This window comes from Streptomyces sp. NPDC058663, assembly GCF_042716745.1.
Taxonomy (GTDB): domain Bacteria; phylum Actinomycetota; class Actinomycetes; order Streptomycetales; family Streptomycetaceae; genus Streptomyces.
Genome location: NZ_JBHXRV010000015.1, coordinates 1 through 54706, shown reverse-complemented (window position 1 = coordinate 54706; position 54706 = coordinate 1). Strand labels below are relative to the sequence as shown.

Annotated in this window: 56 protein-coding genes (1 of these 56 cut by a window edge); 29 read left to right on the top strand and 27 right to left on the bottom strand. The window is 72.3% G+C overall.

Going from position 1 to position 54706, the window contains the following annotated elements:
• The 3 genes from ACFWVV_RS13605 to ilvA form a co-directional block, all read right to left on the bottom strand.
• Window positions 1-352, bottom strand: the 5' portion of a protein-coding gene (locus tag ACFWVV_RS13605) for an ABC transporter permease (protein ID WP_384351478.1). Its footprint begins 512 nt before the window's first position; the window shows 352 of its 864 coding nt (coding positions 1-352); the start codon lies at window positions 350-352; its stop codon lies beyond the left edge, outside the window.
• Window positions 349-1347 (bottom strand): ATP-binding cassette domain-containing protein, encoded by a 999-nt coding sequence (locus ACFWVV_RS13600; protein WP_384351481.1) that lies wholly within the window; start codon window positions 1345-1347, stop codon window positions 349-351. The genes ACFWVV_RS13605 and ACFWVV_RS13600 overlap by 4 nt, the downstream gene beginning before the upstream one ends.
• Window positions 1348-1479: 132 nt before the next feature.
• The gene (gene ilvA / locus ACFWVV_RS13595) at window positions 1480-2703 is read right to left on the bottom strand and encodes a threonine ammonia-lyase (RefSeq protein WP_384351484.1); all 1224 of its coding nucleotides are present in this window, start codon (window positions 2701-2703) and stop codon (window positions 1480-1482) included.
• Window positions 2704-3039: 336 nt separating this feature from the next.
• Here ilvA and ACFWVV_RS13590 point away from each other — a divergent pair, with 336 nt between their 5' ends.
• The 3 genes from ACFWVV_RS13590 (at window position 3040) to ACFWVV_RS13580 (ending at window position 4483) form a co-directional block, all read left to right on the top strand.
• Entirely contained in the window at window positions 3040-3543 is a 504-nt protein-coding gene (locus tag ACFWVV_RS13590) for a MarR family winged helix-turn-helix transcriptional regulator (protein ID WP_384351487.1), read from the top strand.
• Between the two features lie 134 nt (window positions 3544-3677).
• The gene (locus tag ACFWVV_RS13585) at window positions 3678-4232 is read left to right on the top strand and encodes a sigma factor-like helix-turn-helix DNA-binding protein (protein WP_384351490.1); all 555 of its coding nucleotides are present in this window, start codon (window positions 3678-3680) and stop codon (window positions 4230-4232) included.
• Window positions 4229-4483, top strand: a complete 255-nt coding sequence (locus tag ACFWVV_RS13580) for a hypothetical protein (RefSeq protein WP_384351492.1) — start codon at window positions 4229-4231, stop codon at window positions 4481-4483. The genes ACFWVV_RS13585 and ACFWVV_RS13580 overlap by 4 nt, the downstream gene beginning before the upstream one ends.
• Before the next feature lie 146 nt (window positions 4484-4629).
• On the opposite strand, the gene ACFWVV_RS13575 is transcribed toward ACFWVV_RS13580, so the two are convergent.
• On the bottom strand, window positions 4630-5787 hold the full coding sequence (locus ACFWVV_RS13575) for a cystathionine gamma-synthase (protein WP_384351495.1): 1158 nt from the start codon (window positions 5785-5787) through the stop codon (window positions 4630-4632).
• 84 nt (window positions 5788-5871) lie between these two features.
• Here ACFWVV_RS13575 and ACFWVV_RS13570 point away from each other — a divergent pair, with 84 nt between their 5' ends.
• The 5 genes from ACFWVV_RS13570 to ACFWVV_RS13550 all read left to right on the top strand — a co-directional run bounded on the left by ACFWVV_RS13570 (window position 5872) and on the right by ACFWVV_RS13550 (window position 10080).
• On the top strand, window positions 5872-6975 hold the full coding sequence (locus ACFWVV_RS13570) for a hypothetical protein (protein ID WP_384351498.1): 1104 nt from the start codon (window positions 5872-5874) through the stop codon (window positions 6973-6975).
• A 195-nt stretch (window positions 6976-7170) separates the two neighbouring features.
• Entirely contained in the window at window positions 7171-8181 is a 1011-nt protein-coding gene (locus tag ACFWVV_RS13565) for a hypothetical protein (protein WP_384351501.1), read from the top strand.
• Window positions 8182-8392: 211 nt separating this feature from the next.
• Entirely contained in the window at window positions 8393-9091 is a 699-nt protein-coding gene (msrA, locus tag ACFWVV_RS13560) for a peptide-methionine (S)-S-oxide reductase MsrA (protein WP_384351504.1), read from the top strand.
• Window positions 9092-9140: 49 nt separating this feature from the next.
• Complete coding sequence (locus tag ACFWVV_RS13555; protein ID WP_384351507.1) at window positions 9141-9500, top strand: hypothetical protein; 360 nt, start codon at window positions 9141-9143, stop codon at window positions 9498-9500.
• A 166-nt stretch (window positions 9501-9666) separates the two neighbouring features.
• Complete coding sequence (locus ACFWVV_RS13550) at window positions 9667-10080, top strand: RidA family protein (RefSeq protein ID WP_384351509.1); 414 nt, start codon at window positions 9667-9669, stop codon at window positions 10078-10080.
• A gap of 70 nt (window positions 10081-10150) precedes the next feature.
• Here ACFWVV_RS13550 and ACFWVV_RS13545 read toward each other — a convergent pair whose 3' ends face one another.
• Together ACFWVV_RS13545 and ACFWVV_RS13540 are read right to left on the bottom strand one after the other, a co-directional pair.
• A complete protein-coding gene (locus tag ACFWVV_RS13545) occupies window positions 10151-10960 on the bottom strand; it encodes a GNAT family N-acetyltransferase (RefSeq protein ID WP_384351581.1) in 810 nt (269 codons plus the stop codon).
• Between the two features lie 423 nt (window positions 10961-11383).
• Window positions 11384-11731, bottom strand: a complete 348-nt coding sequence (locus ACFWVV_RS13540; protein WP_384351512.1) for a DUF1330 domain-containing protein — start codon at window positions 11729-11731, stop codon at window positions 11384-11386.
• A 111-nt stretch (window positions 11732-11842) separates the two neighbouring features.
• On the opposite strand from ACFWVV_RS13540, the gene ACFWVV_RS13535 reads away from it, so the two are divergent.
• Window positions 11843-12319, top strand: coding sequence for a GNAT family N-acetyltransferase (locus tag ACFWVV_RS13535; protein WP_384351515.1), 477 nt, complete (start codon window positions 11843-11845; stop codon window positions 12317-12319).
• A 192-nt stretch (window positions 12320-12511) separates the two neighbouring features.
• Here the strand turns inward: ACFWVV_RS13535 and ACFWVV_RS13530 are convergent, their stop codons facing one another.
• On the bottom strand, window positions 12512-13777 hold the full coding sequence (locus ACFWVV_RS13530) for an Ig-like domain-containing protein (protein WP_384351518.1): 1266 nt from the start codon (window positions 13775-13777) through the stop codon (window positions 12512-12514).
• A gap of 417 nt (window positions 13778-14194) precedes the next feature.
• On the opposite strand from ACFWVV_RS13530, the gene ACFWVV_RS13525 reads away from it, so the two are divergent.
• Window positions 14195-14581: a hypothetical protein gene (locus ACFWVV_RS13525; protein ID WP_384351584.1), complete on the top strand. Its 387-nt coding sequence runs from the start codon at window positions 14195-14197 to the stop codon at window positions 14579-14581.
• Between the two features lie 87 nt (window positions 14582-14668).
• On the opposite strand, the gene ACFWVV_RS13520 is transcribed toward ACFWVV_RS13525, so the two are convergent.
• The 9 genes from ACFWVV_RS13520 to ACFWVV_RS13480 form a co-directional block, all read right to left on the bottom strand.
• Window positions 14669-15229 (bottom strand): MarR family winged helix-turn-helix transcriptional regulator, encoded by a 561-nt coding sequence (locus ACFWVV_RS13520; RefSeq protein WP_384351521.1) that lies wholly within the window; start codon window positions 15227-15229, stop codon window positions 14669-14671.
• Between the two features lie 59 nt (window positions 15230-15288).
• Entirely contained in the window at window positions 15289-16968 is a 1680-nt protein-coding gene (locus ACFWVV_RS13515; RefSeq protein ID WP_384351524.1) for a DHA2 family efflux MFS transporter permease subunit, read from the bottom strand.
• Between the two features lie 258 nt (window positions 16969-17226).
• Window positions 17227-18792 (bottom strand): histidine ammonia-lyase, encoded by a 1566-nt coding sequence (gene hutH, locus ACFWVV_RS13510; protein ID WP_384351587.1) that lies wholly within the window; start codon window positions 18790-18792, stop codon window positions 17227-17229.
• A 159-nt stretch (window positions 18793-18951) separates the two neighbouring features.
• Complete coding sequence (locus ACFWVV_RS13505) at window positions 18952-19494, bottom strand: DUF1990 family protein (protein ID WP_384351527.1); 543 nt, start codon at window positions 19492-19494, stop codon at window positions 18952-18954.
• The gene (locus tag ACFWVV_RS13500; RefSeq protein ID WP_384351529.1) at window positions 19487-20317 is read right to left on the bottom strand and encodes a class I SAM-dependent methyltransferase; all 831 of its coding nucleotides are present in this window, start codon (window positions 20315-20317) and stop codon (window positions 19487-19489) included. The genes ACFWVV_RS13505 and ACFWVV_RS13500 overlap by 8 nt, the downstream gene beginning before the upstream one ends.
• A 388-nt stretch (window positions 20318-20705) precedes the next feature.
• The gene (locus ACFWVV_RS13495; protein WP_384351532.1) at window positions 20706-22037 is read right to left on the bottom strand and encodes a diguanylate cyclase domain-containing protein; all 1332 of its coding nucleotides are present in this window, start codon (window positions 22035-22037) and stop codon (window positions 20706-20708) included.
• 82 nt (window positions 22038-22119) lie between these two features.
• On the bottom strand, window positions 22120-22923 hold the full coding sequence (locus ACFWVV_RS13490; RefSeq protein ID WP_384351590.1) for an enoyl-CoA hydratase/isomerase family protein: 804 nt from the start codon (window positions 22921-22923) through the stop codon (window positions 22120-22122).
• Between the two features lie 69 nt (window positions 22924-22992).
• Entirely contained in the window at window positions 22993-24183 is a 1191-nt protein-coding gene (locus ACFWVV_RS13485) for an adenylate/guanylate cyclase domain-containing protein (RefSeq protein WP_384351535.1), read from the bottom strand.
• A gap of 336 nt (window positions 24184-24519) precedes the next feature.
• Entirely contained in the window at window positions 24520-25476 is a 957-nt protein-coding gene (locus ACFWVV_RS13480; RefSeq protein WP_384351538.1) for a biotin--[acetyl-CoA-carboxylase] ligase, read from the bottom strand.
• On the opposite strand from ACFWVV_RS13480, the gene ACFWVV_RS13475 reads away from it, so the two are divergent.
• The 4 genes from ACFWVV_RS13475 (at window position 25475) to ACFWVV_RS13460 (ending at window position 28463) form a co-directional block, all read left to right on the top strand.
• Entirely contained in the window at window positions 25475-27241 is a 1767-nt protein-coding gene (locus tag ACFWVV_RS13475; protein WP_384351541.1) for an acyl-CoA carboxylase subunit beta, read from the top strand. The genes ACFWVV_RS13480 and ACFWVV_RS13475 overlap by 2 nt on opposite strands.
• A gap of 50 nt (window positions 27242-27291) precedes the next feature.
• Complete coding sequence (locus ACFWVV_RS13470) at window positions 27292-27498, top strand: acyl-CoA carboxylase epsilon subunit (protein WP_384351593.1); 207 nt, start codon at window positions 27292-27294, stop codon at window positions 27496-27498.
• 99 nt (window positions 27499-27597) lie between these two features.
• Window positions 27598-27726: a morphogenic membrane protein MmpB gene (gene mmpB / locus ACFWVV_RS13465; protein WP_384351545.1), complete on the top strand. Its 129-nt coding sequence runs from the start codon at window positions 27598-27600 to the stop codon at window positions 27724-27726.
• 134 nt (window positions 27727-27860) lie between these two features.
• Entirely contained in the window at window positions 27861-28463 is a 603-nt protein-coding gene (locus ACFWVV_RS13460; RefSeq protein ID WP_384351548.1) for a Maf family protein, read from the top strand.
• Here ACFWVV_RS13460 and ACFWVV_RS13455 read toward each other — a convergent pair.
• Complete coding sequence (locus ACFWVV_RS13455) at window positions 28444-28875, bottom strand: hypothetical protein (RefSeq protein ID WP_384351550.1); 432 nt, start codon at window positions 28873-28875, stop codon at window positions 28444-28446. The two genes, ACFWVV_RS13460 and ACFWVV_RS13455, sit on opposite strands and share 20 nt — an antisense overlap.
• A gap of 465 nt (window positions 28876-29340) precedes the next feature.
• On the opposite strand from ACFWVV_RS13455, the gene ACFWVV_RS13450 reads away from it, so the two are divergent.
• Window positions 29341-31095, top strand: a complete 1755-nt coding sequence (locus ACFWVV_RS13450; protein ID WP_384351596.1) for an acetyl/propionyl/methylcrotonyl-CoA carboxylase subunit alpha — start codon at window positions 29341-29343, stop codon at window positions 31093-31095.
• A 211-nt stretch (window positions 31096-31306) separates the two neighbouring features.
• Complete coding sequence (locus ACFWVV_RS13445; protein WP_384351599.1) at window positions 31307-31870, top strand: TetR/AcrR family transcriptional regulator; 564 nt, start codon at window positions 31307-31309, stop codon at window positions 31868-31870.
• Window positions 31871-31937: 67 nt separating this feature from the next.
• Here the strand turns inward: ACFWVV_RS13445 and ACFWVV_RS13440 are convergent, their stop codons facing one another.
• Window positions 31938-32918, bottom strand: coding sequence for a DeoR/GlpR family DNA-binding transcription regulator (locus ACFWVV_RS13440; RefSeq protein ID WP_384351553.1), 981 nt, complete (start codon window positions 32916-32918; stop codon window positions 31938-31940).
• A gap of 148 nt (window positions 32919-33066) precedes the next feature.
• The gene (locus tag ACFWVV_RS13435; protein ID WP_384351556.1) at window positions 33067-34506 is read right to left on the bottom strand and encodes an NAD(P)H-quinone dehydrogenase; all 1440 of its coding nucleotides are present in this window, start codon (window positions 34504-34506) and stop codon (window positions 33067-33069) included.
• A gap of 357 nt (window positions 34507-34863) precedes the next feature.
• On the opposite strand from ACFWVV_RS13435, the gene ACFWVV_RS13430 reads away from it, so the two are divergent.
• The 3 genes from ACFWVV_RS13430 (at window position 34864) to ACFWVV_RS13420 (ending at window position 38764) form a co-directional block, all read left to right on the top strand.
• Complete coding sequence (locus ACFWVV_RS13430; protein ID WP_384351559.1) at window positions 34864-35301, top strand: gamma-glutamylcyclotransferase; 438 nt, start codon at window positions 34864-34866, stop codon at window positions 35299-35301.
• 365 nt (window positions 35302-35666) lie between these two features.
• Complete coding sequence (locus ACFWVV_RS13425; RefSeq protein ID WP_384351562.1) at window positions 35667-36476, top strand: purine-nucleoside phosphorylase; 810 nt, start codon at window positions 35667-35669, stop codon at window positions 36474-36476.
• A 596-nt stretch (window positions 36477-37072) separates the two neighbouring features.
• A complete protein-coding gene (locus ACFWVV_RS13420) occupies window positions 37073-38764 on the top strand; it encodes a phospho-sugar mutase (protein WP_384358689.1) in 1692 nt (563 codons plus the stop codon).
• A gap of 150 nt (window positions 38765-38914) precedes the next feature.
• Here ACFWVV_RS13420 and ACFWVV_RS13415 read toward each other — a convergent pair whose 3' ends face one another.
• Window positions 38915-39511 (bottom strand): cysteine hydrolase family protein, encoded by a 597-nt coding sequence (locus tag ACFWVV_RS13415; protein WP_384358691.1) that lies wholly within the window; start codon window positions 39509-39511, stop codon window positions 38915-38917.
• Window positions 39512-39748: 237 nt separating this feature from the next.
• Here ACFWVV_RS13415 and ACFWVV_RS13410 point away from each other — a divergent pair, with 237 nt between their 5' ends.
• Window positions 39749-40738, top strand: coding sequence for a GlxA family transcriptional regulator (locus tag ACFWVV_RS13410; protein ID WP_384358694.1), 990 nt, complete (start codon window positions 39749-39751; stop codon window positions 40736-40738).
• A 41-nt stretch (window positions 40739-40779) separates the two neighbouring features.
• Here the strand turns inward: ACFWVV_RS13410 and ACFWVV_RS13405 are convergent, their stop codons facing one another.
• Both ACFWVV_RS13405 and ACFWVV_RS13400 read right to left on the bottom strand, forming a co-directional pair.
• The gene (locus ACFWVV_RS13405; protein ID WP_384358696.1) at window positions 40780-40980 is read right to left on the bottom strand and encodes a DUF397 domain-containing protein; all 201 of its coding nucleotides are present in this window, start codon (window positions 40978-40980) and stop codon (window positions 40780-40782) included.
• Between the two features lie 12 nt (window positions 40981-40992).
• Complete coding sequence (locus ACFWVV_RS13400) at window positions 40993-41844, bottom strand: helix-turn-helix domain-containing protein (RefSeq protein ID WP_384358698.1); 852 nt, start codon at window positions 41842-41844, stop codon at window positions 40993-40995.
• Between the two features lie 267 nt (window positions 41845-42111).
• Here ACFWVV_RS13400 and ACFWVV_RS13395 point away from each other — a divergent pair, with 267 nt between their 5' ends.
• Together ACFWVV_RS13395 and ACFWVV_RS13390 are read left to right on the top strand one after the other, a co-directional pair.
• Entirely contained in the window at window positions 42112-42627 is a 516-nt protein-coding gene (locus ACFWVV_RS13395; protein ID WP_384358700.1) for an ATP-binding protein, read from the top strand.
• 59 nt (window positions 42628-42686) lie between these two features.
• On the top strand, window positions 42687-43238 hold the full coding sequence (locus ACFWVV_RS13390) for a Uma2 family endonuclease (RefSeq protein ID WP_384358702.1): 552 nt from the start codon (window positions 42687-42689) through the stop codon (window positions 43236-43238).
• A gap of 64 nt (window positions 43239-43302) precedes the next feature.
• On the opposite strand, the gene ACFWVV_RS13385 is transcribed toward ACFWVV_RS13390, so the two are convergent.
• From ACFWVV_RS13385 to deoC, 3 genes are read right to left on the bottom strand one after another with little or no spacing between them, the layout of a single operon-like run.
• Window positions 43303-44226: an aldehyde dehydrogenase family protein gene (locus tag ACFWVV_RS13385; protein ID WP_384358704.1), complete on the bottom strand. Its 924-nt coding sequence runs from the start codon at window positions 44224-44226 to the stop codon at window positions 43303-43305.
• Window positions 44219-45655, bottom strand: a complete 1437-nt coding sequence (locus ACFWVV_RS13380) for an aldehyde dehydrogenase family protein (protein WP_384358724.1) — start codon at window positions 45653-45655, stop codon at window positions 44219-44221. Before ACFWVV_RS13380 ends, ACFWVV_RS13385 begins: the two co-directional genes overlap by 8 nt.
• Window positions 45655-46617, bottom strand: coding sequence for a deoxyribose-phosphate aldolase (deoC, locus tag ACFWVV_RS13375; RefSeq protein WP_384358706.1), 963 nt, complete (start codon window positions 46615-46617; stop codon window positions 45655-45657). The genes ACFWVV_RS13380 and deoC overlap by 1 nt, the downstream gene beginning before the upstream one ends.
• A gap of 147 nt (window positions 46618-46764) precedes the next feature.
• Between deoC and ACFWVV_RS13370 the strand changes: the two genes are divergently transcribed.
• The gene (locus ACFWVV_RS13370) at window positions 46765-47640 is read left to right on the top strand and encodes a PH domain-containing protein (protein WP_384358708.1); all 876 of its coding nucleotides are present in this window, start codon (window positions 46765-46767) and stop codon (window positions 47638-47640) included.
• Window positions 47641-47904: 264 nt separating this feature from the next.
• Here ACFWVV_RS13370 and ACFWVV_RS13365 read toward each other — a convergent pair whose 3' ends face one another.
• Entirely contained in the window at window positions 47905-48330 is a 426-nt protein-coding gene (locus ACFWVV_RS13365; RefSeq protein ID WP_384358710.1) for a hypothetical protein, read from the bottom strand.
• A 167-nt stretch (window positions 48331-48497) separates the two neighbouring features.
• Here ACFWVV_RS13365 and ACFWVV_RS13360 point away from each other — a divergent pair, with 167 nt between their 5' ends.
• Complete coding sequence (locus ACFWVV_RS13360) at window positions 48498-49181, top strand: uridine kinase (RefSeq protein ID WP_384358712.1); 684 nt, start codon at window positions 48498-48500, stop codon at window positions 49179-49181.
• A 273-nt stretch (window positions 49182-49454) separates the two neighbouring features.
• Here the strand turns inward: ACFWVV_RS13360 and ACFWVV_RS13355 are convergent, their stop codons facing one another.
• Window positions 49455-50291 (bottom strand): SigE family RNA polymerase sigma factor, encoded by an 837-nt coding sequence (locus ACFWVV_RS13355; RefSeq protein WP_384358714.1) that lies wholly within the window; start codon window positions 50289-50291, stop codon window positions 49455-49457.
• Between the two features lie 225 nt (window positions 50292-50516).
• Between ACFWVV_RS13355 and afsQ1 the strand changes: the two genes are divergently transcribed.
• The 5 genes from afsQ1 to ACFWVV_RS13330 all read left to right on the top strand — a co-directional run bounded on the left by afsQ1 (window position 50517) and on the right by ACFWVV_RS13330 (window position 54609).
• Window positions 50517-51194 (top strand): two-component system response regulator AfsQ1, encoded by a 678-nt coding sequence (afsQ1, locus tag ACFWVV_RS13350; RefSeq protein WP_384358726.1) that lies wholly within the window; start codon window positions 50517-50519, stop codon window positions 51192-51194.
• Window positions 51191-52741 carry an ATP-binding protein gene (locus ACFWVV_RS13345; protein ID WP_384358716.1) on the top strand — a complete coding sequence of 517 codons (1551 nt, stop codon included), beginning with the start codon at window positions 51191-51193 and terminating at the stop codon, window positions 52739-52741. Before afsQ1 ends, ACFWVV_RS13345 begins: the two co-directional genes overlap by 4 nt.
• The gene (locus ACFWVV_RS13340) at window positions 52741-53589 is read left to right on the top strand and encodes a hypothetical protein (protein WP_384358718.1); all 849 of its coding nucleotides are present in this window, start codon (window positions 52741-52743) and stop codon (window positions 53587-53589) included. Before ACFWVV_RS13345 ends, ACFWVV_RS13340 begins: the two co-directional genes overlap by 1 nt.
• Window positions 53590-53788: 199 nt before the next feature.
• The gene (locus ACFWVV_RS13335; RefSeq protein WP_384358720.1) at window positions 53789-54307 is read left to right on the top strand and encodes a VanZ family protein; all 519 of its coding nucleotides are present in this window, start codon (window positions 53789-53791) and stop codon (window positions 54305-54307) included.
• Window positions 54308-54408: 101 nt separating this feature from the next.
• Window positions 54409-54609 (top strand): PspC domain-containing protein, encoded by a 201-nt coding sequence (locus ACFWVV_RS13330; RefSeq protein ID WP_384358722.1) that lies wholly within the window; start codon window positions 54409-54411, stop codon window positions 54607-54609.
• The last annotated feature ends 97 nt before the right edge of the window (window positions 54610-54706 follow it).

Here is a 54706-nt window from a genome sequence, read left to right as displayed (position 1 = left end):
TCGGCAGTGACCGGAAGCGGTCGATGAGGCCCTTGTGCATGTCGTCGGCGATACCGGCCCCCGCGCCGGCCGTCGCGAAGGTGACCGTCTGCGCGAAGATGCCCGCCATCAGGAAGTCCTTGTAGGCCTGGGCGCTGCCGGGCGGGGCCCCGGGGATGTTGATCGAACCGCCGAAGACATACGTGAAGAGCACCACGAACATGATCGGCTGGATCAGTCCGAAGATGATCATCTCGGGGATGCGCATCATCCGGATCAGATTGCGCTTGGCGACCACCAGCGAGTCGGTGACCGACTGGGTGAGGGCTCCCTTGGGCGGCGGGGCCTGGGTGCGTTCCGCAACGATGCTCACTTCTTGGCCACCTCTCGCGGCGTCGCGTCCTGGGTCGCGCCCTCCGTCTCGTCGGCCTGTGCCGCGTGTCCCGTCAGGGAGATGAACACGTCGTCGAGGGTGGGACGGCGCAGTCCGATGTCGTCGATCTCCACGCCGCGGGCGTCGAGTTCGCGGATGACCTCGGCGAGGAGCTTGGCGCCGCCGGTGACCGGGACGGTCAGCTTGCGGGTGTGCTCCTCGACCTTGGTGGCGCCCTTGCCGAAGCCGTGCAGGACGTCGTCGGCGAGCGCGATGTGTTCGCGCTCGTGGACCACGACCTCGATGCGCTCGCCACCGGTGCGGGCCTTGAGCTGGTCGGACGTACCTCGGGCGATGACCTTGCCGTGGTCGATGACGCAGATGTCGTGGGCGAGGTGGTCGGCCTCCTCCAGGTACTGGGTGGTGAGGAGGAGGGTGGTGCCGCCGGCCACCAGGTCCTGGATGACCTCCCAGAGCTGCTGGCGGTTGCGGGGGTCGAGGCCGGTGGTCGGCTCGTCCATGAACATGACCGGCGGGGAGACCACGAGGGCGGCCGCGAGGTCGAGGCGGCGGCGCATGCCGCCGGAGTACGTCTTGGCGGGGCGGTCCGCCGCGTCGGCCAGGTTGAAGCGGTCCAGGAGCTCGGCCGCGCGGATCTTGGCCGCCTTGGCGGGCATCTGGTAGAGCCTGCCGACCATCTGGAGGTTCTCGCGGCCGGTCAGGTATTCGTCGACGGCGGCGAACTGACCGGACAGGCCGATCGAGCGGCGTACTTCGTTGGGATGCCTGAGCACGTCGATGCCCGCGACGACCGCCTTGCCGCTGTCGGGCTGGAGCAGGGTGGTGAGCACCCGGACGGTGGTCGTCTTGCCCGCTCCGTTGGGACCGAGCAGGCCGAGGACGGTGCCTTCGGGGACATCGAGATCGACGCCGTCCAGAGCCTTTACGTTGCCGAAGGTCTTGACCAGACCCTCGGCGTAGATGGCGCCTGGCATAAGGGTTCCCCCAGTTGGTGGGTGGGTTCCTACGCGAATTTTAGGTTTGCCCGGCGGCGGGCGCCCGGCGAAGCGAATGCGCGAGACACACCATAACGCGATACATCGCGTCTGGAGAAGGGTTTTCCAGGGCTACGCCACGACCAGATATCCCGCGTGCTTCAGTGCCTCCCGCACCTCGGCGCAGTGCTTGGGCCCCTTCGTCTCCAGCTGCAACTCGACCTCCACTTCCGTGAGTCCGAGCCGCGGGTCGGTCCGTCCGTGACTCACGTCCACGACGTTAGCGTCCACCACTGACAACACCCCGAGAAGATTCGCGAGCGCCCCTGGACGGTCCGTCAAGCGCAACCGGAGCGACAGATAACGACCCGCGGCGGCCATTCCGTGCCGCAAAGTGCGCTGCATCAGAAGCGGATCGACGTTTCCGCCCGACAGCACCGCCACCACCGGCCCCTCGAACGACTCCGGCCGGCTCAGCAGCGCCGCCACCGGACTCGCCCCCGCCGGTTCCACCACCAGCTTGGCCCGCTCCAGGCACAGCAGCAGCGCCGAGGACAGCTCGTCCTCGCTCACCGTCCGCACCTCGTCGACGAGCTCCGCGACGAGCGCGAACGGCACGTCGCCGGGCCGGCCCACCTTGATCCCGTCGGCCATCGTCTGGAGCGTGTCCAGGGTGGTGGGGTGCCCGGCGGCCAGCGACGGCGGGTAGGCGGCCGCGCCCTCCGCCTGCACGCCGACGATCCGCACGTCGGGCCGCAGCGCCTTGACCGCGACCGCGATACCGGCCGCGAGCCCGCCGCCGCCCACTCCGACGACGAGGGTCGCCGCCTCGGGGCACTGCTCCAGGATCTCCAGGCCGACCGTGCCCTGCCCGGCGATGATGTCGGGGTGGTCGAAGGGGTGGATGAAGACCGCACCGGTCTGCCGTGCGTACTCCTGCGCGGCGGCCAGCGTCTCGTCGACGACCTGTCCGTGCAGCCTCACCTCGGCGCCGTACTCGCGGGTGGCCGCGACCTTCGGCAGCGGTGCGCCGACCGGCATGAACACCGTGGAGCGCACGCCCAGCAGCGAGGACGCGAGCGCGACGCCCTGGGCGTGGTTGCCCGCGCTGGCCGCCACCACTCCGGCGGCACGCTCCTCGGGGGAGAGCCCGGCGATCCGGATGTAGGCCCCGCGCAGCTTGAAGGAGCCGGTGCGCTGGAGGTTCTCGCACTTGAGGTGGACGGGGGCGCCGACCAGGCGGGTGAGGTGGCGGCTGCCCTCCATGGGCGTGCACCTGGCCACCCCGGCGAGCATCTTCTGGGCACCCCGGATGTCGTCCAGGATCAGGGCGGGGGCGGGGAAGCGGTAGTTCATGGCCGCCAGTCTGGCAGGGAGCGCGGGGTGCACTCCTGTCGGCGCCGGGCCCGGCGCCGGGCCCCGCCCGGACGGCGAACGTGCACGTCAGGCGCGGATGCGCGGTCCTGGCCCGGTCCTTCGGGGCCGGTCGCGCGGCCCTTCGGAGCGCGCTTCGGGCCTCCCCGGAGCCCGCCCCGGGCCTCCCCGGAGCCCGCCGCCGGACCGCTCGGCGCCTGCCGACAGGCTCTCCCGCCGCGAAGTTATCCACAGGTTTGTGCAGCGCCGGTACGGGTCGCGCACCATCCGCGTACCCTTGGCGCACCAACCGACCACCGTACGAAGAGAGCCCGAGCCATGCCCCCCACCCAGGACATGACGACCGACCCCGCCGCCGGTCTCCTCGATGCCCTCCAGCACCAGGTGGCCGTCTTCGCCCGGCGCGCCGAGCAGACCCGCCTCGGCGGCCTCGGCCAGGTGCGCAATTCGATGGACCGCGCGGCCTATCTGCTGCTCAACCGGCTCGACCAGGAGGGGCCGATGGGCGTCAAGGCGCTCGCCGCGGGCATGGGCATCGACTCCTCGACCGTGACCCGGCAGGTCGCACCGCTCGTCGACAGCGGGCTGGTCAAGCGCACCTCGCACCCGGAGGACGGGCGTGCGGTGGTCCTTCAGCTGTCGCCGCGCGGGAAGGCCAGGCTCGACGAGGTGCGCTCCTCGCGGCGCGAGCTGATGGCGCAGGTGACGGACGGCTGGAGCGAGGACGAGCGCGAGGCGTTCACCACTCTGCTGACCCGTTTCAACTCGGCGCTCTCCGCCCGCCAGTCGGCGAGCACGGGCGACACCCCGCCCCATTCCTGACCACCGGGCACTCCCCCCGTACCGCCGGGCCGGCCGCGCCCGGCCCCCTTCTCTCAGGCGCGCACCGCCAACCCCTTGACCTGACCCGCCCTCCAGTCCTCATATGAGGACTGGAGGGCGGACGAGGAGTCACGGTGAGCGAGCGCGAGGAAGCCCAACAGCGGCGCCGCGCAAGGGAGTTCGAAGCCTTTGTCGCGGGCGCGACGGGCCGGCTGCTGCATGCCGCGACCCTGCTCACGGCCGAACCCGCCGACGCCAACCCCCGCGCCCAGCGGCTGCTCGCGGCCGCCCTCACCACCACGTACGCCCGGTGGGAGAGCCTGCGCGGCGAGGATCCGTACGACCGCACCCGCCAGGCGCTCGCCACCCGTTTCGCCCGCGGCTCCTGGCACCACCGCCCCCGCCGCGGCCCCCGTCATGGCGGGCCGCTGGAGGTGCTCGGCCCGCGGGCGCGGCTGATCGTGGTGCTGCGGCTGTACGAGGGCATCCCGCAGGAGCAGACCGCCGCCCTGCTGGGGCTGCCGGAGCGGCGGGTGCGCACGCTGTGCGCCCGGGCGGTGGCCAGGGTGTACGAGGACACGCGCGCACGGGAGCGGGCGGAGGCGGAGACCCGGGAGCGGGAGTCCGGCTCCGGCGGTCCGCTGGAGCGGGGGCCGGGCGCGGGCTCCCGACCGGTGGCCGCGCCATGAGCAGGGCCAAGCACGAGCAGGACGAGGTGCGGCTGCTGCTGGAGCGGGCCCCGCACCCGCCCGTACCGGCGGATCTGCTGGCACGGGCGACGGAGCGGGGCGGACGCGCGTGGCGGCGGCGCCGGGTGGTGCGGCGGGTGCTGTGGGTGCTGGCGGTACTGGTGTGCGTGGCGTTCCTGGTGTGGGCGTCGCTCGCACAGCCGTGGCTGGCTCCACCGGCGGACAGCACTCCGCCGGTGGAGGGCCTGTGAGCGACGCACGTCCCGCTGTCAGCCGTCCGGCCACTCGGATGCGCGGCCACTCGGCGCGCGGCGCGCCGCTCACCCGCACAGCCACTCGCCGCGCTGACGCACGACCACTCACCCCGCAGCCACTCACCCGTCCAGCCACACACGCCTCACCCCAGCGCCTGCTTGAGGTCGGCGAGCAGGTCGTCGGCGGACTCGATGCCGACGGACAGCCGTACGAGGTCGGCGGGCACCTCCAGCGCGGAACCGGCCACCGAGGCGTGCGTCATCCGGCCCGGGTGCTCGATCAGGGACTCCACACCGCCGAGGGACTCCCCGAGCGTGAACAGCCGGGCCCGGTTGCAGACCTCGACAGCGGCCTCCTCGCCGCCGGCGACACGGAAGGACACCATGCCGCCGAAGGCCTTCATCTGCTTGGCGGCGACCTCGTGCCCGGCGTGCTCGGGCAGTCCCGGGTAGAGCACCTGGCTGACCTTGGGGTGCGCGGTCAGCATGTCGGCGACCCGGGTCGCGTTGTCGCTGTGCCGGTCCATGCGGACGGCGAGGGTCTTGATGCCGCGCAGCACCAGCCAGGCGTCGAAGGGGCCGGCGACCGCGCCCATCGCGTTCTGGTGGTACGCCAGTTCCTCCGCGATCTGTGCGTCGTTGGTGACGAGCGCGCCGCCGACGACGTCCGAGTGCCCGCCCATGTACTTGGTCGTCGAGTGCACGATCACGTCGGCGCCCAGCGCGATCGGCTGCTGGAGGTAGGGGCTGGCGAAGGTGTTGTCGACGACCAGCTTCGCGCCCGCGGAGTGCGCGATCTCGGCGACGGCGGCGATGTCGGTGATGCCGAGCAGCGGGTTCGACGGGGTCTCGACCCACACCACCTTCGTACGGGGCGTGAGCGCGGCCCGGACCGCCGCCGGGTCGGAGGTGTCGGCGACCGACCACTCGACGCCCCACCGGGAGACGACCTTGGCGAACAGCCGGAAGGTGCCGCCGTACGCGTCGTTGGGGATCACCACGTGGTCGCCGGGCGACAGCAGTGTCCGCAGCAGGCAGTCCTCGGCGGCCAGCCCCGAGGCGAAGGCCAGCCCGCGCCGCCCGCCCTCCAGTGCGGCGAGGTTCTCCTCCAGGGCGGTACGGGTGGGGTTGGCGCTGCGGCTGTACTCGTATCCGCCGCGCAGACCGCCCACCCCGTCCTGCTTGTACGTCGACACCTGGTAGATCGGCGGTACGACGGCACCGGTCAGCGGGTCGGCGGTGTTGCCGGCGTGGATGGCGAGGGTCTCGAAGGCGCGCTCGGCGCCGCTGTCGTGGCTCATGGGCCCGAGGGTAGTTCGCCGTGCGGAGTGCCGCGTCCGCTGTCCGGGACAACGGCCGAATGCAGTGTCCGGGAGAATGGGTTCATGGAGATTCTCTGGTTCCTGATCGCGGTGCTCCTGCTGGGTGCCGCCCTCGGTCCTTTCCTGCTGCGCAGGCGGGGCGGCATCCGGCTGGCCGCGCCCGGGTCGCCGGACGCGGCCGACCCGGAGGACTACGGGTTCGTACGGCAGGAGGCGCTCGACGTGCGGCTGCCGGGGCCCGACCAGGACCTCCTCGACGTACTGGACGTCGTACAGCGCACGCAGGACTGGCGGGCGGCCGCGCAGCTGCTGGCGGGCACGCCGAAGGAGGGCGAGGTCCGCTGGCAGCGGGTGCAGTCCTTCGCGGGTGCGGCCTCCCTGGAACTGGCCCAGCGGCCGGGTGAGGGCGGGCGCTGGCTGCGCGACTGGCGGTCCCAGTCGCCGAAGGACGCGGGCGGTGCGGAAGTTCACGCAGAGTTCTTGGTGCAGCAGGCCTGGCGGTCCTCCTCGACGGGCAAGGACGACTTCCGCGTCATCCTGGAGGAGGCGAAGGAGCTGTGCGCCCGGGCCGCGCTGCTCGCGCCAGGTGACCCGGTGCCGTACATCATCGAGCTCTCCGTCGCGCGCGGACTCGGTTATCCGCGGGCGGAGTTCGACCAGCTGTGGGCGAAGGTGATCGACCGCGCACCGACGCATCTGGGGGCGCATCTGGTCGCCCTGCACTACCTGTCGGAGAAGTGGCACGGCTCGCGCGCCGAGGCGGACACCTTCGCGACCCACGCGGCCTCGCGCGCCCCGCAGGGCTCGCTGCTCGCCGCCCTGCCGCTCTTCTCGGTCTACGACCACCTGCCCGAGGTGATCCTGGTCAGCAGCTTCTACCAGAGCGCGGTCGTCTCCCGGGCGGTGGAGGGCGCGCTGTACGCGGTGCACGCGGCCCGCGCCGACGACCCGATGCTGGCGCACGTCCGCCACATGCTGGTCCTCTTCCTGGTCCGCTCGGAGCGCTGGGCGGAGGCGGTCAAGCAGATCGCCGCGGTGGACGGCTACGTGGGCGCCCTCCCCTGGACCCACCACCCCGACCCGGCCGCCGACTACACCCTGCACCGCAACCTGGCCGTGGCGGGCTACGAGGCGAACGGGGGGAACCCGGCGACGCTGCGGGGGTGACGGGGGCCTCGGGTGACGCTGCGGGGCCGGGGACGGTACGGAGGCGGACGGCACGGAGGTCGCGAGCGGCACCCCGGTGGCAGGCCGGACGAGGCCGACAAGGCCGCTGAACAGGCCTTGTCCGGACGTGCGTACACTCCCTCCACCCCCCACTCCGTGCATCTCGATGCTTCTTTCTGGGGGATTCGCCCAACCATGGCGCTACTTGTCTTCGTCGTTCTGCTGCTGGTCGGGGGCTGGCTCTGGTACGGCCTGCTGCCGCTGCGCTGGCAGAACTCACGTCTGGCCGGGCCGGACGCCGCACTGCAACGAGCCTGCCGGGCCGCCTCCCGTGGACGCTGGGAGCCCGCCGCCGAGCTCTTCGCGGACGCCGGTCAGGACTGGGAGCGCCGCGCCCTGTACGCCCAGCGGCTGGGGCATCTCGCTGCCTGGAGAAGCGACGGCTGGCTGAAGGCGTGGCAGGAGGCCCGCCCCGAGGGCCGGGACGTGGCGCTCGTGGTGGCCCGGGCCCGGGTGGTGTACGCGTGGAAGCTGCGGGGGCATGCACGCGCGGTGCAGACGTCGCGGAAACAGTTCGAGGGATTCCACCGGGAGTTGCGCACCTCGCGCGGCGATCTCGCGAGGGCCGCCGCGCTGCACCCCGACGACCCCTCACCATTCATCGCGGAAATCTGGACGGCGCTCGGGCTCGGCTACCCGAACAGGGAAATGCACGCGCTGTGGGCGGAGATCACGGTCCGGGCGCCACACCACTTCGAGGCGCACACCAGCGCCCTTCAGTACTGGACCGCGAAGTGGCAGGGGTCGAACAAGCTTGCGCGCGAATTCGCGGAGAAGGCGGCGGCCGGGGCACCGCCGGGCAGCCTTCTGTCCGTACTCCCGCTGCTCGCATGGTACGAGGCTGAAGGGTACGAGCTGGGCGAGCCCGGATTTCGTAGCGCGCGAATCCGGGCACTGACGGACGCCGCGCTGGCCGACGTGGCCCTGGCGGACGCGCACCACCCGCGGCTGCCCGAGGTACGGCACGTGCTGGCGTACTTCCTGTACATGCAGGGCCGGTACAGGGCGGCCAGGGAGCAGTTCCGCAAGGTCGACGGCTACACCGAGGCGCTGCCGTGGCGCTACCACCGGGTCAAGCAGTTCGCCTACCGAGTGGCCCGCAACCGGACGGCTCACGGCGCACTGACGGAGCGGCGTGTCCGCTGACAGACCACTGCGACGAATGACGGATCACCGTGACCGCTGACCTGGTGTGGCAGCCGGCCGTCAAGAGGTTTCGCCGGGCCGTGCAGCCCCCGGGCCGCCCGTGTCCCGGCTTCGCGGCACCGGCGGAATCAGCGGCTCTCCCCATGCGTTCCCCCTACGAGCCCTCCCCCGGCTCCCGACCTTCCGACCCCACGTACAAGGAGCCAGTCCCATGCTCTTCGGCCGTACGCCGCAGCTCCCCACCCCCGAGCAGGCCCTGAAGGGCCGCGCGACCCCGGAATTCGAGGTCCCGTCCCGGCACACGGTCCTCGGCAACCCGCTGTCCGGCCCGTACCCCGCGCACCTGGCGGTCGCCGACTTCGGTCTGGGCTGCTTCTGGGGCGCGGAGCGGAAGTTCTGGCAGACCAAGGGCGTGTGGACGACCCTCGTCGGTTACCAGGGCGGCTACACCCCCAACCCTGCGTACGAGGAGGTCTGTTCGGGCCTCACCGGGCACACCGAGGTGGTCCGGGTGGTCTTCGACCCGGCCGTCGTCTCGTACCCCACCCTTCTGAAGCTCTTCTGGGAGTCCCACAACCCCACCCAGGGCTTCCGCCAGGGCAACGACGTGGGCACCCAGTACCGCTCCGCGATCTACCCGCACACCCCGGAGCAGGCCGTCGAGGCGGAGGCCTCGCGCGCCGCCTTCCAGGAGGTCCTGACGGGTGCCGGCTTCGGCACGATCAGCACGGAGATCCTCCCGGCCGCCGACAACCCCTTCTACCCGGCCGAGCCGTACCACCAGCAGTACCTGGACAAGAACCCGGACGGCTACTGCGGCATCGGCGGTACGGGCGTCACCCTGAGCGCCCCCTCGGAAACCAACTGGGGCCGCTCCTGCCCGACGGGCATCGCGTCGGCCGACGGCTGACCCCCGGACCGTGCCCTGACCGCGACCACCGCCGAGGACCTCTGCTCCGATGAACGACGCGCCGAACGACCGTCTGACGCCTGACGCCGCCGCCGTCCTCGACGCCCTGCTGGACGGGCCGGGGGCGGTGCTCGCGGCGTTGCGGGAGCAGGTTCCGCATGTGCGGGTGGCGGGGTGGTGCGGGTGTGGGTGCGCCACCGTGGATCTGGCGGTGGACCGGAGCGTCGTGGCCGCTGCTCCGCCGCACGACAGTCCCGTGGTGGAGGGGTTCTACGGGGAGTCGGCGCACGGGGCGGGGGTGATGCTGTTCACGAGTGAGGGGTACCTCTCCGGCATGGAGATCTACACCGCCGCGGACGAGCCGCTCACCGTCTGGCCGGGGCCGGGCGGGCTGACCGTTTCCGCCTGACGGGCCGACTGCCCCCGGAGTACGCACCTGTGGGGTGCCGCACCTGGTCGGCTCATGCCACTTCTCCGCCGTGCGCCGACGGTGTCGTCTACCGTTCCCGGAGTGATCATCACAGCCTCCCGGGCGGGCCCGCCCCCTGTGGGGCGACGACGTGAGGAGAGGCGCCGTGCAGCATCACATACGCCCCGAAGGGGCTCCGCCGGTCAATGGGTACAGCCATGCCGTGGCCTTCGACGGGCCCATGGTGGTGGTTTCCGGGCAGGTTCCGGTGGACGGTGCGGGGCGGGTGGTCGGCGAGGGGGATGCCGAGGCGCAGGTGCGGCAGGTGTACGCCAATCTGGCGACCGCGCTGGAAGCGGCCGGGGCCGGGCTGCGGGACGTGGTCAAGCTGACGGTGTTCCTGACCGACCTCGGCGACCTGCCCGCCTTCCGCCGCGTACGGGACGAGCACCAGGATCCGCTGCGGCCGCCCGCGTGTTCCCTGGTGCAGGTGGCCGGGCTGGTCCGGCCCGAGTTCCGGGTGGAGGTCGAGGCGTGGGCGGCGGTGGGGGCGGCGCTGGCTCGCGACGAACAGGGCTGACCACTTGGCGGGGGTGCGCCACGAGGCGCGGCCCGTGGTGGGCGGGGCCGCGGTGGGCGGGGCCCGGGCGTCAGCCCAGTTCGAGAGTGGTGATCGCGTAGACGCCCGTACGGTCGAACTCCGGGGGTGTCGGGGACGTGTACATGCGCGAGGTCTCGTAGCCCGGGCCCAGCGCGAACTGTTCCGCGAGGCGGACTGCGGCGGGGTTGATGTCCGGGACGTCCAGGGAGACCGGGGTGCCCGGGGCGGTCGCGGCCAGGGCCGTCAGCAGCGCGGCGGCGATGTCGGGGTCCGCCGCGTGGAAGGGCCCGATGCGGGAGGGCCCCGGGCAGGCCCGGATCGTGCCGAGGCCGACGAGGTGGCCGTCCTTGAGGGCGGCGAGCGAGTGCCGTTGGGGTGCGGCCAGCCACGACGCGAGGAAGGCCTCGCGGGGCGCCGGGAAGAACCGCCTGTCGTAGGCGGCGAGTTCAGCGAGGGGCAGGGTGGTGGCGTCGACCAGGGCGACCCCCGGCGGAGGTGTCGCGGCACCGGACGGGACACCTTCGTAGTGGGTGTTCGTCCACGCCGAAACAAACCCGGATCTACGGTAGTTGGGCTGCTGGGCCACCACCCCGTCGAGCCCCACCGTACGGCCGGAGAGGCGGGCCGTACCGGCGTTCCAGACCCGGATGCCGTGGCCTTGGCCGCGTACGTCGGGGCGGGCCAGATAGAGGCCCAGGAAGGCGAAGTCCGCGCCGTACCGGACCACGGAGATGCAGGAGACGGGGGTGTCGTCGCCCTCGCGGCGGGCGACCAGGAAGCCCGTGGGGTCGGCGGCGAGGAAGGGCTGGAGATCGGCCAGCCCGGGATTCCAGCCCTCGGCCTCCGCCCAGGCACGCATCAGGTGGAGGTCCTGGATGCTGGCGGGAGAGACGTGGTCCGGGGCCGGGGCCGGCCCCAGCGCTTCGCGGCCCGCGCCGGAGGTGCCCGCGCCGGAGGTGCCGGAGGTGCCGGAGGTGCCGGAGGTGCCGGAGGTGCCGGAGGTGCCGGAGGTGCCGGAGGTGCCGGAGACGCCGGAGACGCCGGAGACGCCGGCCGCGCCCGTCGTGGCGGACCTCTCGGGATGGTCGTGCGAGTGCACTGGCTGCCCCCTGCGGTCGCGGAGTGGATGCCCCCTGATACCTGGCCCGGCGGCGGGCGGGTCATGCCGCCGTCAGGCCATGGGGAGCGCCCTCGCCACGGGCTGGTCGCGTGCTGGAGCGTGCGCAACGGCTGTTCCCCGAAGGGACAGGCCCGTTGACGGAACCGGGCACCCGGGCCCCGGCTAGGACTGTGCCTGACGCACCTGCGCCGCCGTCACCGTCGCGTCGTAGTCCTCCGGTACGCCCTCCACCAGGATGATGTCGCCGGGCAGGTGGCGGGTGCGCAGCGGGACGATCTCCTGGTACTCCGGGGACTTGTACCAGGCGCGGGCCCTGTCCATGTCGGGAAAGGCGACCAGGACCGGGGCGCCGTGCCAGTCGCCCTCCAGCAGTTCGTGCTCCTTGAAGTGGACAAGGAAGCGCCCCCCGTACGGGCCGAAGGTGCCCTGGATGCGCTCCATGTACTGCAACACGTCCTCGTGGAGCGGGCCTTCGGCCGGGCCGATGTGGGCGATCGCGTAGGCGGTCATGGGGTCCTCTTCCGGGGTAAGTGGCTTTGCGGTGCGGTGAGTTCCGGGGTGCTGTTCCAGAGTGCTGCAACGAGGTTCCGGCGTCGATTACCTCGGAGGTAGGTTGGCCGGATGGATCTTGCGAGTGGTGGGGGCGGCGCGCGGTTCGTGTTGCGCAGGGCGGTGGACGGGGACGCGGGGGCCGCGGCGGAGGTGTGGCTGCGGTCGTACGGTGCCGCGCTGCCCGGGGTGCGGCGGGCGCACGACGACGACGGAGTACGGGCCTGGTTCCGGCACGTGGTGGTGCCGGAGTACGAGACCTGGGTCGCGGAGGACGCGGCGGGCACGCTCGTCGGTGTGATGGTGCTGGACGCGGTCGGGATCGACCAGCTGTATCTGGCCCCGGAGCGGCGCGGCTGCGGGCTCGGTGACCTCTTCGTCGCGAAGGCCAAGCAACTGCGTCCGGAGGGGCTGGAGTTGTGGACCTTCCAGGTGAACGGGAGCGCCCTCCGCTTCTACCTCCGGCACGGCTTCACCGAGGCCGGGCGCACGGACGGCTCGCGCAACGAGGAGCGGGAGCCGGACGTCAGGCTCGTCTGGAAGCCGTAGGGCGGGGCGGGCCGAACGACAACGAGGGCGGGCCGAACGACGACGAGGGCGGTCCGTACGACGGCAGAGGCGGAGCCTGCGACGACGAGGGCGGGCGCCCCCACGTGCACAGTGGGTGGCGCCCGCCCTCGTCGTACCGCGGGGTGGAGCAGGAGAGGCGGATCAGGCCGTCGGGCCCATGGTCCGGCCAGCTCAGGCCTTGGAACCCGCCGTCCAGGCCGCCCAGTCCAGGTTCCAGCCGTTGAGGCCGTTGTCCGGCTTGATCGTCTTGTCCGGGGAGTTCTTCACGACGACGACGTCGCCGACCATCGAGTTGTTGAAGAACCAGGAACCCGGGGTGTTCGGGTCGTCGGCACCCTTGGCGTCCGCCAGGCCCACGCAGCCGTGGCTGGTGTTGGCGCTGCCGAAGATGCCCTTGCCCCAGTAGTTGCCGTGGATGAAGGTGCCCGACGTGGACAGCCGCATGGCGTGCGGGACGTCCTTGATGTCGTACTCGCCCTTGCCGTCGTCGTCCGTGAAGCCGACGGTGGCGCCGTCCATCCGGGTCTCCTTGAACTTCTCGGAGATCACCATCTTGCCGTTGTACGTGGGGTTGTCGGGCGCACCGGCCGAGATCGGGATGGTCTTGACGACCTTGCCGTCACGCGTGACGGTCATCTGCTTGGTCTTGACGTCGACCGTGGAGACCTGGTTGCGGCCCACGGTGAACTTCACCGTCTTGTCCTGGACGCCCGTGATGCCGTCGCCACCCTCGACGCCGTCCAGCGCGAGCTTCATGGTGACCTCGGAGCCGCCCTTCCAGTACTCCTGGGGGCGGAAATCGAGGCGCTGGGCGTCGAACCAGTGGCCGACGACCTGCTGGCCGCTGCTGGAGGTGACGGTGATGCCGTCCTGGACGGCCTTCTTGTTGGTGATCGCCTTGTCGAAGCGGATCGAGACCGGCATGCCGACGCCGACCTTGGAACCGTCCTCCGGCGTGAAGTTGCCGATGAAGCTGTTCTTCGGGGAGACGGTGGTGAAGGACCGGTTCTCGTGCGCGGCACGGTTGTCCGCGTCCACGGCGGTCGCGCTCAGCTTGTAGACCGTGGCGCGCTCCAGGCGGCCTTCCGGCTGCCAGCTGGTGCCGTCGGCGGAGAGGGTGCCCTTGACCGCCTTGCCGGCCGCGTCCGTGAGCTTGACCTCGGTCAGCTTGCCGTCGGCGACGGTGACCTTGGTGTCGTTGTTGATGCCGACGTTCGTGGCGCCGGACTTGGGGGTGATCTCTATTCGGGCCTTGGAGGTGTCCTTGGCGGCTGCCGCGTCGGCCTGCTCCTGCGACTTCTTCGGGCTGTCGGCACCGCTGCCTTCGCCCTTGCCGTCGTCGCTGCATCCCGAAAGCACCAGAACGCCGCCGAGCAGCGCGGACGCGACCGTCAGACCCCTGCGTCGCTTGCTGTCCGTGATCACACGCTTCTCCATCGTTGCCGAAACCCCGCGATTCCCCGGGGGCTGCTGACCGGGTACCCCGGCGACCGGACGCCGAGACCCCTGACGGGCAGCACTTCCCCTGTCAATGCTGTAACAACCCCGGTCCGGCCGACTCCGTTCCACTTCTGCCAAAAGTGTGGGCAACGCCACTACCGGGGGAGCTCCGCCCCGCAGGACGCTCCCTCATCGACGCTACGCCGCCCCTTTTGCCCCCGCTCGGGCGGGGTCGGGCGGGGAGCAAGGGCGACTGGGCCCGGCTCCGGAGGGATCCGCCGGGCAGCGTCTTGGGCCTTTTGTTCTGTTTCGTAGGGGCGGAACGAAGAGTTCCATCCCCTCACGTCTTTCCCCGGACCCGCTGCTTTCATTAGCATCGGCGCGCACGACCAATTCGCGGGTGCCTCAAGGGGGATCGATACCGTGGCCGCACTCCGACCGCTGCTGACCGCCACCGCCGCCGGTGGGCTGCTGGCCGCGCTGTGGTTCGTCCCGTCGGCGAACGCGACCGGGGAAACCCCGGAGCAGGCGCGGAAGACGCAGAAGACCCACCAGGCACAGCAGGCCTCGGTGGACACCGCGCCGAACCGCCCCGGTGTGCAGACGGTCGGCTCAGGCCCGGCCGCCGGCACTGCGCCGGCCGACGCGAACGCCGACGCACACCTCGCCCTCGCCGACACCGGGAGCGTGGACACCACCCCGTACCTCATCGGCGGTACGGCGTTCCTGGGCATCGGCGCGGGCTTCGTGACGTACTCGGTCCGCCGAAGGGGCGGGGCGGGCGGCGGCGCACTGATCTGACGGCCCGGACTCTGCGTTCCCGTACGACATCCCGTCTCAGGCTGCCCGTCGTCTCAGGCTGCCCGTCGTCTCAGGCCGTCCGTCGTTTCAGACCTGTTCCTCGTCCAGCGCGGCCAGATGCTCGTTCATCGTGCGGTGCAGGTCGTTCAGGAACGTCTCGAACTGCCGTAGCTGCTCGGCCGGGTACCGGGACAGCATCGTCTCGACGCGTACCCCGAGCGGCTGGAAGAACTCGTCGGCCAGCCGCTGGACGCGCGCGCTGCCGCGCAGCGTGACGATGCGCCGGTCCTGGTGCTCCCTGCTGCGGACGGTGTGTCCCGCCTTCTCCAGCCGGTTGAGCAGTGCCGTGGTGGCGCCGGAGGAGAGCGAGATGCGTTCGCCGAGGCGGGCCGGGGAGAGGGGCCGGCCGTGCTCCTCGGCGTACAGGATCTGGATGAGGGCGGTGGCGTCGGTCAGGTGCAGGTCGAGCCAGGCGGCGAACCTGCGGCCGACCTCCTGGTAGTCCGCACCGTAGATCCGCAGCCCCTCGGTGAGCCGGTCGCGCTGCTCGGCGAGGGTGCCGCCCTGGGCCGGCGCCGTGCCCGCAGGCAGGTTCGGCCCCTGGGACCGGTTCGCATCCTCGGACCGGTCCGCGTCCGTCGAGTCCATCGGGGCTGTCCGCCTTCTCTCCCGTACCGGCGCACCGGTCCCGCTTCTCCCCCGCCAACCTACCGGCCGCCGCCCACCGGAACCTCCCGGGTTTCCTCCGCCGAGGTCGTGGTGCGCACCCCTGCCGAGGGGATGAACGCGCTGGCGGCCAGACCGAGGACGAGGAAGCCGGCCGCGACGTAGCCGCCGAGGGTGATGCCCTCGGTCATCGCCCAGCGGGCGGCGTCGGCGGCCTGCGCCGTCTGCGGGTTCTGGGCGAGCGTGCCGATGGCTGCGCCGGCGCTGTCGGTGACGGCGTGGGTGAGGCCGTCGGCCTGCGCGGCGGGCAGGCCGAGTCCGTCCAGCCGGTCGCCCAGCTTGGTGCCGAGGGTGGTGAAGAACAACGTGGTCAGTACGGCGATGCCCAGGGCGGAGCCCAGCTGGCGGAAGGCGCTCTGGATGCCGGAGCCCTGTCCCGCGCTCCGCTCGGGGATCTCGGCGAGGACGACGTTCGTCACCTGCGCGGTGGCGAAACCGACGCCGATTCCGTACAGGAAGAGCACGAGCGCGACGGTCCACCACGGGCTGTCGGTGGCGGCGATCAGTCCGAGTCCGGCCAGTCCGGCGACTTCGAGGGCGAGTCCGGTACGGAGCTGGGCGAGTGCGCCGAGGCGGGCGGCCAGGCCGAAGCTGGCGCCGCTGGCGACGAAGCTGCCGATCGCGATGGGGACGAGGGCCAGGCCCGCCTGGACGGCGCTGTAGTCCAGCGTGAACTGGAGCCACAGCGGCAGCACGGCCACGATGCCGAACTCGCCGAGGCCGATGATCAGCGTCGCGATGTTGCCGTTGCGGAAGGAGGCGATGCGGAAGAGGCGCACGTCCATCAGGGCGCGGGACGGGTCGTCGCTCCTGGTCAGGGCCGCCTGACGGGTGAGGAAGGCGAACATCGAGGCGACGGACAGCGCCAGCGCGACCAGGACCGGCGAGGGGCCGCCGTCCCAGTGGAAGCCGAACAGGTCCAGCGGGCGGACGGTGGCGAACCAGCCGTACGTGCGCCCCTCGACGAGCCCGAAGGCGAGCAGTCCGAGGCTCAGCACGGAGAGGACCGCGCCGATGACGTCGATCCGGCCCTTGGTACGCGGGGACGGGGCCAGGTACAGGACGGCGCCGACGGCGATGAGGACGGACAGCGGGATGTTGATGCCGAACGCCCAGCGCCAGGAGGAGTGTTCGGCCAGCCAGCCGCCGAGGAGCGGGCCCAGCGCGGAGGCCGCGCCGATGGTGGAGCCCCAGACGGCGAAGGCCTGGCCGCGGGCCTTGCCGGTGAAGGTGGCGTTCAGCAGGGACAGCGAGGTCGGCAGGATCATCGCCCCCGCGGCCCCTTGCAGGAACCGGGCGGCGATCAGCAGTTCGCCGCTGGGCGCCAGCCCGGCCAGCGCGCTGGTCGCACCGAAGAGGACGACACCGGCGATGAAGATCCGCCGCGCGCCGACGAGGTCCGCGAACCGGCCGACCAGCAGGAGCAGGGCGGCGAAGACGATCGCGTACGACTCCTGGATCCACTGCGCCTGGGCGGAGTTGACGTCCAGGTCCTCGATGACGGACGGGACGATCACGTTGACGATCGTGGTGTCGACGACGATCAGGGCGACGCCGAGGGCGATGGCCACCAGGCCGAGCCAGCGACGGGCGGCGGATCCGGTGCTGGGGGGCGGGTCTTGCGCGCTCACTATGCCTCCATGGTGAAGTAATTCCACCATGAAGGTAACAGGTGGCTGTGCGGGATCGCCACTGTGCGGCCGGGGAGGGGGGAGCACGGCGGAGGCTCGGCGTGGGGCGGACGGGTCCCGGTGCGGTCCGGGCGGCGGGATCCGGATGTCCGTCCGGGCGCACGAAGGCGGGATCCGGATGTCCGTCCGGGCGCACGAAGGCGGGATCCGGATACCCGTCCGGGCAGACGAAGAGGGGCGCCCGGCGGTGTGCCGGGCGCCCCTCCTGTCCTTCGCGGTGCGGCGGGCTTACGCCAGCTTTCCCGTGACCGGCTCGACGGCCGCGACCAGCTCACCGCTGCGTACGAACGCATCGGCGGCGGCCAGGTCGGGCGCCAGGAACCGGTCGGGGCCCGGCCCCTGCACGCCCGCGGCGCGGACCGCGGCGATGACGGCCTGCGAGGCGGGTGCCGGCGTCAGGCCGTGGCGCAGCTCGATGCCGCGCGTCGCCGCGTACAGCTCGACCGCCACGATCCGGGTGAGGTTGTCGATGGTGGTGCGCAGCTTGCGCGCCGCGGACCAGCCCATCGAGACGTGGTCCTCCTGCATGGCGGAGGACGGGATGGAATCGACGGATGCCGGATTCGCGAGCCGCTTCATCTCGCTGACCAGGGCGGCCTGGGTGTACTGGGCGATCATCAGCCCGGAGTCGACGCCCGCGTCGTCCGCGAGGAAGGCGGGGAGGCCGTGGCTGCGGTTCTTGTCGAGGAGGCGGTCGGTGCGGCGCTCCGCGATCGAGCCGAGGTCGGCGGCGGCGATGGCGAGGAAGTCCAGGACGTAGGCGACCGGTGCGCCGTGGAAGTTGCCGTTGGACTCCACGCGCCCGTCGGGCAGCACCACCGGGTTGTCGACGGACGCGGCCAGCTCCCGTTCCGCGACGGTGACCGCGTACGCGAGGGTGTCCCGGCCCGCGCCCGCGACCTGCGGCGCACAGCGCACCGAGTAGGCGTCCTGGACGCGCGGGGCGTCGTCCTGGTGGTGCCCGGTCAGCTCCGAACCGGCCAGCACCCGCAGCATGTTGTCGGCGGACGCCCCCTGTCCGGGGTGCGGGCGGATGACGTGCAGCTCGGGCGCGAGCACCTTCTCGGTGCCCAGCAGCGCCTCCAGGCTGAGCGCGGCGGTGATGTCGGCGGACGTGTAGAGCCGCTTGAGGTCGGCGATGGCCATGATCAGCATGCCGAGCATGCCGTCGGTGCCGTTGAGGAGGGCGAGACCCTCCTTCTCCTTCAGCTCGACGGGGGTGATCCCGTGCTCGGCGAGCAGCTCACCGGCCGGTCGGACCACTCCGTCGGGACCCTCGGCGTCACCCTCGCCCATCAGTGCCAGCGCGCAGTGCGACAGCGGTGCGAGGTCGCCGGAGCAGCCCAGCGAGCCGTACTCGTGCACCACCGGGGTGATCCCGGCGTTGAGCACGTCCGCCATGGTCTGCGCGACCTCGGGGCGTACGCCGGTGCGCCCGGACGCGACGGTCTTCAGCCGCAGGAACATCAGTGCGCGCACCACCTCGCGCTCGACCCGCGGACCCATGCCGGCCGCGTGCGAACGCACGATGTTGCGCTGGAGCTGGGCCCGCAGCTCGTGCCCGATGTGGCGGGTGGCGAGTGCGCCGAACCCCGTCGAAACCCCGTACACCGGCTCGGGCTTCGCGGCCAGCGCGTCCACGATCTCGCGTGCGGCGGCGAGCGCGGCGACGGCGTCGGCGGAGATTTCGATACGGGCGTTGCCCCGGGCCACGGCGATGACGTCGTCGACGGTGGTGCCGGAGGTACCGAGCACGACGGTGGCGGGAGTTCCGGGGGCGGCGAGGGTGTGCATATCCATATTCAGGAGCCTACGTTTTGAATGCCTGGCTGTCACTAGTGGTCGGTGGGTGGGCCCCTTACCGGGGGATGGGGGTGTGGCGGTCGGTGAGGTCGTAGATGTCGTGGCCCCGTGTACGCGGCGGACACCTACGTCGTCCTCCGCCGGAACCCGTCACCCCGTTGAACCAGCCGCCACCCGCCGCAGCATCCGCCCGCACCGCCGTGCGTACGCCCGTTGGAGCAGCCGCGTCACCGGCCCGCCGGCCCGGGCGTACCAGGCGGCGGGCCGGCTGAAGGCGCGCACGGTGAACCACACGCTGCCGTCGTCCGCCGTCTCCACGAGGAACGCCTCCTCACCGCACTCGGGGTGCCCGGTGAGCGTCCCGTACGCGAACCCGGCCCGGCGCTCCTCGTCCACCGCCCACACCACCCGGCACGGGGCCTTCACGCGCCACCTGCCCACGCCGATCCCCACGACCACGCCGACGCCGGGCGCGGCCACTTCGGCTTGCGCGTCGATGCGCACGCCGACGTCCCGGTGCATCCGCCACTCCAGCACGGCTGCCCCGGCGGCCCGTTGGACGTGCGGTCCGGCTCCGAGGGCGACCCGTACGAGCAGGGGCCGGAAACCGGCGGGGCAGGGCGTGCTGCCGTGGCGGGTGGTGCCCACCTCCGCGTACGTGTACTCCGGCGCGCGGCCGGTCCCGTCACGCACGGCGGAACAGCGCCGTCCACAGGAAGCTCTCTCCGAAGGAGGCGGAGGCGGCGGGTTCGTCGCGCATGCGCCGCAGCTCGACCTCCTCCAGTCCGGGGACGGCGGAGAAGATCCGGCGAAGGGCGTCCGGGGTGTACGCGAGCCCGCCGTGGAGCTGGGGCGCGGCCTGCCCGTAGAGCTCGGCATCGGGCACCTCGCACCCCATCCCGCCCTCGCCCGCCGCGAAGCAGGTCAGCGAGAAATGGCCGCCGGGCGCCAGCAGCCGGTCCAGCAGGGCGAGATGGCTGATGCGGCGGTGCGGCGGCAGGTGGTGGAAGCAGCCGGAGTCGTGGATCAGGTCGTACGGGCCACCGAAGAGACCCGGGCCGAGCGGGGCACCCGGGCGGGCGGGGTCGTCGACACCTTGTGCACCGGGCGAGGTGAGCGCGAAGGCGTCGCCGCAGTGGAAGCGGAGGCGGGCGCGGACCTCGGGGGCCGCCTCGCGCGCCCGGTCCTCGGCCCACGCGATCGCTGCCGGGGACAGGTCGACGGCGTCCACCTCGTACCCGGCGGCGGCCAGGTGGAGGGCGTTGCGGCCGGGTCCGCAGCCCAGGTCGAGGGCGCGTCCGCGCGGCGCGACCAGGCGGCGGTCGAGGTAGGAGGCCAGGCTCTCGTCCGGCTTCTGGACGAAGAACGGAACGGCCTTGCCGCGGTCCGCATAGAAGCCGTCCCACCAGCCGGAGGCACTCTCCGTCCAGCGGTCCGCCTCCTTCGCGAACAGGCCGTCCAGCAAACCGAATACGTCGTCGACGGTACGGATCCCACGGGTGTCGTCACGTTCCATCAGGCCCCCCGGATGTGCGTTGCACGGTACCGGAACTCTACGAGGAGGCGGGGGGAAAGGCCAGGTCAGATGGCGTATGACGGCGAGTGGGCGCGCCCCTGCAAGGGTGCCTGCCGACTCCTGCCCCGGGGCCCGGCCGGACGGGCCCCGCCGAGGCGCGGCACCGCGGCCCCGCCCCCTTTCAGGGCCTCCACGAGCCTTTCCGGGGCAGCGCCGGAGAGCTTTTCCGGAGCGCCGCCGGTGGGCCTTTCAGAAGCGCCACCGGTGGGCCCTTCCATGCCCGCCGTCCATACTCGCCGGTGCGCCTTTCCGTACTCGCCCGTGCGGCGGTAAGGGGCGCCGGTCGGTCCGGTCGGTCACGGGTCCAATCGGTCACCGGTCCAATCGGTCACCGGTCCCGGTCGCCCGCCCGGTGCTCACCGCCCGCTCCCCTGAAGCGGCGGCGGTCGCCACCCCGCGTCGGGCCGTTGCGGAGGGACTCCGCCAGGGGGAGCACCGTGCCGTCGCGGCCGGCCACCACCGGCCGGGGGGAACGGGCGGCCTTCGCCCGGTACTGCGCCGCGTCCGCCAGCCGGAACAGCCGGCGGGCCGACGTGACCTCGCCGATCGGGTCGCCCGTCGACGCGACGCCGCACGCGACGCCGTCCCCGTACTCCAACTCGAGTGCCCGTACGCACAGTTCGTCCGCCACCGCGACCACTTCGTCCGCCCCGGGCCCCACCGACAGCAGGCAGAACTCGTCGCCGCCGAGCCGGGCGGCCAGGGTTCCCGGGAGCATCGCCCCGCACAGGGACAGCACGCTGCCGAAGCGTTCCAGCAGGCGGTCGCCGGTGGCGTGGCCGAGGGTGTCGTTGACCTGCTTGAGGCCGTTGACGTCGCAGACGACCAGGCTGACCACCGCGCGCACCGTGCGGTGCGCCTCCAGTGCCTCGTCGAGGCGTATGTCGACGGCGCGCCGGTTGGCGAGGCCGGTCAGCGGGTCGGTGAAGGCCAGCTTCCGGACCTCCTCCAGCCGCTCGGTCTGGACGATCCCGGCCGCGATCACCGACGCGAGTACGGTCGCGAAGTCCGCGTCCGCCCGCCCGAACACCGGCCGCCCGGGCTGCCGGGCCACGTACAGCTCGCCCCACGCCCTGCCGTGCAGCACGATCGGCGCGACCACGCAGCAGCCCCGCCCGCGCCGCCGCAGCGCGGCCACCCGCTGGTGGCAGTAGCCCGCGTCCTGGGACTCCACGCCATCGGCGTCCGCATCCCCACCAAGACCACGGCGGCTGCCCTCCGCAGCACCACCCCCGCCACGGCCCCCGTCTCCACCCTCCGCGTGACCACCTCGGCCTCGGTCCCGGCCCCCGCCGCCCCCGGTCGCCGTCGTGCAGGAGTCCGCCCGGCCCGGCAGGCCGTCCGCCGTCTCCACCCAGGCGTTCGGTTCCCCGCCGCCCGCCCACTGCTCGTGCAGGAACTCGGTGATCTCAGGGAACTGGTGCACCGGATACGTCTCGTCGTCGGGGAATTCCACCTCGCCCGGCACCCTGTCCCCCTCGTTGACGAGGACCCGGAGCCGGCCGGCCTCCCGCTCCCAGACCGAGAGCGCGGCGAAGCTGCCGCCCAGCGCGTCCCGCGCACCCAGCGCAGCCGCCCGCCAGCTCTCCCGCTGGGTGTGCGCGGCCGCCATCGCCTGTGCCAGCGCGACCACGGCCCGCACCCGTACGTCCTCACCCATTCGTACAGGTTAGGCCCGTTTTGCACGTTCCCCCTCCCGGCGCGGCAGTCGCTCCGGGAGTCACCTCACCGCGGCGGAAACCTCACTCCCCCGGCCACTGCGGCTTCCGCTTCTCGTTGAACGCCGCCACGCCCTCCGCCCGGTCCCCCGAGAACGCCACCGAACGCCAGGCCGCGTCCTCCACCTCGAGACCGGCCCGCAGGTCCAGCCCCTGCCCGAGCCGCAGCGCCTTCTTCGCGGCGCGCAGGCCGACCGGGGAGTTCGCCGCCATCCGGGCGGCCAGCGCGAGGGCCTCCGCGCGGGCGTCGTCCGACTCCGTCAGTACGTCGACCAGGCCCAGCCGCACCGCTTCGGCCGCCTCCACCCGGCGCGCGGTGAACACCAGCTCCGCCGCCCGTGCCGCCCCGACCCGGCGCGGCAGCAGCTGCGTACCGCCGCCGCCGGGGATGACGCCGACGGACACCTCCGGGAGGCCGACCACGGCACTCGCGTCGGCCACGATCACATCGCAGGCGAGCGCCAGCTCGTACCCGCCGCCGAGGGCGAACCCGTGCACGGCGGCGATCGTCGGCATGGGGAGGTCGAGGACACCGGTGTACGCGGCACGGGCGGTGGGCCGCTGGCGGACGAGTTCGGCGTCGGTGAAGGAGTTGCGCTCCTTGAGGTCCGCGCCGACGCAGAAGGCGCGGTCGTTCGAGGAGGTGAGGACGGTGGTACGGACGGTGGGGTCGGCGGCCAGCGCGTCGCAGGCGCCCGCGAGGGAGGCGGCCATCGCGCTGGACACCGCGTTCATCGCCTTGGGCCGGTCGAGTACCAGCTCGGCGACATGGCCACCGTCACCGTGGCGTCGTACCGCTACGAATTCTCCGTACCGCTGCTCGCCCATGTCTGCCACGACTGCACCCTCCCGGTTAACGATCGTTTCCGAAAGGATCCTAGACACGCGGTCAAGGGCTCAGGCGGTGTCGGGCTTCGCGCGGCGGGCCAGCATCCACGGCTCCACTATCCCGAGACCGCGCACCGGCCGCTGCCACATCGGCTGGAGGGCGAAGCGGTACGTCGGGGACTCGGTGCCCTCCTGGGCCGCCTTCTCCGCCTCGGTCGCGGCCTCCGCCTCGGAGACGGGCGCGTCACCGGTGCGCGACAGCTCCTCGGCGAGCGCGCCGTCGACCAGGACGGTGTCCTTGGGAGCTATCGAGGTGAGCCGGCTGGCCAGGTTCACCGTCGTACCGAAGACGTCGCCCATCCGGGTCGTCACGGTGCCGAAGGCGATGCCGACGCGCAGGGCGGGCATGGTCTGGTCGTGGGAGAGCGTCTCGATGAGGCGCAGCGCGATCTCGGCCGCCGTACCCGCGTCGTCGGCGCAGTAGAGGACCTCGTCGCCGAGGGTCTTGATGAGCCGCCCGCCGTGCGCGGCCACGAGGTCGGCGCAGGTGGTCTCGAACGCCTCGACCAGCTCGCCGAGTTCCTCCTCCTCCAGACGGCGGGTGAGGCGGGTGAAGCCGACCAGGTCGGCGAAGCCGACGGCGAGGCGCCGGTCCACCATCTCGTCGTCGTCGGCGGCCTGGACGACCCGGCCGGTCGCGGCGGCGAGCTGGCGCCGCCACACGTAGACCAGGAACTCCTCCAGCTCGGGGAGGAGGAGCTCGACCAGGGGGTAGGTGACCTCGGTACGGGTCATGCCGGGCTCGGGGGGCTCGGTCAGCCCCTCCAGGAAACTGTCGATCTGCCACTCGGCCAGTCGGGCGGTGGTCTGCCCGGTCGACCGGGCCACCTGCACCGCCATCGGCTCGCTCAGCAGCCCCGCCTCGACGAGACCGGCCAGCCGCCGCAGGGCCAGTACGTCGGCCTCGGTGAGGGCCTTGGCCTGCCCGATGTCCGGGAAGCCCATGGCCCGCCAGAACCGGGACGCGAGGTCCATCGAGACACCCGCGGTACGGGCAGCCTGGAAGGCGGTGTAGCGGCGCTCGGCCCCGAGAATGAGCTGTTCGAGCCGGATGGCGAGCGGGTCGGCCGAGGGCACGGCGGTGTGGTCGACCTCGTGGAACACGGGGGAGGCGCTCTGCCCGGCCCCCGGTTGCGGGGTCGCCGGAGTAGAGGGGTGGGGGTCCGAGTCCCCGTCGGACGTGGTGTCCTCGACGGTCACCTGCCGCCTCCTGCCCGTTCCCTGCGCACTGCTCTGCCGCCGCCTGTCGATCTGTCGCCCGACCCGCTGAGGCGGGTCGGGTCAACGATACGGCAGATGTGCCGTGGCTCACTCCTGGTGGCACGCGTGACCTGTGACGCGTCCCGGCCGCCAGGAAACAGCACCCCTGCGCGCCCCGACCGCCCCCGCCCGGAAGGACCACTCGCGCGCCCCGACCGCCTCCGCCCGGAGGTACCACCCCCCGCACGCACCGGCCGCCCCCGCCCGGAAGTACCACCCCCGCACCGGCCGCCCCCGCCCGGGGAGCCGCTCCCCCACGCATCCGGCCGCCCCCGGCTACCCCTGTGGCCGCAGATGGACGATGTCTCCCGCGCCGACCGGCCGCTGCACCCCCTCCGCCGTGCCCAGCACCAGCCGTCCGTCGCCGTCGACCGCCACCGCCTCGCCCGTGAGGGTGTGGCCGCCGGGGAGTTCGGCACGGACCGTGCGGCCCAGGGTGGAGCAGCCTGCCGCGTACGCCTCCTGGAGGCGGCTGCCCGCCGGGTCGCCGCCCGCCGTACGCCAGTCGCCGTACCACTGTTCGAGGGACCGGAGCACGGCGCGCAGCAGCGGGTCGCGGTCCAGTGAGGCCGCGCCCGCCAGGGCGAGCGACCCGGCCGTCGGGACGGGCAGTTCGTCAGCGCTCAGCGAGACGTTGAGGCCGACGCCGACGACGACGCCCTCCCCCACCCGCTCCGCGAGGATGCCGCCGGCCTTGCGCTCCTCGCCTTCCACGGTCACCAGCAGGTCGTTCGGCCACTTCAGGGCGGTGTCCACGCCCGCCGCCCGGGACAGCGCGGTGGCCACGGCCACGCCGGTGAGCAGCGGCAGCCAGCCCCAGCGTTCGGCGGGCACCCCGTCGCCAGGCTCCAGGTACACCGAGAAGAACAGTCCGGACCTGGCGGGCGCCGTCCAGCTCCGGTCAAGACGGCCGCGCCCGCGCGTCTGCTCCTCGGCGACCAGCACGGCCCCTTCCTGGAGGGAGCCGGCCCGCCCGGCCAGGTCGCTGTGGGTGGAGCCGGTCGTCGCGACGACGTCGAGGGAGCTCCACAGGGAGCCCTCGCGCACCAGGGCGCGCCGCAGTGCCGCGGCGTTGAGCGGCGGCCGTTCGAGGTCGCTCCAGCGGCCGCCGGGCGCGGCACGGCCCGGGGTGCCGTCCGGGGTGCGGCCGGGCGTGCCCTCCGGGGTGCGCCCGGGTGTGCGGCCCGCGCCGGGGTCCGGCGTGCTGTCCGAAGCATCAGGGGGAGGCGTCATGCAACCCAGCCTAGGTGTGGCATACGACGCACTGCCGACCGGCAGTCCCGCCATTACGCTACGGACCAGTAGCCGTCCGTACCGTCTCGCTGTCGACACCGTGCAGTTGACACCGATCGAGGCGTACGCAGCCGAAGCAGGGAGCCGCACCCTCGTGTCCGAAGCCGCAGAGCCCGCAGAGACCGCCCGCAATTCCGATCAGAACAGCCACACCACCGCAGGGAAGATCGCGGATCTGCGCCGCCGCATCGAGGAGGCCACGCACGCGGGGTCCGAGCGTGCGGTGGAGAAGCAGCACGCCAAGGGCAAGCTGACGGCCCGCGAGCGCATCGAACTCCTCATGGACGAGGGTTCGTTCGTGGAGCTGGACGAGTTCGCCAGGCACCGCTCCACCAACTTCGGCATCGAGAAGAACCGCCCGTACGGCGACGGCGTCGTCACCGGTTACGGCACCGTCGACGGCCGCCCGGTCTGCGTGTACTCGCAGGACTTCACCATCTTCGGCGGCTCGCTCGGCGAGGTGTACGGCGAGAAGATCGTCAAGGTGATGGACTTCGCGCTGAAGACCGGCTGCCCGGTCGTCGGCATCAACGACGGCGGCGGCGCGCGCATCCAGGAGGGTGTCGTCGCGCTCGGTCTGTTCGCGGAGATCTTCCGCCGCAACGTGCACGCCTCCGGTGTCGTCCCGCAGATCTCGCTCATCGTCGGCCCGTGCGCGGGCGGCGCGGTCTACTCCCCCGCGATCACCGATTTCACGGTGATGGTCGACCAGACCTCGCACATGTTCATCACGGGTCCCGACGTCATCAAGACGGTGACGGGTGAGGACGTCGGCTTCGAGGACCTGGGCGGCGCGCGCACCCACAACACCACCTCCGGTGTCGCGCACCACATGGCGGGCGACGAGAAGGACGCCATCGAGTACGTCAAGTCGCTCCTCTCCTACCTGCCCTCGAACAACCTCAGCGAGGCCCCGGCCTTCCCCGAGGAGGCGGACCTGGAGACCACCGACGAGGACCGGGCGCTGGACACCCTGATCCCGGACAGCGCCAACCAGCCGTACGACATGCACACGGCGATCGAGCACGTCCTGGACGACGGCGAGTTCCTGGAGACCCAGGCCCTGTTCGCGCCGAACATCCTCACCGGCTTCGGCCGCGTGGAGGGGCACCCGGTGGGCATCGTCGCCAACCAGCCGATGCAGTTCGCGGGCTGTCTGGACATCAACGCGAGTGAGAAGGCCGCCCGCTTCGTACGCACCTGCGACGCCTTCAACGTGCCCGTGCTCACCTTCGTGGACGTGCCGGGCTTCCTGCCCGGCGTGGAGCAGGAGTACAACGGCATCATCCGGCGCGGCGCCAAGCTGATCTACGCGTACGCCGAGGCGACCGTCCCGCTCATCACCGTCATCACCCGCAAGGCCTTCGGCGGCGCGTACGACGTGATGGGCTCCAAGCACCTGGGTGCGGACCTCAACCTGGCCTGGCCGACCGCCCAGATCGCCGTCATGGGCGCTCAGGGCGCGGTGAACATCCTGCACCGCCGCACCATCGCGGCCGCCGACGACCCGGAGGCCACCCGCGCCGAGCTGATCGCCGAGTACGAGGACACCCTGCTCAACCCGTACGTGGCGGCGGAGCGCGGCTACGTCGACGCGGTGATCATGCCGTCGGACACCCGTGCGCACCTCGTCCGCGGTCTGCGCCAGCTGCGCACCAAGCGCGAGTCGCTGCCGCCGAAGAAGCACGGCAACATCCCGCTCTAGCCCCTCAGCCCCATCCGGAAGCCACCGCAAGGGAGTTGGCCATGGCCGACATGATCAAGGTCGTACGGGGCAACCCGACGCCGGAGGAGCTGGCCGCCGCACTGGCGGTGGTCCAGGCGCGCGCCGCGGCCTCGGGCACCGCGGCGCCGGAGCCGGACGCCCCGGCCTCCGCCTGGTCCGACCCGTCGAGGGTGGCCGCCCACCGGCTGCCCCGGCCCGGACCGAGCACCTGGGGACGCACGTACTGGCCCTCCTGAGCCGGCACGTACGGGCAGTCCGAATTAGTCATTCCGCACTGTGGCGCCTGAGTACACGTACTCAGGCGCCACGGATGTCCCGGCAGCACTATCGAAGGCATGCTGTGGTCCGATCCGAAGAATGAGCCCCCCGAGGAGCTCCGCGACATGCAGGCGATGCTGCGCCGCGCGGGGCTGCTGCTGGCGGTGGCGATGGTGGTGCTGATGATCGTGGCGGGAGTGCACTGAAGCGGTGTGCCGAGGAGTGCGCGCTGCGGCCGGGGCGCGGTGGTGGCGCGCCGGTGCCGTGCCGCGCTGCTCCGCGCCCGGCCCCGGCCCCGGCCCGGTCCCGGGCGGCCCCGCGCACTGGCTAGCCTGGTGCCATGACTTCTTCGCGCCGCCTCGTCCTCGGTTCCGCCTCCCCCGCCCGCCTGGGTCTGCTGCGGCAGGCGGGGCTCGCACCCGAGGTGATCGTCAGTGGCGTCGACGAGGACGCGCTGAGCGCCCCCACGCCGGGTGAGCTGGCCCTGGTGCTGGCGACGGCGAAGGCGGACGTGGTGGCCGCGCTCCCGGAGGCGGCGGGCGCCCTGGTGATCGGCTGCGACTCGGTCCTGGAGCTGGACGGGCAGGCGCTCGGCAAGCCGGACGACGCCGAGGACGCGACGGCCCGCTGGAAGTCCATGCGCGGCCGCTCCGGCGTGCTGCGGACCGGCCACTGCGTCATCGACACCGCCACCGGCCGCCGTGCCTCCGCGACCGCGTCCACCACCGTGCACTTCGCCGAACCCTCGGACGCCGAGATCGCCGCGTACGTGGCGAGCGGCGAACCCCTCCACGTGGCCGGGGCGTTCACCCTGGACGGCCGCTCCGCCCCCTTCGTCAGCGGCATCGAGGGCGACCCGGGCAACGTCATCGGCCTCTCCCTGCCGCTGCTGCGCACCCTGCTCGCCGACCTGGACGTGGCGATCACCGACCTGTGGGCCTGAGGGACACGACGTCCCGCGAGGGCTGCGGGCCGTACAGCAGCAGGCTCAGTACGAGCAGGCCGAGCACGGCCATCAGACAGCCGAAGGCCCACCAGCCCACCAGGCCGACCGACAGCGCGCCCAGCACCCCGTGCACCACGGCGGCCACCACCAGCAGGACGCGGCCGAGCCGACCGGGGGCGCGGTCGGTGACCCCGGCCCGGATCAGGAAGAACGCACAGGCGGCCAGGTAGAGGCCGCAGACGGCGCCGAGGGCGAAGGTGGCGCCGGAGACCGCGTCGGGGTCCGAGCCCGCCAGGGACATGGACTGGTTGGCGACCACCTTGCCGAGCACGAGGTGGACGAAGACGACCGCGACGGCCTCCACGAGGAGCACACCGCCCGTCAGCACGGCTGTCGGCCTGCGGGCCATGCGCCCCACCTGCTTTCCGGTGTTACCGCTCGTTACCTGCGACTGCCGCAGGCTACTAACGGGTAACAGGTTCAACAAGGGGTGGGGCGCGGCTCGTGGCGCGCTGGCGCCCCGGCAAAGAAAGCCTTGGCCTCTCGTAGGGATCCCACAAAGATTCCCCCCGCCCCGCTGGCCGCCGGAACAGAGACCTTGACCACATCGCGGCACTACTGTGCGAGGTGGCAAGCCGTCGTACCGTGGTACGACAAGGGTCTTCACGGCCGGAGCGACAGTCGGATCACCCTGCGTGTGGGCAAGCTCACCCATGGGGGCTGCTCGTGCGGTCGTGTCGGCAGTCCCTAAACTCAGCATGTTTCAGCGAAGCCTTTCGGCACGATGATCCGCCGAGCTCCCTGGCTCGGGTGAATCCGGCCGGGGGACCGGGGTTCGACCCGGGACTACAGACACAGCATGGAGGGAGCCATCGTGCGCAAGGTGCTCATCGCCAACCGAGGCGAGATCGCTGTCCGCGTCGCCCGCGCCTGCAGCGACGCCGGTATCGCGAGCGTCGCCGTGTACGCCGAACCGGACCGGGACGCTCTGCACGTCCGCGTGGCCGACGAGGCGTTCGCCCTGGGCGGTGACACCCCGGCCGCCAGCTACCTGGACATGGCCAAGGTGCTCCAGGCGGCGAAGGACTCGGGGGCGGACGCCATCCACCCGGGCTACGGATTCCTTTCCGAGAACGCCGAGTTCGCACAGGCGGTGCTCGACGCGGGTCTCACCTGGATCGGCCCGCCGCCGCAGGCCATCCGCGACCTGGGCGACAAGGTGGCGGCCCGTCACATCGCACAGCGCGCCGGCGCCCCGCTGGTCGCGGGCACCCCGGACCCGGTCTCGGGCTCGGACGAGGTCGTCGCCTTCGCGCGGGAGCACGGGCTGCCGATCGCGATCAAGGCCGCCTTCGGTGGCGGCGGCCGCGGCCTGAAGGTCGCCCGCACCCTCGAAGAGGTCCCCGAGCTGTACGACTCGGCGGTGCGCGAGGCCGTCGCCGCCTTCGGCCGCGGCGAGTGCTTCGTGGAGCGCTACCTCGACAAGCCGCGGCACGTCGAGACCCAGTGCCTGGCCGACCAGCACGGCAACGTGGTCGTCGTCTCCACCCGTGACTGCTCGCTCCAGCGCCGCCACCAGAAGCTGGTGGAGGAGGCGCCCGCGCCGTTCCTGACGGCCGAGCAGAACGCCGAGCTGTACGCGTCCTCGAAGGCGATCCTGAAGGAGGCCGGCTACGTCGGCGCCGGCACGGTCGAGTTCCTGGTCGGCATGGACGGCACGATCTCCTTCCTGGAGGTCAACACCCGCCTCCAGGTCGAGCACCCGGTCACCGAAGAGGTCACCGGCATCGACCTGGTCCGCGAGATGTTCCGCATCGCCGACGGCGAGGAGCTGGGATACGACGACCCGGCGGTACGCGGCCACAGCTTCGAGTTCCGTATCAACGGCGAGGACCCGGGCCGCGGCTTCCTGCCCGCTCCGGGCACGGTCACGTCGTTCGCACCGCCGACGGGCCCGGGTGTCCGGCTGGACGCGGGCGTCGAGTCGGGCTCGGTCATCGGCCCGGCCTGGGACTCCCTGCTGGCCAAGCTGATCGTCACCGGCGCCACCCGCGAGCAGGCCCTCCAGCGGGCCGCCCGTGCGCTCGCCGAGTTCCAGGTCGAGGGCATGGCGACGGCGATTCCCTTCCACCGCGCGGTGGTCGCGGACCCGGCCTTCACCGCCTCGCCCTTCCGGGTGCACACCCGCTGGATCGAGACGGAGTTCGTCAACGAGATCCCGCCGTTCGCCGTCCCCGGTGCCGAGGGCGACGAGGACGAGGCGGGGCGCGAGACGATCGTCGTCGAGGTCGGCGGCAAGCGCCTGGAGGTCTCCCTGCCCTCCTCGCTCGGCATGACGCTGGCGCGGACCGGTCTCGCGGCCGGTGCCAAGCCGAAGCGGCGTGCGGCGAAGAAGGCGGGCGCGGCCGCTTCCGGCGACAGCCTCACTTCGCCCATGCAGGGCACGATCGTCAAGGTCGCGGTCGAAGAGGGACAGCAGGTCAACGAGGGCGACCTGATCGTCGTCCTGGAGGCCATGAAGATGGAGCAGCCGCTGAACGCGCACCGCGCGGGCACCGTGAAGGGCCTGACGGCCGAGGTCGGCGGGTCCGTCACCTCCGGCGCCCTCATCTGCGAGATCAAGGACTGACCCGGCTCGTCCACGGGACGGCCCGCGGGGCCTCTCGTACGACAAGGCCGGTACGAGGGCCCGCCTCCCCCCGGAGGGCGGGCCCTCCGCCGTTCCCGGCGGGCAGCGGCCGGGGCCCCGGCGCGTGGTCCGGGCAGGGTGCCAGTGGCATGCTGTGAGCATGGCGACCACCAGTCCCCCCACCACCCCCGCCGTGCCCACGCCCCGCCCGATGCGGGCGGACGCCCGGCGCAACTACGGCAAGCTCCTGGCCGAGGCCCGTAGCGCGTTCGCCGAGCACGGCACCGACACCTCGCTGGAGGAGGTCGCGCGCCGCGCGGGGGTCGGCATCGGTACGCTCTACCGCCACTTCCCGACCCGGCACGCCCTGCTGAGCGCCGTGTTCCAGGAGGCGGTGGACGAACTTCTCGCCCGTGCGGAGGAGTTGTCCCAGGACCCCGCCCCGTGCGAGGCACTGGTCAGCTGGCTGCGCGCCATCATCACTCATGCGAGTGAGTACCGGGGACTGGCGCGGGCCCTGATGGCGGCCTCCGCGTGCACGGACGGCACCGGGGAGGGCGCGGCGATGACCGCGTGCAGCATCCCGATGCGGGAGGCGGGCACGGTCCTGCTCCTGCGGGCGCAGGAAGCCGGTGCCGTGCGCCCCGACGTACCGATCCGGGACCTGATGCAGCTGACCAACGCCATCGCCCTGGCCGCCGAACAGTCGCCCGGCGACCCGGAGTTGGCGGACCGCCTGCTCTCCCTGGCCGTACGCGGCCTGCGCCCCCGCTAGCCCCGGTTGCTCCGGGTGCCCCGCTAGCTCCGGATGCCCCGGCCGGTGGAATCCGGCCGGGCATTGCCTAGCGGCGTCGCATATCGGCCACTCTGGCCCGCTCAGCGGGCGACTGCTGCTCGGTGAGGGCGGCCGCACTGCGCAGCTGCGCCCCCGGCCCGCCGGGGTGGGTCCTGCGCTGTCCCGGCAACGGCATGTCCCGGCGTGGCTGCCGGCTCCCCGCCGGGAGCCCGTCACCGCCGGGCCCGGCCCCGGACGCTCCGGGCCCCGCTCCCGCGACGGCGATCTGCACGCCCTGGTCGGCGAGCGCCTGCAACTCCGTTGCCGCGCGCTCGTCGTGGGCGCCGGGATCGTCGGTGACGAGCCGGGTGATGACGTCGGTCGGCACGGTCTGGAACATGGTGTCGGTGCCCAGCTTGGTGTGGTCCGCGAGGACCACCACCTCCGCCGCGGCCTGCACCAGCGCCCGGTCCACACTCGCGGAGAGCATGTTGGACGTGGAGAGCCCGCGCTCCGCGGTCAGACCGCTGCCGGAGAGGAAGGCGCGGGACACCCGCAGCCCCTGGAGGGACTGCTCGGCACCGCTGCCGACCAGCGCGTAGTTGGAACCCCGCAGGGTCCCGCCGGTCATGACGACTTCGACACGGTTGGCGTGTGCCAGCGCCTGCGCGACCAGGAGGGAGTTGGTCACGACGGTCAGCCCGGGGATCCGGGCCAGCCGTCTCGCCAGCTCCTGAGTGGTCGTACCGGCGCCGACGACGATGGCCTCCCCCTCCTCCACGAGCCCCGCGGCGAGGTCGGCGATGGCCGTCTTCTCCGCGGTCGCGAGGTGGGATTTCTGCGGGAAGCCGGACTCGCGGGTGAACCCGCCCGGCAGCACCGCACCGCCGTGCCGGCGGTCGAGGAGTCCTTCTGCCTCCAGCGCCCGCACGTCCCGCCGTACGGTCACTTCGGAGGTCTGGACGACGCGGGCGAGCTCACGGAGCGAAACCGCCCCGTTGGCCCGCACCATTTCGAGGATCAATTGACGACGTTCTGCAGCGAACACGAAACTGACAGTAACCTGAGCGGCCGATAGTTTTCAGCAGTTTGCGCCGGATAACAGAAGTTGGTCGCAAACAGCACTCAGGAGTGGTATATGGCCGTCGGCCGGGGCGAGTTCGGGCCCCGGCCGGTCAACCGGTCCGCGCGGGAGCTCAGTTGTCGCCCGCGCTCTTACGGGTGTGCAGCTGGCGTGCCACCTCGGCGATCGAACCCGACAGCGACGGGTACACGGTGAACGCCTTCGCGATCTGTTCGACGGTCAGGCTGTTGTCGACGGCGATCGAGATCGGGTGGATGAGCTCGCTGGCCCGCGGCGCGACCACCACACCGCCGACCACGATCCCGGTGCCCGGGCGGCAGAACAGCTTCACGAAACCGTCCCTGATGCCCTGCATCTTGGCGCGCGGGTTGCGCAGCAGCGGCAGCTTGACGCCGCGCGCGTCGATCCGGCCGGCGTCCACGTCGGCCTGGGTGTAGCCGACGGTCGCGATCTCGGGGTCGGTGAAGACGTTCGAGGAGACCGTCTTGAGGTCCAGCGGGGCCACCGCGTCGCCGAGGAAGTGGTACATGGCGATACGTCCCTGCATGGCGGCGACGGACGCCAGGGCGAAGACGCCCGTCACGTCTCCGGCCGCGTACACGCCGGGTGCGGTGGTCCTGGACACCCGGTCGGTCCAGATGTGCCCGCTGTCCTTGACCTTGACGCCGGCCTCCTCCAGGCCCATGCCCGCGGAGTTGGGAATGGCGCCGACCGCCATCAGGCAGTGCGAGCCGGAGATGACACGGCCGTCCGCGAGGGTGACCTCGACCCGGTCGCCGACGCGCTTGGCGGACTGGGCGCGGGAGCGGGCCATGACGTTCATGCCGCGGCGCCGGAAGACGTCCTCCAGCACGGCGGCCGCGTCCGGGTCCTCACCGGGCAGCACCCGGTCGCGGGACGACACGAGGGTGACGCGCGAGCCGAGGGCCTGGTAGGCGCCGGCGAACTCGGCACCGGTGACACCGGAACCGACCACGATCAGCTCCTGCGGGAGCTCGTCGAGGTCGTAGACCTGCGTCCAGTTGAGGATGCGCTCGCCGTCGGGCTGCGCGTCCGGGATCTCGCGCGGGTGGCCGCCGGTCGCGATCAGCACGGCGTCGGCCGTCAGCCGCTCCTCGGTGCCGTCGGCGGCGGTGACCACCACGGTCCGCGAACCGTCGTTGGCCTGCTGGCCCTCCAGCCGGCCCCGGCCCCGTACGACCCGGGCGCCGGCCCGCGTCACGGAGGCGGTGATGTCGTGCGACTGGGCGAGCGCCAGGCGCTTGACCCGTCGGTTGACCTTGCCGAGGTCGACGCCGACGACGCGCGCGCTCTGTTCCTCCGGCGGGGTGTCGTCGGCCACGAGGATGCCGAGCTCCTCGTACGAGGAGTCGAAGGTCGTCATCACCTCGGCCGTGGCGATCAGGGTCTTGGACGGTACGCAGTCGGTGAGAACCGACGCCCCGCCGAGTCCGTCGCAGTCGACGACGGTCACCTCTGCGCCGAGCTGGGCGCCCACCAGGGCCGCCTCGTAGCCGCCGGGTCCGCCGCCGATGATCACGATCCGGGTCACGAAAAGTCCGCCTCGCGTTCGCTTAGTGCTGAAGTTCGCCTGGGTCCGCTGCACCCGCACCGGCCGCCCGGACCGTCTGCCGCCCCGGCTGGGGTGCTGGGGGGTCGCCCCGGAGGAGTGCGGTACGTGCTTCATTGTCCCGCACGCGGGCACGGGCTTCGCCCCGGGGCCCTCCATACGGGAACCCGGACGGCACGACGGTCGTTGTTCCTGGCCCGCGCCGCGCGCACGCCGCGCCCGGGCCGTCCCGCCCCCTCCCGTGCGCCCCGTCGCGCACGCGCGCCCGCCCGCATCCCGCTCGCACGGGATCACCGGCGTTTCCTCCCGCACCGGCGCCCCTCCCGTACCCTCGGACGCATGTCGCTCTACGCCGCGTACGCCGGCAACCTCGACGCGCGGCTGATGTCCCGCCGCGCACCGCACTCGCCGCTGCGCGGCACGGGCTGGCTCAACGACTGGAGGCTGACCTTCGGCGGTGAGCAGATGGGCTGGGACGGCTCGCTCGCCACGGTGGTCGAAGCCCCGCGCTCCCAGGTGTTCGTGGCGCTCTACGACATCGCTCCGATGGACGAGGACTCCATGGACCGGTGGGAGGGCGTCGGCCTGGACATCTACCGCCGGATGCGGGTCCGCGTGCACACCCTGGACGGCGAGGAAGCCACCTGGATGTACGTGCTCAACGGGTACGAGGGCGGCCTGCCCTCCGCCCGCTACCTGGGCGAGGTGGCCGACGCGGCCGAGTCCGCAGGCGCCCCCCACGACTACGTCATGGAACTCCGGAAGCGCCCCTGCTGAGCTCCGCCGCTCACCACTGCCCCGTCACCTTGGGCGGCGGGGCCGCCGCCCGGGGGCGAGTGGGGCCTCCCCTGCTCGAGCGAAGCCGAGAGCTTGGGGAAGGGCGGGCAAGGGGCGGCCCCCGGCGGAGTCGAACACCCCGGTCCCGCCCACCCCGGGCGGACCCGCACCACCCGGTCCCGCCCACCCCGGCGGACCCGCACCACCCCGGCCCCGCCCACCCCTTCCCGGGCCCCGCCCACCCCCGCCCCACCCTCCACCCCCACCCCACGTCACCCATTCGTCGCATCCTCCAACGCAACAATCCCGTTGCCGTCCGCCGTGACATCTACGCGCGTAGGGCTGGACCGGCTACCCTCTTCCGCGTGAACGCATCTGTTATTTCGGACCCCCAAGCCGCCGCCGACTCCGCGGCCGCCCGCCTGCGCGAGCTCACCGGCGCCGAGACCCACGACGTCGCCCTCGTGATGGGCTCCGGCTGGGCGCCCGCCGTGGATGCCCTCGGCGAGCCCGAGGCCGAGTTCCCGGTCACCGAGCTGCCCGGCTTCCCGCCTCCGGCCGTCGAAGGACACGGCGGCAAGATCCGCTCGTACAAGATCGGCGACAAGCGCGCGCTGGTCTTCCTCGGGCGCACGCACTACTACGAGGGCCGCGGTGTCGCCGCCGTCGCGCACGGCGTCCGCACCGCCGTCGCCGCCGGCTGCAAGACCGTCGTCCTGACCAACGGCTGCGGCGGACTGCGCGAGGGCATGCGCCCCGGCCAGCCGGTCCTCATCAGCGACCACCTGAACCTGACCGCCGCCTCCCCCATCATCGGCGCCAACTTCGTCGACCTCACCGACCTCTACTCGCCGCGCCTGCGCGCGCTGTGCAAGGAGGTGGACGAGACGCTGGAGGAGGGCGTGTACGTCCAGTTCCCCGGCCCGCACTACGAGACGCCCGCCGAGATCAACATGGTCCGCGTGATGGGCGGCGACCTGGTCGGCATGTCCACCGTGCTGGAGGCCATCGCCGCCCGTGAGGCGGGCGCCGAGGTCCTCGGCATCTCCCTGGTGACGAACCTCGCCGCCGGTCTGTCGGGCGAGCCGCTCAACCACGAGGAAGTCCTCCAGGCGGGCCGCGACAGCGCCGCCCGGATGGGCAGCCTGCTGGCCCGGGTGCTGGAGCGGATCTGACGGATCCCGCGGAGGCGGGGAGCCGGGTGCGGACACGGCAGTCCCGCCCGGTCCCGGCCTCGCGGATCCCGTGGAGGCGGGGGCCGGGCGCGGTGCGGACACCGCAGCGCCGCCCCGGTCCGTCTCCGCGGCCTCGCGGAGCCCGCGGAGACGGGCGGGACCGGGCGCAGCGCGGACACCGCAGCGCCGCCCCGGCCCGCCCCGCGGACCGAGGCGGGAAGCGGGTGCCGCGCCGCGCCCGGTCCCGCCCCTTCTCCGCCTGCCGGCACCCCGCATTCACCGTGCGCGTGCGTCGTGGCCGGTCGCGCAGTTCCCCGCGCCCCCGGGCGTCTCCCCCGGGCCGTCCTGGCCAGGTGGGACCGCCCGGGTTCCGTGCCGGACCGCCCGCACTCCTGGGGCGTACCCCCTGGCCGCCTCGGACAGGTGGCGCCGCCCCGGTCCGTGCCCCGGCCGCCCGGGACAAGTGGGGCCGCCCCGGTTCCGTGCCCGGCCGCCCGGGTACCGGTGTTCCACCGCGCAAGGCCCCGTATCGCGTCACCTCTCGTAACGCGTCACCTCCCGTCCTCCCTCCCACCCCTCACCCCGAAAGGCGACCAGTGCCCCAGGACACCCCCCAGGACCCCGCCCAGGATCTCCTCGCCCGTGCCAGTGCCTGGCTCGCCGAGGATCCCGACACCGAGACGCGTGACGAGCTCGCCAAGCTCATCGAGACGCGGGACACGGCCGAGCTGGCCGCCCGGTTCGCCGGCACCCTCCAGTTCGGCACCGCGGGCCTCCGCGGCGAGCTCGGTGCCGGCCCCATGCGGATGAACCGCGCCGTCGTCATCCGCGCCGCCGCCGGCCTCGCCTCGTACCTGGCGAAGCAGCCTGGCCACCCCCGTTCCACCGACGACCTGGTGGTCATCGGGTACGACGCCCGCCACAAGTCCGCCGACTTCGCCCGCGACACGGCGGCCGTGATGACCGGTGCCGGACTGCGCGCGGTGGTCCTGCCCCGCCCGCTGCCGACCCCCGTACTGGCCTTCGCCATAAGGCACCTGGGCGCGGTGGCCGGCGTCGAGGTGACCGCCAGCCACAACCCGCCCCGGGACAACGGTTACAAGGTCTACCTGGGCGACGGTTCGCAGATCGTGCCGCCCGCCGACGCGGAGATCGCCGCCGAGATCGACGCGGTGCGGGCCCTGGCCGACGTGCCGCGCCCCGACGAGGGCTGGGTCACGCTCGACGAGGAGGTGCTGGAGGCCTACCTGGCGCGTACCGACGCCGTCCTGACCCCCGGGTCCCCGCGCACCGCCCGCACCGTCTACACGGCGATGCACGGCGTCGGCAAGGACGTCCTGACCGCCGCCTTCGCGCGCGCGGGCTTCCCCGACCCGGTGCTGGTCGCCGAGCAGGCCGAACCCGACCCGGACTTCCCCACCGTCGCGTTCCCCAACCCGGAGGAGCCCGGCGCGATGGACCTCGCCTTCGCGACGGCCCGCCGCACCGAGCCCGCCCCCGACCTGATCGTCGCCAACGACCCGGACGCCGACCGCTGCGCGGTGGCCGTACCGGACGCGGCGGCGGAGGGCGGCTGGCGGATGCTGCGCGGCGACGAGGTGGGCGCGCTGCTCGCCGCCCACATCGTCCGCAAGGGCACGGCCGGTCCCGGGGCCGTCTTCGCCGAGTCGATCGTCTCGTCCTCCCTGCTGGGACGGATCGCCGAGCACGCGGGCATCCGTTACGAGGAGACCCTGACCGGCTTCAAGTGGATCGCCCGCGTCGACCACCTGCGTTACGGGTACGAGGAGGCGCTCGGCTACTGCGTGGACCCCGAGGGCGTGCGCGACAAGGACGGCATCACCGCCGCCCTCGCCGTCACCGAACTCGCCTCGGAGCTCAAGGAGGAGGGCCGCACCCTCCTCGACCTGCTCGACGAGCTGGCCGTCACCCACGGCCTGCACGCCACCGACCAGCTCTCGGTCCGGGTGGAGGACCTGAGCGTCATCGCGAACGCCATGGCCCGCCTCCGCCAGAACCCGCCGGCCGCGCTCGCCGGTCTGCCGGTCGTCTCGGCCGAGGACCTCGCCCGGGGCACCGCGTCGCTGCCGCCCACCGACGGCCTGCGCTACCAGCTCGAAGGCGCGCGGGTCATCGTCCGCCCCAGCGGCACCGAGCCCAAGCTGAAGTGCTACCTGGAGGTCGTCGTCCCGGTCGCGGACACCGCGGCGCTCCCGACGGCGCGCGCACAGGCGGCGGACACCCTGGCCGCCATCAAGCGCGACCTGTCCGCGGCGGCGGGCATCTGACCCGTACGGACGGAAACGAGAGGGAGCGCGGCACCGGGTACCCACCCGTGCCGCGCTCCACTTTCTTTCCCCGCCGGAGCCCGCGGCCCCGCGGTCCGAGGCCCCGCTGTCCGTGGCCCCCGCAGTCCGCGGCCCCCGCTGCCTGTCGGCTCAGACCAGGGACTTCCCGGTCGGTACGACGACCCCGTAGAGGTCCGTGACGGTCGCCAGCGCGGCGTGGTGCACCTGCGCGGCGGGCAGCTCGCCGTCCACGGTGGGCACCGGCAGCGCGCGGGTGGCGCACGCGTCGGCGACGACGGTGGGACGGTTGCCGCGCAGGAAGGCGCCCTGGGTGGTGAACTGCACGCACATGTGCGTCATGAAGCCCACGACGACGACGTCCTGGTGGCCCGCCTCGTCGACCCGCTCGCCCAGGTCGGTGCCGACGAAGGAGTCCGGGGCCGTCTTCACGACGACCGGTTCGCCGTCGACCGGGGCGACGGCCGGGTGGATCTGCCCGATCTCCGTGCGGATGTCGTACGCGGAGCCCTCGCCGCCGTCGTTGATGACGTGGATGACCTTCGCCCCGGCCTCCCGGGCCCGCCCCAGCAGCTCCGCCGCCGCGTCGAGCGCTGCCCGCCAGCCGTCCAGCTCCATGACGCCGCGGGTGTACGTGTTCTGGTAGTCGACGAGGATCAGGGTCGATTCCGCCAGCGTCGCCGGCGTCTCGTCGAGGCCGTTGAGTGCGCGCAGGGTGGTCGTGGGCATGGCTGTACCGCCTCGGGTGTCGTACGGGATTCAGGTCGCCCACCGATCGCGGTGAGCTGCGACAACCACGCTAGAAGCGCCGAGGGATGTCAGCAATGGCGTCTAACATGCAGATACCGACATCGCGGCGGTGGTGCACCCCACCGCCGCCGATCCGTCCCAATGACGCCGAGCCGCCCCACAGACGCCGAATCCGTCCGACTGACGCCGAGCCGTCCGAACACCCCGGAGTCCCCCGTGCAGCGCACCGTCGTCATCGTCCTGTTCGAGGGGGTCGACCTGCTCGACGTCACCGGGCCGCCCGAGGTGTTCGCCCTCCTGCGCAGGGAGCTGGGAGCGGACTCCGGCAGCGGGTACGACGTCGTGCTCGCGGCGGAGTCCCTGGAGCCCGTCACCACCTCCGCCGGCGTACGTCTGCTCCCCGACGCCACCTTCGACCAGGTCGCCGCCCGCCCCGTCGACACCCTCCTGGTGCCCGGCTCGGTAGAAATCGACCGCACCGGCCGCGTGCACGCCCTGGCCGACCCCGCGGTGGTGGAGCGGGTCGGGCAGCTGGCCGCCCGCTCCCGCCGCATCACCTCGGTCTGCGTCGGCGCGCACCTGCTGGCCGCCGCCGGACTGCTCGACGGCAAGCGCGCCACCACCCACTGGTCGACGGCCCGGCAGCTCGCCGACGAACACCCCGCCGTGGAGGTCGACGCCGACCCCATCTTCATCCGCGAGGGCAATGTGTGGACGGGCGCGGGCATCAGCGCGTGCCTCGACCTCTCGCTCGCCCTGGTGGCCGAGGACCACGGCGAGAAGGTCGCGCTGCGCATCGCCCGCCAGCTGGTGATGTACCTCAAACGCCCCAGCGGGCAGAGCCAGTTCAGCGTCCCGCTCGACCCGGCCCCCACCACCCGCCGCATCGAGGACCTCCGGCTGCACATCCTGGACAACCTCGCGCACCCGCTGACGGTCCCGGACCTGGCCGCGTTCGCCCACGTCGGCGAACGCCAGCTCACCCGGATCTTCAAGACGGAGCTGGGCACGACTCCCGGAGCGTACGTCGAGTCGGTCCGCGTCGAACGGGCCCGCAATCAGCTCGAATCCACCGACGCCACCCTGGAACGCATCGCCACCACCTGCGGCTTCGGCACCACGGACACCCTCATCCGCGCCTTCCGCCGCCAGCTGGACACCACGCCCACCGAGTACCGCCACCGCTTCCGCACCCCGGCGGGCTGAGGTCGCCCGGGGTGGCGGGCCGAACGGTGGCCGGAGCGCGCTCAGGGCCTGGGCGGCCGTATCCCTCCGGCCTTCACTCCGCGCACGAGCGCACCGAAGGAGTCCTGCCGCGTCACCAGCACGGCGGCGGGCTGCTCGCTCTCGCGCAGGGCGAGGGTGCCGTGGGGGGTGGTGGCCACCTCGACGCACGCATTGCCCGATGCCTCGGAGAACGAGGACTTGAGCCACTTCAACTCGGGCAAGATCGCTACCTCTCACAGGTCCTTGCGGATACCGAGGATGAAGTCCCTCGACTCCTTTCGATTCAACGCCAGCTGTTCGATCGCGTCCAGCCGCCGCCGGAAGTTGGCCAGCTGCGTGGGCGAGTCGAGGAAGACGGCCCCGATGGGCGAATCGACCTCCACGGTGTCCAGGCGGGAGTCAGGAGCGGAGGCGTACATCATCGTGTCCCCTGCCATCGGGAACCCGCCTGCCTCGAACGGGATGACCAGCAGGGCTACGTTGGGCCGCTCGCCCTCCTCCAGCAACCGTCCGAGTTGAGCGGACGCCACTCGGCGTCCCCCGAACCGCATCCGCAGAGCCGCCTCGTGAACGAGGCCGACGTACGGAGTCCCGTCTTCGCGAGCCACGACCTGATGGCGGCTCACGCGGTGGGCGATGCGCAACTCCACTTCGAGCCGGGGAAGCGCAGGCACGTACAAATCGAAGAGGGCACGGGCGTGCTCCTCGGTCTGGAACAGGCCGGGAATGTGGGCGGTCTGGATCGTACGCAAGCCGGTGGCGTGGTGTTCCAGCTCGGACACGTCCAAGAAGTCCGGCGGGATCTTGCCCCGGTACTCGTCCCACCATCCTTTGGGGCGACCACCGGTCATGGCGGCCAACGCGTCGATGAGCTCCGCGTCGTCGCACTCGTAGATGCTCGACAGTCGGCGCAGCCGCTCCTCGCTGATGCCGAAGCGTCCCGATTCGATGTTGGAGATCATCGTGCGGTCGGCACCGAGACGCTCTCCCGCGACGGGCGCGGACATGCCTATGGCCTCGCGCAACCTGCGGAGTTCGGCGCCGAATCGGCGCTGTCGAATGGTGGGCGTGGGGCGCGGTGCCATGAGTCAACTCCTTGCTCGCGCGCACAGTTTGGCCATCCCGGCCCGTCCTGTCCACCGGAATCGGATATATGACCCGTTGTAGTGAAGTAGGTAGCACCTGTTATAGAGACACCGCTACGGTGTGACTCGCGCCACTCTCCAATCCGTTCCGAGCAGAAGTGCACCGGCGGGCCGTCCGACCGGCATTGCCACTGCTCATGAGCGGACAGCCGCGCACCAAAAACACCCAGTCGACGCGCCAATCGCCCGCACCCAGGAGGTGCCCCCGTGAGGACAGAACCCCCCAGCAACCCCCAGCCGCACCCACCCGCCCACCCCGTCCCGATCCCCTTCCGCGACCCCTGGCAGTACGAGCTCCGCTTCCCGTGCGACCCGCGGGGCCCCCGCGTCGCACGGACGACCCTGCGCGCCGTGCTCGACGCCCACGGACTCGGCGAACTCATCGACCGCGCAGCCCTGTTGACCTCCGAACTGGCCACCAACTCCGTGCAGCACACCAGGAGCCCGGCCGCCGTCCGGCTGCACTGGCTCTTCCCCGTACTCCGCGTCAGCGTCATGGACCTGAGCCCGGAGCTGCCCCGCATCCTCCGCCCCGCCCCCTCCGCCCACGACGAGACGGGCCGAGGTCTGACCCTCCTCGACCGCCTCGCGGACCGCTGGGGCGGCTGTGCCACGAGCGACGGGCCGTTCGGAGGGGGCGGCAAGACCATGTGGTTCGAGCTGACCGTGGCGGACGCCCCTCCCCCGCTCACGCCCTCTTCAGCATCCGCGCTGGCCGCCTGAAAGTGCCTCTCGGAGCGCGGCCCGCCGTACCCTGACAGCAGACGGGAAGGAGCCCGGCCATGAGCCTCGACTCGATCGCTCGCACCACGTTCCCCGAAGGACACGTGGTTTTCTTCGGCATCGACGGGAAGATCATCTTGACGCCGCAGAGTTACGAGCACTCCAGCACGATCAAGTCGATGCAGTACGACACGGTGGTGTCCCTGGGTCGCCACGCCAAGACCCCCTCGGACGTGTACATCGACTTCCCGGCGGACGAGAACTCCGCTCCTGACCTGGCCATTCTGCGCCAGGACGCCCGCCGTGAAGGCAAGCGCTACACCTTCGAAGACGTCCTGCTGATCTCCGAGGTCGTCTCGGTCTCCTCGGCCCGCAAGGACTACGACGACTGCACGGCGAAGTACGGCCGGCACGGAATCCCCGTATACCTGATCGTGGACCCCTACGCGCGTGAGGTCGTCCTGCACACCGACCCCACCGGGACCGGCTACGGCACCACCCGGATCCACCGCTACGGGTCGGGAAAACTCCCCATTCCCCTTGCCGACGGCCGCACGTTCGTCCTGGATCTCGACGAGCTGCCCCTGCCGGAAGCGGACTCCGACGCATAGGCAAAACGACCCGCCTCCCGCACAAGGCGGGAGACGGGCCGCAGGACTGCTCAGCCGGTCCGGATCAGTACGCCGATCCCGACGCGCCCAGCGAGCCCGTCGGGTGCCAGACCGTCTTGGTCTCCAGGAAGGCGGTCAGGCGCTCGGTGCCCTGGGGGGCCGTCCAGTCCGTCGAGGCCGACGGGCGCAGGACGCGCTTCAGGTTGTCCGCGGCGGCGATCTCCAGGTCACGGGCCAGGTCGGTGCCCGCACCCGTTCCCGTGAGGTCGATCGCGTTGACGTCCTGGTGGGCGGCGAGGGAGGGGGCGATCTCCGAGGCCTTGCCGGTCAGGATGTTGATCACGCCGCCCGGCAGGTCGGAGGTCGCCAGGACCTCGCCCAGGGACAGGGCGGGGAGCGGGGACTTCTCCGAGGCGATGACGACCGCCGTGTTGCCGGTCGCGATCACGGGTGCCAGGACGGACACCAGGCCCAGGAAGGACGACTCCTGCGGGGCGACGACCGCCACCACGCCCGTCGGCTCCGGGGTGGAGAGGTTGAAATACGGGCCCGCGACCGGGTTCCCGCCTCCCGCGATCTGGGCGATCTTGTCGGTCCAGCCCGCGTACCAGACCCAGCGGTCGATCGCATCGTCGACGACGGCCGCCGCCTTGGACTTCGACAGGCCCTCGGCCTCACCGATCTCGCGGACGAACTGCTCGCGGCGGCCCTCCAGCATCTCGGCGATGCGGTAGAGGATCTGGCCACGGTTGTACGCGGTGGCGCCGGACCAGCCGCCGAACGCCTTGCGGGCCGCGACGACGGCGTCCCGGGCGTCCTTGCGGGAGGCGAGGGGCGCGTTGGCGAGCCAGTTGCCCTTGGCGTCTTGCACTTCGTACACCCGGCCGCTCTCGGAGCGGGGGAACTTGCCCCCGACGTACAGCTTGTAGGTTTTGAAAACGCTCAGGCGCTTCACGTCGTCCCGCTTCACGTCAGTCGTCTCAGACATCGAGGTACGCCTCCAGGCCGTGCCGGCCGCCCTCGCGGCCGTAACCCGACTCCTTGTAACCGCCGAACGGCGACGTGGGGTCGAACTTGTTGAATGTGTTGGCCCAGACGACGCCCGCCCGGAGCTTGTTCGCGACCGCGAGGATGCGCGAGCCCTTCTCCGTCCAGATGCCGGCGGAGAGGCCGTACTGGGTGTTGTTGGCCTTGGCGACGGCCTCGTCCGGCGTACGGAAGGAGAGGACCGACAGCACCGGGCCGAAGATCTCGTCGCGCGCGACGGTGTGCGCCTGGGTGACGTTCGTGAAGAGCGTCGGGGCGAACCAGTAACCGGAGGAGGGGAGTTCGCAGGGTGCGGACCAGCGCTCGGCGCCCTCCGCCTCGCCCGTGTCGGCCACGGCCTTGATGCGGGCGAGCTGCTCGGCGGAGTTGATCGCGCCGATGTCGGTGTTCTTGTCGAGCGGGTCGCCCAGGCGCAGGGTCGACAGGCGGCGCTTCAGCGCGTCGAGCAGCTCGTCCTGGATCGACTCCTGGACGAGGAGGCGCGAGCCCGCGCAGCAGACCTGGCCCTGGTTGAAGAAGATGCCGGTGACGATGCCCTCGACGGCCTGGTCGATGGGGGCGTCGTCGAAGACGATGTTCGCGCCCTTGCCGCCCAGTTCGAGGGTGACCTTCTTGCTCGTCCCGGCGACGGAGCGGGCGATGGCCTTGCCGACGGCGGTCGAGCCCGTGAAGGCGACCTTGTTGACGTCGGCGTGGTTGACCAGGGCCGCGCCCGTGTCGCCGTAACCGGGAAGGATGTTGACGACGCCGCGCGGCAGGCCCGCCTGGCGGCAGATGTCGGCGAAGAAGAGCGCGGAGAGCGGGGTGGTCTCGGCGGGCTTCAGGACGACCGTGTTGCCGGTGGCGAGCGCCGGGGCGATCTTCCAGGCCAGCATCAGGAGCGGGAAGTTCCAGGGGATGACCTGGCCGGCGACGCCCAGCGGGCGGGGGTTCGCGCCGTAGCCGGCGTGGTCGAGCTTGTCGGCCCAGCCCGCGTAGTAGAAGAAGTGCGCGGCGACCAGGGGGAGGTCCGCGTCGCGGGTCTCCTTGATCGGCTTGCCGTTGTCCAGGGTCTCCAGGACGGCCAGCTCGCGCGAGCGCTCCTGGATGATGCGGGCGATGCGGAAGAGGTACTTGGCGCGCTCGGAGCCCGGCAGCGCCGACCACTTCTCGAACGCCTTGCGGGCGGCCTTCACCGCGCGGTCCACGTCGTCCTGGCCCGCGAGGGCCACCTCGGACAGGACCTCTTCGGTGGAGGGGCTGACGGTCTTGAAGACCTTGCCGTCGGCGGCCTCGGTGAACTCGCCGTCGATGAACAGCCCGTACGACGGGGCGATGTCGACGACTGCGCGCGACTCCGGCGCGGGTGCGTACTCAAAAGTCATGCGGATCAGTCCACCGTCACGTAGTCGGGGCCGGAGTAGCGGCCCGTGCTGAGCTTCTGACGCTGCATCAGCAGGTCGTTGAGAAGGCTGGATGCGCCGAAGCGGAACCAGTGGTTGTCCAGCCAGTCCGCGCCCACGGTCTCATTGACCAGCACCAGGAACTTGAGGGCGTCCTTCGTGGAACGGATGCCGCCGGCCGGCTTCACACCGATCTGGATGCCGGTCTGCGCGCGGAAGTCCCGTACCGCTTCGAGCATCAGGAGGGTGTTGGGCGGGGTCGCGTTGACGGCGACCTTGCCCGTGGAGGTCTTGATGAAGTCCGCGCCGGCCATCATGCCGATCCAGGAGGCGCGGCGGATGTTGTCGTACGTGGACAGCTCGCCGGTCTCGAAGATGACCTTGAGGCGGGCCTTGTCGCCGCACTCCGCCTTCACGGCGACGATCTCCTCGTAGACCTTGAGGTAGTGCCCGGCGAGGAAGGCTCCCCGGTCGATCACCATGTCGATCTCGTCCGCGCCCGCCTCGACGGCGTCACGCACGTCGGCCAGCTTGACGGGGAGGGCCGCGCGCCCGGCAGGGAAGGCGGTCGCGACGGAGGCGACCTTGATCCCGGTGCCGGCGAGGGCCTCCTTGGCAGTGGCCGCCATGTCCGGATAGACGCAGATCGCGGCGACCCTGGGGGTCGTACGGTCGGTGGGGTCCGGGTGGGCGCCCTTGGCGCACAGGGCCCGGACCTTGCCGGGGGTGTCCGCGCCTTCGAGCGTGGTCAGGTCGATCATCGAGATGGCCAGGTCGATGGCGTACGCCTTGGCCGTGGTCTTGATCGACCGCGTACCGAGCGCGGCGGCGCGAGCCTCCAGGCCGACGGCGTCGACGCCGGGCAGCCCGTGCAGGAAGCGGCGCAGTGCGCTGTCGGACGCGGTCGCGTCGACAAATGCGGATGCGGAAGCGGATGCAGAGAGGGGCATGGTCACCACTGGAGCATATCTACGCGCGTAGCGTCCTGTACAGCCTGTGGGGGGAACTGGGTGGAGAAGGCCGGTCGGGAAGGGGCGTCGCGTCGGCGGCGCGGTCCCGTTCCGGCATCCGGACCCGCGTCGGGCAGAATCGGGCGCATGACAAGCACAGGACCCTCCCCCGCCTCCGAAGGTCCCGACGGCCCCGGCAGGCCGAAGGACGGCTCCCACGAGGCACCGCAGGACGCACCGGAGGCCGCCCCGAAGAAGGACGCGCCGACGCGCAGGGCAGCCGCGGCCGGAACGCCGGGCGGAACGGGCGGGATGACCGCCACGGGGGGCTCGGGCTCGGGCGGGGCGGCGAACGGACGGCCGACCGCCGCTCCGGACGCTGGTACGGACGCCGGAACGGACGGCGAGACGGTCTATGCCGACCGGGTCTTCCGTTCCGGCGCCAATGTCTTCTGGGGCGTCCTGATGCTGGTGGTCGCCCTGTGGCTCGCGGTGGACGCGATGGTCAAGGGCGACGCACAGACGGCGTGGGTGGCGCTGGCGGGACTGGCGTTCGTGGCGCCCCCGGTGATCGCCTTCCTGATCCGGCCCGCCGTGTACGCGAACGCGGACCGGCTGCGGATCCGCAACCCGCTGCGGACGGTCGTGCTGCCCTGGGCGGCCGTCGACGCGGTCCGCACCAGCTACTCCAGCGAGGTGCTGGCGGGCGGCGCCAAGTACCAGCTGTGGGCCGTGCCCGTCTCGCTGAGGAAGCGGAAGAAGGCGGTCCGCAACCAGGTGAGAGCGGCATCGGCCCCCGACACGCGCTCCGGCGGCGGTTCTTCCTCCGGCAGGCCCACGGCCGACAGCGGCGACCACCACCTGGCCGCGAGCGACCAGACCGTCCGCGACCTCCAGGACCTCGCCGAGGCCGGGGCATCGCGGCCGGGAGCACGGGGCGAGATCTCGGTGCGGTGGGCGTACGAACTGATGGTGCCGTGCGCGCTGGGCCTGGTCGCCCTGATCGTCCTCCTGGCGAGCTGACGGGGCGGCGGGCCGGGGGCTCGGCGGGCGAGGCTCGCGGGCCTCGTGGCCCGGCGGGCGCGGGCCCGGGAGCCTCGTAGCTGTACGGCGCAGAACCCGGGAGTCTCGTGACTGTACGGGCGCGGGCCCGGGGGCCTCGTGGCTCGGCGGGCGCGGGCCCGGCAGCCTCGTAGCCCGGCGGGCGCGGGCCCGGCAGCCTCGTAGCCCGGCGGGCGGTGGCCCGACCGGATGCGGGCCCCTCGCCACTCGCTCCCCGTTCCCCACTCAGCCCGGCAGGATGTCTGTCACCGCGTTTGCCAGCGGCAGGTCCTTCAGGGCGCCGCCGCTTGCCAGCGGCCCCGTCACCAGGCCCGTCGACAGCGGCTGGAAGTCCGCCACCTGGGTGCCCACCGCGTTGCCGAGCGGATCCACGGCGGTGCCCGCCAGCGGGTCGAGGCGCAGGTTCTGGGCCGGGCCGAGGCCGCCGGCCAATCCGTGCGTGAAGGCGCCGGTCAGCGCCTCCGCAGGACCCGGTGCGGCCGTGTCGTCGGCGGCCTGGTCCGCTCCGGCCGCCGGAACGGCGGGCAGGGCGGCCGGAGCCGCCTGGGCCGCTCCGGCACCCGCCGCGAGGGCCGCCCCGACCGCGGTGACCGTGAGGCCGGCCCGGAGCAGGGCGCGGCGCGGGGACTTGGGGGCTGAGTGACGTGCCATGTGGTGAGTAACCCATCTGCGTAGCGGCGTACGTGCGTATCGGTGTAACGACACACTCGGGAGCCGAGTCACCGAGAACACACGCAGCGTAGTGGAGGCGCGTGCCGGTAATCCGCGCCGACGCCCGGGGAGACCCGCCGGGGGTCGATGCCGCACACTTGTCTCCCGTGAGCTCTTCTCCCATCACCGCCCGCGTCGTACTCCTGGCCGGTCCCTCCGGCTCCGGAAAGTCCTCCCTCGCCGCGCGTGCGGGCCTGCCCGTGCTGCGTCTGGACGACTTCTACAAGGAGGCCGACGACCCGACGCTGCCGCAGGTGGCGGGGTCCACGGACATCGACTGGGACTCGCCGCTGTCGTGGGACGCGGACGTGGCGGTGGCCGCCATCGAACAGCTCTGCCGGACCGGGCGCACGACCGTGCCGCTGTACGACATCGCCACCAGCTCGCGGGTGGGCGAGGAGGCGCTCGACATCGAGCGCACGCCTCTGTTCATCGCGGAGGGCATCTTCGCGGCGGACATCGTGGCGCGCTGCCGGGAACGGGGACTGCTCGCGGACGCGCTGTGTCTGCGCGGGCGTCCTTCGGTCACGTTCCGCCGGCGGCTTGCCCGCGATCTGCGCGAGGGCCGCAAGTCCGTGCCGTTCCTGCTGCGCCGCGGCTGGCGGCTGATGCGTGCGGAGCGGGGCATCGTGGCCCGTCACGAAGCGCTGGGCGCGCACCCGTGCGGCAAGGAAGAGGCCCTGGGCCGGCTGGCCGCGGCTGCCGCGGGCCGCTGCCCCGGAGCCGTTGCCCGGCCCACCGCCCGCCCCGGGTCGGCGACAGCCGCGGCAGCCACCGGACCCTCGGCCTAACCTGCCTCCCGGCGTCCCGCCCGCAAATCCGGCCCCCCGCGCGCCCCTCTCGCCCCACGCGAAAAGCGGGACCTCGTCAGACCCCCCGGCCGACGTGGTCCCGCTCCGCTTTCCCCCGTGATCCCGCCGTCTCCCCCGACACGGCGGTTCCTCGTACCACTGCCGTCTCCCCCGACACGGCAGCTCCCCGTACCACCGCCGTCTCCCCCGACACGGCGGTTCCCCCGTGACCCGGGGACGACCAGCTCTCGTCCCCGGAGCACCTCACGCCCTTCAGGCGACCAGCTCGCCGAAGGACTCCTCCTCGTCACGGCCGAAGCTGAGGACCTCGTCCTCGCGCAGCCGGCGGAGCGACCGCCAGATGCTGGACTTCACCGTGCCGACACTGATGTCGAGGATGTCCGCGATCTCGGGATCGGTGCGGCCCTCGTAGTAGCGCAGGACGAGCATCGTGCGCTGGAGTTCGGGGAGGCGGGCCAGGGCCTGCCACAGGACCGCGCGCAGCTCCGTGCCGCGCATCGCGTCCGTGTCTCCGACCGTCTCCGGCAGCTCCTCCGTCGGGTACTCGTTCAGCTTGCGGCGGCGCCACGCGCTGATGTGCAGGTTGGTCATGGTGCGGCGGAGGTAGCCCCCGACCGCCGCCTTGTCGCTGATCCTGTCCCAGGCGCGGTACGTCGAGAAGAGAGCGCTCTGCAGGAGGTCCTCCGCCTCGAAGCGGTCGCCGGTCAGGTGGTAGGCGGTCGCGTACAGGGAGGCGCGGCGCTCCTGGACGTAGGCGGTGAACTCCGCCTCCGCCGCAGTCGCGTGCGCCCGCTCCCCCGAGCTCTCCCCGTACGTCGCCTGTGCTGCCGGCGCTCCCCCGAGCGCCCCCCCGGCAGCTTCCCCGTTCCCCTCGGTGCTCCCCCCGTGGGTCCCCCCCGTGGCCCCCCCGGTGTTCCCCCCCGGCACGTCCACGACCGTCATGTACTGGCTGTACATCGACGACCGCCGGCGCCCGGTGCCACGACCACACCCCCGCACGGTCACGGCCCCGGACTTCTCGATGCTCCGTACGACGTCGTGGAGACGCGTGACTACTGCGCTTGAGTTGGTGCTGTGCAGTGCGTTCATCTCGCGCCCCCCGTCGGTGGAGTTCCGTATCGGTCCGTGTGCAGATGACTTTGCCCGCGCAGTTTCATCGCCCTGTCCGGCGACTGTCACAGGCGCGTCACAGGGCCGGGAATTCGCTCAAGTTCAAGCGGAAGAGATCCTTCGCACCCCTTGCGACATGGCATCGGACCGTTGGGAGCGCTCCAACTGTCGAAGTCGTACGCCCCCATGGGCCAGAATGAGCGGGTGCCCTTCCTGTTGCTGATCGAGGACGACGACGCCATCCGTACGGCGCTTGAGCTGTCGCTCACCCGCCAGGGACACCGTGTTGCCACGGCGGCAACCGGTGAGGACGGTCTGAAACTGCTGCGCGAACAGCGGCCCGACCTGATCGTGCTGGATGTGATGCTGCCCGGAATCGACGGTTTCGAGGTGTGCCGCCGGATCAGACGGACCGACCAGCTGCCGATCATCCTGCTGACCGCGCGCAGTGATGACATCGACGTCGTGGTCGGTCTGGAGTCGGGTGCGGACGACTACGTGGTGAAGCCGGTGCAGGGGCGGGTGCTCGACGCCCGGATCCGGGCCGTGCTGCGGCGCGGTGAGCGGGAGGCCAACGACGCGGCGGCGTTCGGTTCGCTGGTGATCGACCGGTCCGCGATGACGGTGACGAAGAACGGCGAGGACCTTCAGCTCACCCCCACCGAACTGCGGCTCCTCCTGGAGCTGAGCCGGCGGCCCGGACAGGCGCTGTCCCGGCAGCAGTTGCTGCGGCTGGTGTGGGAGCACGACTACCTCGGCGACTCCCGGCTGGTCGACGCGTGTGTGCAGCGGCTACGGGCGAAGGTCGAGGACGTGCCGTCCTCGCCCACCCTGATCCGTACGGTCCGCGGGGTCGGCTACCGGCTGGACTCGCCTTCGTGAGTACGCGGGTGAAGCGCGCCCTGCACGCCGGGCTGCGCTGGACCAGCCTGCGGCTGCGTCTCGTGGTGGTGTTCGCGCTGGTGGCCCTCACGGCCGCGGTGTCGGTGGCGGGCATCGCGTACTGGCTGAACCGGGAAGCGGTCCTGACCCGTACCCAGGACAGCGCGCTCAACGACTTCCGGCAGGCCATGCAGAGCCGGGTCGCCACCCTGCCGCTGCAGCCGACCCAGGCCGAACTCCAGAGCGCCGCCGAGCAGCTGGCGGCGCTGAGCAGCAGCCCCGGGTACAGCGTGCTGCTCGTCGGCAGCACGGACGGCGGCAAACCGGTGGTGGGCTACTCCGACCTGGACGCCTTCACTCTCGACGACGTACCGGAGAAGCTCCAGGAGCAGGTGAACCGTGCGCAGCCGGTCTCGGCGGGGAACGCCTACCCGTACCACCTGTTCTGGGTGCGTACGCAGCTGGGCGACGGCACGCCGTACCTGGTGGGCGGGGCGAAGGTGATCGGGGGCGGGCCGACCGGTTACATGCTGACCTCGCTCGAACAGGAGCGGGACGACCTGAATTCGCTGGCCTGGTCGCTGGGGATCGCGACGGCGCTCGCCCTGCTGGGGTCCGCGCTGCTCGCGCAGGCCGCCGCGACGACCGTGCTGAAGCCGGTGCAGCGGCTCGGGGACGCGGCCCGCAGGCTGGGCGAGGGCAAGCTGGACACCCGGCTGCGGGTGTCGGGCACCGATGAACTGGCCGATCTGTCACGGACGTTCAACCGGACGGCCGCGCAGCTGGAGAAGAAGGTCGCCGACATGAGCGCGCGCGAGGAGGCGAGCCGCCGCTTCGTCGCCGACATGTCGCACGAGCTGCGCACCCCGCTGACCGCGATCACCGCGGTCGCGGAGGTGCTGGAGGACGAGGCGGACAGCCTCGATCCGATGATCGCGCCCGCCGTGCACCTGGTGGTGAGCGAGACGCGCAGGCTGGGCGACCTGGTGGAGAACCTGATGGAGGTCACCCGCTTCGACGCGGGCACCGCCCGGCTGGTGCTGGACGACGTGGACGTGGTCGACCAGCTGACGGCCTGCCTGGACGCGCGGGCCTGGCTGGACGCGGTGGAACTCGACGCCGAGCGCGGGCTGATGGCGCGCCTGGACCCGCGCCGGCTCGACGTCATCCTGGCGAACCTGGTCGGCAACGCGCTCAAGCACGGCGGCTCGCCGGTGGGGGTCTCGGTGCGGGCCGTGGACGGTGAGCTGGTGATCGAGGTACGGGACCACGGGCCCGGCATCCCGGCCGACGTCCTGCCGCACGTCTTCGACCGCTTCTACAAGGCGAGCGCGTCCCGGCCCCGCTCCGAGGGCAGCGGACTCGGCCTGTCGATCGCCATGGAGAACGCGCTGATCCACGGCGGCACCATCACCGCGGCCAACTCGCTCGAAGGGGGCGCGGTGTTCACGCTGCGGCTGCCCCGGGACGTGTCACCCGAGGAGCCCGCCGACGACGGCGGCGACGACGAGGGGGACGTCCGGGGCCCGGTCCGGGGGGAGATCTGATGGCGCCGGATGTGCACGCGTTTTCGGTACGGGACCGGGCCGGGCAGGCGTCCGCGGTACGGGGGTGGGCCGGGCGCGCGGCGAAGGCCTTCGGCGCGCCGCTCCGGCGTTCGGCAGGGGCCCTCGGCGGGCCGGCCGGGCGCGCGGGCGTGTCCTTCGGTGGCGGGCCGACCGGGCGGGCGGCCGTGTCCTTCGGTGGCCGGGGTGGGCGAGTGGCGGTCGCCGTGGCGGCGCTCCTCGCTCTCGCGGGCACCGCCGGGTGCGGGATCCGCACCACGAACGTGCCGGTGGACGCGGGTGCCGCCCCGTCCCGGGTGTCCTGCGACGTCCCCGCGTCGACTGCCTCGGGGCGGCCCGAGGCGGGCAGCGCGGTGCGGGTCTTCCTGGTCTGCGGAGCCGGGCTCGTCCCCGTACAGCGGGTGGTGAACGTGTCGGCGGAGCGGCTGGCGGACGACCGGCTGCGGGCCGCTCAGGTCCTCCTGGACGCCTTGCAGAAGGAGCCGTCGGAGGCGGAGCAGCAGGCCGGGTTCAGTACCGACGTGCGGGGGTCGCTGACCGTGTACGGACCCCGGCAGGGCGATCCGTCGGCGTCCCTGCGGCTCAGCCGGGACCCCGACGACCTGCCGCCGCACGCGCTGGCGCAGATCGTCTGCACCTACTCCGGCAGTGCGGCGGACGACGGCGGGGGTGCGGTGGAGCTGGGGGGTCCCTCGGAGGACCCGCCGCGGAAGTACCCGTGCACGGCGGCGCTGAAGGCGCGGCCCGAGGGCGAGCCGACCGTGGGCGACCCGCGGCCCTCCCCCTCGGCGCCCGCGACCCCGTCCGGCGCTCCGCCCCGGCTGCCGTAGCCACAGCTGACGGCCTTCGCCCCGGGGGCCGTAGCTCCACGCCCGGTGGGGAGGGGCGCGTCCTCGGGCAAACCCGCCGGGGGCCGACGGGTGAACCTTCCGGGTCCTCTTCGCTTTGTACGGAACCGATCCGCGCACGCCCCGCGTCTTGGGGGGCGTGCGTCCAGCTCCGAGCGGCAGTGCCGTCATCCGCCTCCGCGTGACGGGGGGTCTCCTCCTCCTCGCGCATTTCGTGCTCGTGGCCTGGGTGACGCTGCGTCCCCTCGACGACGTGCAGTGGGTGACCGCGACCAACCTCCAGCCGCTGGCCGGCATCCGGGCCGATCTGGCCCTCGGCCCCGTGGAGGGGGCCCGCCGGATCGGCGAGGGGCTGCTGCTGCTCGCACCGCTGGGGGTGCTGCTGCCGATGGCGGGCGGGCGGCTGGGCGGATCGCCGTTCGTCTCCCTGCTGCGGACGACTGCGGCGGGTGCACTGCTGTCGCTCGGCATCGAGCTGTGGCAGACGGGGGTGCCCGGTCAGGTCGTGGACGTGGACTCGCTGCTGCTGAACACCGCGGGTGTCGCGCTGGCCCATGCCCTCGTCGTCCCGGTGACCCGGGCGCGGCTGCGGCGCAGGTGGGAGGCGACCGGTACCCGGGTAGGGGGTGCGCCCCCTACTAAAGAGGGGGCTCGGATCGGGGCTACCCCGAATATTTCCAGGGTCGGCGTCGCCCCGTAGAGCGATGCCCGCACAGCGGTTCCCGGGGAGTATGGAAGACATCGGGAGCCCGCTACGGAGGCTCCCCCACTGAGCCTCTGATGCTCGCGAAGGAGCCCGCCATGACCGCACTTGTCCGCCCCCGCGACGGCCGTGTGATCGGCGGAGTGTGCGCAGCGCTGGCACGGCGCTTCGGCACCTCCGCGACGACGATGCGCGTGATCTTCCTGGCTTCCTGCCTGCTGCCGGGACCGCAGTTCCTGATCTACCTGGGACTGTGGATCTTCCTGCCGGACGAGAAGACGGCGAAGAGCGCCTGGTAACCGTCGGCCGCCGTGCGCGGCGCACGCGTGGTGGCTGTACGCGGCGAACGCGTTGGGCCGTACGCGGAAGGGGCGCGCCACCCGGGATGCCGGGTGG

Excerpts from the sequence above, each read along its gene's own strand:
- ACFWVV_RS13600 (WP_384351481.1), bottom strand. The coding sequence starts at position 1,347 with ATGCCAGGCGCCATCTACGCCGAGGGTCTGGTCAAGACCTTCGGCAAC.
- ilvA (WP_384351484.1), bottom strand. The coding sequence starts at position 2,703 with ATGAACTACCGCTTCCCCGCCCCCGCCCTGATCCTGGACGACATCCGG.
- ACFWVV_RS13590 (WP_384351487.1), top strand. The coding sequence starts at position 3,040 with ATGCCCCCCACCCAGGACATGACGACCGACCCCGCCGCCGGTCTCCTC.
- ACFWVV_RS13580 (WP_384351492.1), top strand. The coding sequence starts at position 4,229 with ATGAGCAGGGCCAAGCACGAGCAGGACGAGGTGCGGCTGCTGCTGGAG.
- ACFWVV_RS13575 (WP_384351495.1), bottom strand. The coding sequence starts at position 5,787 with ATGAGCCACGACAGCGGCGCCGAGCGCGCCTTCGAGACCCTCGCCATC.
- ACFWVV_RS13570 (WP_384351498.1), top strand. The coding sequence starts at position 5,872 with ATGGAGATTCTCTGGTTCCTGATCGCGGTGCTCCTGCTGGGTGCCGCC.
- ACFWVV_RS13565 (WP_384351501.1), top strand. The coding sequence starts at position 7,171 with ATGGCGCTACTTGTCTTCGTCGTTCTGCTGCTGGTCGGGGGCTGGCTC.
- msrA (WP_384351504.1), top strand. The coding sequence starts at position 8,393 with ATGCTCTTCGGCCGTACGCCGCAGCTCCCCACCCCCGAGCAGGCCCTG.
- ACFWVV_RS13555 (WP_384351507.1), top strand. The coding sequence starts at position 9,141 with ATGAACGACGCGCCGAACGACCGTCTGACGCCTGACGCCGCCGCCGTC.
- ACFWVV_RS13545 (WP_384351581.1), bottom strand. The coding sequence starts at position 10,960 with ATGCGTGCCTGGGCGGAGGCCGAGGGCTGGAATCCCGGGCTGGCCGAT.
- ACFWVV_RS13540 (WP_384351512.1), bottom strand. The coding sequence starts at position 11,731 with ATGACCGCCTACGCGATCGCCCACATCGGCCCGGCCGAAGGCCCGCTC.
- ACFWVV_RS13535 (WP_384351515.1), top strand. The coding sequence starts at position 11,843 with ATGGATCTTGCGAGTGGTGGGGGCGGCGCGCGGTTCGTGTTGCGCAGG.
- ACFWVV_RS13530 (WP_384351518.1), bottom strand. The coding sequence starts at position 13,777 with ATGGAGAAGCGTGTGATCACGGACAGCAAGCGACGCAGGGGTCTGACG.
- ACFWVV_RS13520 (WP_384351521.1), bottom strand. The coding sequence starts at position 15,229 with ATGGACTCGACGGACGCGGACCGGTCCGAGGATGCGAACCGGTCCCAG.
- ACFWVV_RS13515 (WP_384351524.1), bottom strand. The coding sequence starts at position 16,968 with ATGGTGGAATTACTTCACCATGGAGGCATAGTGAGCGCGCAAGACCCG.
- hutH (WP_384351587.1), bottom strand. The coding sequence starts at position 18,792 with ATGCACACCCTCGCCGCCCCCGGAACTCCCGCCACCGTCGTGCTCGGT.
- ACFWVV_RS13500 (WP_384351529.1), bottom strand. The coding sequence starts at position 20,317 with ATGGAACGTGACGACACCCGTGGGATCCGTACCGTCGACGACGTATTC.
- ACFWVV_RS13495 (WP_384351532.1), bottom strand. The coding sequence starts at position 22,037 with ATGGGTGAGGACGTACGGGTGCGGGCCGTGGTCGCGCTGGCACAGGCG.
- ACFWVV_RS13490 (WP_384351590.1), bottom strand. The coding sequence starts at position 22,923 with ATGGGCGAGCAGCGGTACGGAGAATTCGTAGCGGTACGACGCCACGGT.
- ACFWVV_RS13475 (WP_384351541.1), top strand. The coding sequence starts at position 25,475 with ATGCAACCCAGCCTAGGTGTGGCATACGACGCACTGCCGACCGGCAGT.
- ACFWVV_RS13480 (WP_384351538.1), bottom strand. The coding sequence starts at position 25,476 with ATGACGCCTCCCCCTGATGCTTCGGACAGCACGCCGGACCCCGGCGCG.
- ACFWVV_RS13470 (WP_384351593.1), top strand. The coding sequence starts at position 27,292 with ATGATCAAGGTCGTACGGGGCAACCCGACGCCGGAGGAGCTGGCCGCC.
- mmpB (WP_384351545.1), top strand. The coding sequence starts at position 27,598 with ATGCTGTGGTCCGATCCGAAGAATGAGCCCCCCGAGGAGCTCCGCGAC.
- ACFWVV_RS13460 (WP_384351548.1), top strand. The coding sequence starts at position 27,861 with ATGACTTCTTCGCGCCGCCTCGTCCTCGGTTCCGCCTCCCCCGCCCGC.
- ACFWVV_RS13455 (WP_384351550.1), bottom strand. The coding sequence starts at position 28,875 with ATGGCCCGCAGGCCGACAGCCGTGCTGACGGGCGGTGTGCTCCTCGTG.
- ACFWVV_RS13445 (WP_384351599.1), top strand. The coding sequence starts at position 31,307 with ATGCGGGCGGACGCCCGGCGCAACTACGGCAAGCTCCTGGCCGAGGCC.
- ACFWVV_RS13430 (WP_384351559.1), top strand. The coding sequence starts at position 34,864 with ATGTCGCTCTACGCCGCGTACGCCGGCAACCTCGACGCGCGGCTGATG.
- ACFWVV_RS13415 (WP_384358691.1), bottom strand. The coding sequence starts at position 39,511 with ATGCCCACGACCACCCTGCGCGCACTCAACGGCCTCGACGAGACGCCG.
- ACFWVV_RS13400 (WP_384358698.1), bottom strand. The coding sequence starts at position 41,844 with ATGGCACCGCGCCCCACGCCCACCATTCGACAGCGCCGATTCGGCGCC.
- ACFWVV_RS13390 (WP_384358702.1), top strand. The coding sequence starts at position 42,687 with ATGAGCCTCGACTCGATCGCTCGCACCACGTTCCCCGAAGGACACGTG.
- ACFWVV_RS13385 (WP_384358704.1), bottom strand. The coding sequence starts at position 44,226 with ATGTCTGAGACGACTGACGTGAAGCGGGACGACGTGAAGCGCCTGAGC.
- deoC (WP_384358706.1), bottom strand. The coding sequence starts at position 46,617 with ATGCCCCTCTCTGCATCCGCTTCCGCATCCGCATTTGTCGACGCGACC.
- ACFWVV_RS13370 (WP_384358708.1), top strand. The coding sequence starts at position 46,765 with ATGACAAGCACAGGACCCTCCCCCGCCTCCGAAGGTCCCGACGGCCCC.
- ACFWVV_RS13365 (WP_384358710.1), bottom strand. The coding sequence starts at position 48,330 with ATGGCACGTCACTCAGCCCCCAAGTCCCCGCGCCGCGCCCTGCTCCGG.
- ACFWVV_RS13355 (WP_384358714.1), bottom strand. The coding sequence starts at position 50,291 with ATGAACGCACTGCACAGCACCAACTCAAGCGCAGTAGTCACGCGTCTC.
- ACFWVV_RS13340 (WP_384358718.1), top strand. The coding sequence starts at position 52,741 with ATGGCGCCGGATGTGCACGCGTTTTCGGTACGGGACCGGGCCGGGCAG.
- ACFWVV_RS13330 (WP_384358722.1), top strand. The coding sequence starts at position 54,409 with ATGACCGCACTTGTCCGCCCCCGCGACGGCCGTGTGATCGGCGGAGTG.